Annotated in this window: 38 protein-coding genes and 2 tRNA genes (1 of these 40 running past the window's edge); 21 read left to right on the top strand and 19 right to left on the bottom strand. The window is 54.0% G+C overall.

The genetic code is table 11. The features are described 5' to 3' along the window. The first annotated feature begins 597 nt into the window (after window positions 1-597). The gene (locus JTA15_RS03535; RefSeq protein WP_370629316.1) at window positions 598-849 is read left to right on the top strand and encodes a DUF4942 domain-containing protein; all 252 of its coding nucleotides are present in this window, start codon (window positions 598-600) and stop codon (window positions 847-849) included. Between the two features lie 109 nt (window positions 850-958). Here JTA15_RS03535 and JTA15_RS03530 read toward each other — a convergent pair. The 3 genes from JTA15_RS03530 to JTA15_RS03520 form a co-directional block, all read right to left on the bottom strand. Next, window positions 959-1,046 (bottom strand) — tRNA-Ser (locus JTA15_RS03530). Between the two features lie 133 nt (window positions 1,047-1,179). Further along, window positions 1,180-1,267 (bottom strand) — tRNA-Ser (locus JTA15_RS03525). Between the two features lie 144 nt (window positions 1,268-1,411). Continuing rightward, a complete protein-coding gene (locus tag JTA15_RS03520) occupies window positions 1,412-3,040 on the bottom strand; it encodes an ABC transporter substrate-binding protein (protein ID WP_219372868.1) in 1,629 nt (542 codons plus the stop codon). Between the two features lie 269 nt (window positions 3,041-3,309). Between JTA15_RS03520 and yccA the strand changes: the two genes are divergently transcribed. Together yccA and tusE are read left to right on the top strand one after the other, a co-directional pair. Further along, window positions 3,310-3,969 carry an FtsH protease modulator YccA gene (gene yccA, locus JTA15_RS03515; protein ID WP_014169445.1) on the top strand — a complete coding sequence of 220 codons (660 nt, stop codon included), beginning with the start codon at window positions 3,310-3,312 and terminating at the stop codon, window positions 3,967-3,969. A gap of 88 nt (window positions 3,970-4,057) precedes the next feature. Beyond that, window positions 4,058-4,387, top strand: coding sequence for a sulfurtransferase TusE (tusE, locus tag JTA15_RS03510; protein WP_020884782.1), 330 nt, complete (start codon window positions 4,058-4,060; stop codon window positions 4,385-4,387). Here tusE and yccX read toward each other — a convergent pair. From yccX to JTA15_RS03495, 3 genes are read right to left on the bottom strand one after another with little or no spacing between them, the layout of a single operon-like run. Continuing rightward, window positions 4,384-4,665, bottom strand: a complete 282-nt coding sequence (yccX, locus tag JTA15_RS03505) for an acylphosphatase (RefSeq protein ID WP_020884783.1) — start codon at window positions 4,663-4,665, stop codon at window positions 4,384-4,386. The genes tusE and yccX overlap by 4 nt on opposite strands. Before the next feature lie 11 nt (window positions 4,666-4,676). Continuing rightward, a complete protein-coding gene (locus tag JTA15_RS03500; protein WP_063925133.1) occupies window positions 4,677-5,468 on the bottom strand; it encodes an AraC family transcriptional regulator in 792 nt (263 codons plus the stop codon). Between the two features lie 7 nt (window positions 5,469-5,475). Further along, entirely contained in the window at window positions 5,476-6,033 is a 558-nt protein-coding gene (locus tag JTA15_RS03495) for a kinase inhibitor (protein ID WP_059306083.1), read from the bottom strand. A 175-nt stretch (window positions 6,034-6,208) separates the two neighbouring features. Between JTA15_RS03495 and rlmI the strand changes: the two genes are divergently transcribed. Beyond that, window positions 6,209-7,399, top strand: a complete 1,191-nt coding sequence (rlmI, locus tag JTA15_RS03490; protein ID WP_219372867.1) for a 23S rRNA (cytosine(1962)-C(5))-methyltransferase RlmI — start codon at window positions 6,209-6,211, stop codon at window positions 7,397-7,399. A 60-nt stretch (window positions 7,400-7,459) separates the two neighbouring features. Further along, complete coding sequence (gene hspQ, locus JTA15_RS03485; protein WP_013097248.1) at window positions 7,460-7,777, top strand: heat shock protein HspQ; 318 nt, start codon at window positions 7,460-7,462, stop codon at window positions 7,775-7,777. A 34-nt stretch (window positions 7,778-7,811) separates the two neighbouring features. Here hspQ and JTA15_RS03480 read toward each other — a convergent pair whose 3' ends face one another. Then, entirely contained in the window at window positions 7,812-8,228 is a 417-nt protein-coding gene (locus tag JTA15_RS03480; RefSeq protein ID WP_025204532.1) for a CoA-binding protein, read from the bottom strand. 172 nt (window positions 8,229-8,400) lie between these two features. Here JTA15_RS03480 and JTA15_RS03475 point away from each other — a divergent pair, with 172 nt between their 5' ends. Both JTA15_RS03475 and mgsA read left to right on the top strand, forming a co-directional pair. Beyond that, window positions 8,401-9,063 (top strand): DUF2057 family protein, encoded by a 663-nt coding sequence (locus JTA15_RS03475; protein WP_041162938.1) that lies wholly within the window; start codon window positions 8,401-8,403, stop codon window positions 9,061-9,063. A gap of 80 nt (window positions 9,064-9,143) precedes the next feature. After that, on the top strand, window positions 9,144-9,602 hold the full coding sequence (mgsA, locus tag JTA15_RS03470; RefSeq protein ID WP_020884788.1) for a methylglyoxal synthase: 459 nt from the start codon (window positions 9,144-9,146) through the stop codon (window positions 9,600-9,602). 59 nt (window positions 9,603-9,661) lie between these two features. Here the strand turns inward: mgsA and helD are convergent, their stop codons facing one another. Next, window positions 9,662-11,716, bottom strand: coding sequence for a DNA helicase IV (gene helD / locus JTA15_RS03465; protein ID WP_219372866.1), 2,055 nt, complete (start codon window positions 11,714-11,716; stop codon window positions 9,662-9,664). Window positions 11,717-11,839: 123 nt separating this feature from the next. On the opposite strand from helD, the gene JTA15_RS03460 reads away from it, so the two are divergent. Next, window positions 11,840-12,286 carry a YccF domain-containing protein gene (locus JTA15_RS03460; protein ID WP_025204535.1) on the top strand — a complete coding sequence of 149 codons (447 nt, stop codon included), beginning with the start codon at window positions 11,840-11,842 and terminating at the stop codon, window positions 12,284-12,286. A gap of 19 nt (window positions 12,287-12,305) precedes the next feature. Next, window positions 12,306-14,468: a YccS family putative transporter gene (gene yccS / locus JTA15_RS03455; protein WP_219372865.1), complete on the top strand. Its 2,163-nt coding sequence runs from the start codon at window positions 12,306-12,308 to the stop codon at window positions 14,466-14,468. On the opposite strand, the gene JTA15_RS03450 is transcribed toward yccS, so the two are convergent. After that, complete coding sequence (locus tag JTA15_RS03450; RefSeq protein ID WP_020884792.1) at window positions 14,425-15,051, bottom strand: TfoX/Sxy family DNA transformation protein; 627 nt, start codon at window positions 15,049-15,051, stop codon at window positions 14,425-14,427. The genes yccS and JTA15_RS03450 overlap by 44 nt on opposite strands. 217 nt (window positions 15,052-15,268) lie before the next feature. Between JTA15_RS03450 and sulA the strand changes: the two genes are divergently transcribed. Next, window positions 15,269-15,778, top strand: coding sequence for an SOS-induced cell division inhibitor SulA (sulA, locus tag JTA15_RS03445; protein ID WP_032677816.1), 510 nt, complete (start codon window positions 15,269-15,271; stop codon window positions 15,776-15,778). Window positions 15,779-16,132: 354 nt separating this feature from the next. Further along, on the top strand, window positions 16,133-17,188 hold the full coding sequence (gene ompA, locus JTA15_RS03440; protein WP_020884794.1) for a porin OmpA: 1,056 nt from the start codon (window positions 16,133-16,135) through the stop codon (window positions 17,186-17,188). 69 nt (window positions 17,189-17,257) lie between these two features. On the opposite strand, the gene matP is transcribed toward ompA, so the two are convergent. Continuing rightward, on the bottom strand, window positions 17,258-17,710 hold the full coding sequence (matP, locus tag JTA15_RS03435; protein ID WP_014169429.1) for a macrodomain Ter protein MatP: 453 nt from the start codon (window positions 17,708-17,710) through the stop codon (window positions 17,258-17,260). 186 nt (window positions 17,711-17,896) lie between these two features. Here matP and JTA15_RS03430 point away from each other — a divergent pair, with 186 nt between their 5' ends. Then, the gene (locus JTA15_RS03430) at window positions 17,897-19,657 is read left to right on the top strand and encodes a Lon protease family protein (RefSeq protein ID WP_219372864.1); all 1,761 of its coding nucleotides are present in this window, start codon (window positions 17,897-17,899) and stop codon (window positions 19,655-19,657) included. Window positions 19,658-19,725: 68 nt separating this feature from the next. Further along, entirely contained in the window at window positions 19,726-20,244 is a 519-nt protein-coding gene (gene fabA, locus JTA15_RS03425; RefSeq protein WP_014169427.1) for a bifunctional 3-hydroxydecanoyl-ACP dehydratase/trans-2-decenoyl-ACP isomerase, read from the top strand. Between the two features lie 72 nt (window positions 20,245-20,316). Here fabA and rmf read toward each other — a convergent pair whose 3' ends face one another. The 6 genes from rmf to rlmKL form a co-directional block, all read right to left on the bottom strand. After that, entirely contained in the window at window positions 20,317-20,484 is a 168-nt protein-coding gene (rmf, locus tag JTA15_RS03420; protein WP_013097261.1) for a ribosome modulation factor, read from the bottom strand. Between the two features lie 257 nt (window positions 20,485-20,741). Further along, the gene (pqiC, locus tag JTA15_RS03415) at window positions 20,742-21,308 is read right to left on the bottom strand and encodes a membrane integrity-associated transporter subunit PqiC (RefSeq protein ID WP_219372863.1); all 567 of its coding nucleotides are present in this window, start codon (window positions 21,306-21,308) and stop codon (window positions 20,742-20,744) included. Then, a complete protein-coding gene (gene pqiB / locus JTA15_RS03410; protein ID WP_020884796.1) occupies window positions 21,305-22,945 on the bottom strand; it encodes an intermembrane transport protein PqiB in 1,641 nt (546 codons plus the stop codon). The genes pqiC and pqiB overlap by 4 nt, the downstream gene beginning before the upstream one ends. 4 nt (window positions 22,946-22,949) lie before the next feature. Continuing rightward, on the bottom strand, window positions 22,950-24,203 hold the full coding sequence (gene pqiA / locus JTA15_RS03405) for a membrane integrity-associated transporter subunit PqiA (protein ID WP_020884797.1): 1,254 nt from the start codon (window positions 24,201-24,203) through the stop codon (window positions 22,950-22,952). A 13-nt stretch (window positions 24,204-24,216) separates the two neighbouring features. Further along, window positions 24,217-26,124, bottom strand: coding sequence for an ABC transporter ATP-binding protein (locus JTA15_RS03400; protein ID WP_219372862.1), 1,908 nt, complete (start codon window positions 26,122-26,124; stop codon window positions 24,217-24,219). A gap of 12 nt (window positions 26,125-26,136) precedes the next feature. Then, on the bottom strand, window positions 26,137-28,245 hold the full coding sequence (rlmKL, locus tag JTA15_RS03395; RefSeq protein ID WP_014169422.1) for a bifunctional 23S rRNA (guanine(2069)-N(7))-methyltransferase RlmK/23S rRNA (guanine(2445)-N(2))-methyltransferase RlmL: 2,109 nt from the start codon (window positions 28,243-28,245) through the stop codon (window positions 26,137-26,139). 98 nt (window positions 28,246-28,343) lie between these two features. On the opposite strand from rlmKL, the gene JTA15_RS03390 reads away from it, so the two are divergent. Further along, window positions 28,344-29,453, top strand: coding sequence for a YcbX family protein (locus JTA15_RS03390; RefSeq protein ID WP_025204540.1), 1,110 nt, complete (start codon window positions 28,344-28,346; stop codon window positions 29,451-29,453). Here the strand turns inward: JTA15_RS03390 and zapC are convergent. Together zapC and pyrD are read right to left on the bottom strand one after the other, a co-directional pair. Next, the gene (zapC, locus tag JTA15_RS03385) at window positions 29,450-29,992 is read right to left on the bottom strand and encodes a cell division protein ZapC (protein WP_014169420.1); all 543 of its coding nucleotides are present in this window, start codon (window positions 29,990-29,992) and stop codon (window positions 29,450-29,452) included. The two genes, JTA15_RS03390 and zapC, sit on opposite strands and share 4 nt — an antisense overlap. A gap of 165 nt (window positions 29,993-30,157) precedes the next feature. Further along, a complete protein-coding gene (gene pyrD / locus JTA15_RS03380; RefSeq protein WP_210864210.1) occupies window positions 30,158-31,168 on the bottom strand; it encodes a quinone-dependent dihydroorotate dehydrogenase in 1,011 nt (336 codons plus the stop codon). 249 nt (window positions 31,169-31,417) lie between these two features. Between pyrD and ssuE the strand changes: the two genes are divergently transcribed. The 5 genes from ssuE to ssuB are packed head-to-tail and all read left to right on the top strand — an operon-like array spanning window position 31,418 to window position 35,658. After that, window positions 31,418-31,993, top strand: coding sequence for an NADPH-dependent FMN reductase (gene ssuE, locus JTA15_RS03375; RefSeq protein WP_014169418.1), 576 nt, complete (start codon window positions 31,418-31,420; stop codon window positions 31,991-31,993). Next, window positions 31,986-32,948: a sulfonate ABC transporter substrate-binding protein gene (locus JTA15_RS03370; RefSeq protein ID WP_020884802.1), complete on the top strand. Its 963-nt coding sequence runs from the start codon at window positions 31,986-31,988 to the stop codon at window positions 32,946-32,948. Before ssuE ends, JTA15_RS03370 begins: the two co-directional genes overlap by 8 nt. Continuing rightward, complete coding sequence (gene ssuD, locus JTA15_RS03365; protein WP_219372861.1) at window positions 32,945-34,090, top strand: FMNH2-dependent alkanesulfonate monooxygenase; 1,146 nt, start codon at window positions 32,945-32,947, stop codon at window positions 34,088-34,090. Before JTA15_RS03370 ends, ssuD begins: the two co-directional genes overlap by 4 nt. Window positions 34,091-34,099: 9 nt before the next feature. Beyond that, window positions 34,100-34,891: an aliphatic sulfonate ABC transporter permease SsuC gene (gene ssuC, locus JTA15_RS03360; protein WP_219372860.1), complete on the top strand. Its 792-nt coding sequence runs from the start codon at window positions 34,100-34,102 to the stop codon at window positions 34,889-34,891. Continuing rightward, the gene (gene ssuB / locus JTA15_RS03355) at window positions 34,888-35,658 is read left to right on the top strand and encodes an aliphatic sulfonates ABC transporter ATP-binding protein (RefSeq protein WP_040017069.1); all 771 of its coding nucleotides are present in this window, start codon (window positions 34,888-34,890) and stop codon (window positions 35,656-35,658) included. Before ssuC ends, ssuB begins: the two co-directional genes overlap by 4 nt. A 43-nt stretch (window positions 35,659-35,701) precedes the next feature. Here the strand turns inward: ssuB and pepN are convergent, their stop codons facing one another. After that, entirely contained in the window at window positions 35,702-38,314 is a 2,613-nt protein-coding gene (gene pepN / locus JTA15_RS03350; RefSeq protein ID WP_014169413.1) for an aminopeptidase N, read from the bottom strand. A 255-nt stretch (window positions 38,315-38,569) separates the two neighbouring features. On the opposite strand from pepN, the gene pncB reads away from it, so the two are divergent. Both pncB and asnS read left to right on the top strand, forming a co-directional pair. Then, window positions 38,570-39,772 carry a nicotinate phosphoribosyltransferase gene (gene pncB, locus JTA15_RS03345; RefSeq protein ID WP_025204545.1) on the top strand — a complete coding sequence of 401 codons (1,203 nt, stop codon included), beginning with the start codon at window positions 38,570-38,572 and terminating at the stop codon, window positions 39,770-39,772. A 170-nt stretch (window positions 39,773-39,942) separates the two neighbouring features. After that, window positions 39,943-40,813, top strand: the 5' portion of a protein-coding gene (asnS, locus tag JTA15_RS03340; protein WP_032677806.1) for an asparagine--tRNA ligase. It continues 530 nt past the right edge of the window; 871 of the gene's 1,401 nt are visible here — the first part of the coding sequence; it begins with the start codon at window positions 39,943-39,945; the stop codon falls past the right edge of the window.

The raw sequence follows: 40,813 nt of genomic DNA, 5'->3' as shown, positions 1-40,813 counted from the left end.
GCATTCCATTCACCAGCATATCGACACAATATTTGTTTTTGAGTATTTGTCTGAAATGAAAAAATTTCGGATAAGACCCAATGGCCGGAGTGTAGGAACGTTCCCCACCCGATCGGAAATCAAAAAATGTAACAAAATGTTTCCTATTAGAATCCTGACAGCCAAAGATCATCTTTCTGATTTATAAGAATTTTCTTGCATACCCCTTTAACCCTTATGAAATAAGGGTGTACAGTAAGTGATCAATTTAATTTAGGGACAACTTTGTATAAAATCTCATCAATCATATGAAATATCTGATTTTGTACTTTTATCAAAAAATGAAAGGCAGAACGTACCTGCCTGTGTGAAAAATTGGCGACATTTACTGGCCTTCACCATTTTTATTATTTATTTAAATGGGTCTTATTATTTTCATCAGAAAAACAAATATCGCAGGGGATTTTTGCATGCCTCGCCCCAGTACTCGTGATATGTACATCTCAGGTATCGTTCGAGGAGTGGGTACGACCTTGAACAACAACCTGTTCTGCGTAGTTTGAAAAAATTCGGAAGGGTGTCCATCGTTCCGTAAGTTATATGCATAAGGGCGTACCTGTGAGGCTGATTCCCTTAGAGCGTGTGGCTACATCCGATAACCATGAAAATGTAACCAGACGACTGAATGCTCTCATTGATGAAAACAGGCATTGCAATCGTGATGAAGATGAGATGTTTGCTATTAACTATTTTGAGAAGGGAACGACTCACGTCATAAAACGACCAGATCGGGTGGATAACCCCAATGACATCATCGCTGGCATTATCCTGGAACACCAGGAGCAAGATGTAACAGATGCCGGTTACTAATCCGTCCAATGGATTCTTAGCCCCACCGACGCAAGCCAGACGGCAATGGCATACTGAAAACCGACAAAAAGAAAAAACCCAGGTCGCATAACGACCTGGGTTTCAAATTTGGCGGAAGCGTAGAGATTCGAACTCTAGAACCCTTTCGGGTCGCCGGTTTTCAAGACCGGTGCCTTCAACCGCTCGGCCACGCTTCCAAAGTGAGGCGCACTATAAACATCTATTAGCGCCTTGTAAAGCAGGAATTTTTCTATTTTTTTCTGTGGGTGCTATCCATGCCCCTTAAAAGCAAAAAGCCCCGCGATATGCCTATCGCAGGGCTTTTATGTCTGGCGGAAGCGCAGAGATTCGAACTCTGGAACCCTTTCGGGTCGCCGGTTTTCAAGACCGGTGCCTTCAACCGCTCGGCCACACTTCCTAAGTGAGGCGAACTATAAACACCTCTCCGCATGCTGTAAAGAGTGACCGCATTCGTTCGCTTTAAAAATAGCCAAAACGCGTTTAATCGGTTGAATAGACAACGTATCGGCCATTTTATCAGCACAAAATTCAGCGTTCATGCTCAGTGTTTTTTGATATACATGTCCCTGGTGAAATAGTATCCCAGCTTGTCCGGCGTGAATCCTCCCACCCACGGTTTGACCAGGTGCGTGCGGACATAGTGATATACCGGGATGGCAGGCACATCGCGCGCCAGCAAATCTTCCGCCTGCTGATAGAACTTACCGCGCTCTGCCGGTGTTTTGGCTTTCGCGGCGTTCACCAGCGCCTGGTCATACTCCGGATTGCTGTACTGGCTGGTGTTTTCGCTGTCACCGGTACGGAAGTTGTTCAGGAAAGTGGCAGCATCGTCGTAATCGGCAATCCAGGCGTAGCGCACTGCGTCAAAGTCGTGGGTATGCATCGTATCGAGCATCGTTTTCCACTCCTGATTTTGCAGCTTCGCCTCCACCCCAAGGTTTTTCTTCCACATCGAGCTGGCGGCAATCGCGATGCGCTGGTGCGATTCAGAGGTGTTATAGAGCAGGTTAAAACGCAGCGGATGGCTGGCGTTAAAGCCGGCTTCGGCCAGCAGCTTTTTCGCTTCTTCGATTCGTTTATCCATCGGCCAGCTGGCATAGTCCGGGTTCTGGAGCGTCACACCGCCAATATCAGGCTGGCTGATAAGCCACGCCGGACGCTGCCCCTGCCCTAATACCTTCCCGGCAATGATCTCTTTATCCAGCGCCATGTTCAGCGCCTTACGTACACGCGCGTCGTTGAATGGCGGCCGGGTGGTGTTGAATTCATAGTAATAGGTGGCAAGCTGCGGGGAGACATCCAGCTGGCTACCCAGGGTTTTCTTGAGCTGGGCAAACTGGTTGATCGGCACCGTATAAACAATATCGATTTCACCTGCTTTAAAACGGTTTACTTCCGAGGCCTCGGAGGTGATCGGCAGATAGGTCACTTTATTGATAACGGTATGTGCGTTATCCCAGTAGCGCGGGTTACGCTCCGCCACGATGCGCTCGTTAACCACCCACTGCGACAGTTTATACGCTCCGCTGGTGACGATATGCTCGGGTTTGGTCCACTTATCACCAAACCGGCCAATCAGCACCTTATCCACCGGCACCAGCGACGGGTGGGCCAGCATGGCAAGGAATGCGGCATTAGGTTGAGTCAGCGTGACCTCAAGCGTGGTATCGTTAATGGCTTTTACACCCAGCATATCCGGTGCTTTTTTCCCCTGAGCGATATCAGCGGCGTTAACAATATGCATGTTGCCCGGATAGCTGGCATACGGCGAGGCGGTTTTGGGGTCTGTCAGACGCTGCCAGCTCCAGACCACATCCTGCGCGGTAATCGCGGTGCCGTCACTCCATGTGATGCCTGGACGCAGATGAAAAGTCCAGACGGTGTTGTCTTTGTTTTCCCATTTTTCTGCCAGCCGTGGCTGTATTTCACCAGTTGGAGAAACGCTAACCAGCCCTTCGAAGATATCGCTGATAATATTGAATTCGACATCGCTTTCGACTTTATGCGGGTCAAGTGAGGCCGGTTCATTACCGTTGTTTCTGACCAGTTCCTGTTTATCGGCCAGCTGTGTTCCTGCTGGCACGTTAGCCGCCCAGGTCGCCGTGCTGGCGCACAGGATCCCTGCCGTTAACAAAGAGAGTGTAAAGCGCGTGCGTGCTTGTGGTTTCATTTCCTTCGCCTTATTGTCTGTTTTTTGACGATCCGGAAATAACACTTAGCGCTCAAAGTGTAATAACGCAATATTTTTCAGTAACCTATAAGAGCTTGATCTGAATAAATGAAGCAAACCGTTGTTCATTCTGCTGAAAAGGTTTTCTGAAGAATAAACAACCAGCAGTAACGCTAACGTCCTGAGTAAAGATGGGTAAAACCACTTTGAGACTGGCGCGCCGTTTCCTATTCTTTCCGCTAATTACATCTGTCATAAGAGAGTGACTCATGGATCGTATAATTACTTCTTCACGCGACCGCACATCGCTACTCAGTACCCACAAGGTGCTGCGCAATACCTATTTCATGCTCAGCCTGACGCTGGCATTCTCGGCGATGACCGCAACGGCCAGCACCGTACTGATGCTACCGTCACCGGGTCTGATCCTGACGCTGGTGGGGATGTATGGTCTGATGTTCCTGACCTACAAAACTGCTGACAAACCGGTGGGTATTCTGTCCGCGTTCGCCTTTACGGGTTTCCTGGGCTATATCCTGGGGCCCATCCTTAACGCCTATCTGTCCGCCGGTATGGGCGACGTGATTGGCATGGCGCTGGGCGGTACCGCGCTGGTGTTCTTCTGCTGTTCGGCCTATGTGCTGACCACCCGTAAGGACATGTCCTTCCTCGGCGGTATGCTGATGGCAGGCATCGTGGTGGTGCTGGTAGGTATGGTGGCAAACATCTTCCTGCAGCTGCCTGCCCTGCACCTGGCGATCAGCGCCGTGTTTATTCTGATTTCTTCTGGCGCAATCCTGTATGAAACCAGCAATATCATTCACGGCGGTGAGACGAACTACATTCGCGCCACCGTGAGCCTGTATGTATCGTTGTACAACATCTTTGTCAGCCTGTTGAGCATCCTGGGCTTCGCCAGCCGCGATTAATCAACAATGCTGTGAACCAGAGCCCCGCTTATGCGGGGCTTTGTTTTTTGGTACACTGCTGCGGTTTTTGACTGACGCGTGAATGACTATGTTGAGTTTTGAAGGTAAAGAGATTGAAACTGATAACGACGGTTATCTGAAAGAGAGCAGCCAGTGGAGCGAGCCGCTGGCGGAAAAAATCGCCGAAAACGAAGGTATCGCCCTCTCCCCGGAACACTGGGAAGTGGTGCGTTTTGTGCGCGAATTCTATCTCGAATTCAACACCTCCCCGGCGATCCGCATGCTGGTCAAGGCAATGGCCAATAAATTCGGTGAAGAGAAAGGCAACAGCCGTTACCTGTATCGCCTGTTCCCGAAAGGCCCGGCAAAACAGGCCACCAAAATTGCCGGCCTGCCAAAACCGGTGAAATGCATTTAGTAGCGAATACCGAAGTTAACGTATTCCCGGCCGGGTTGATGGGGTTCGGTTAAAACCTTATCAACCCGCGCGCTGCGCGGCCCACCAGCTTTCAGCCATGCAACCAGCTTTTCAACCTGCTCCGCATCACCACAGGCAACGACCTCAACGCTGCCATCATCCCTGTTTCGCGCGTATCCCGTGAGCCCCAGCTGCATAGCTTCGCGCTGCGTGCTGTAACGGAATCCGACGCCCTGAACCATGCCGTGTACCCAGGCAATTGTGCAGATTTTTGACATTTTTCTACTCCTTAACGTAGCGTTTTCGGCAAACAGCCATAATGTTGCCGGAAACGGGCAGTAAAACGAGAGCTGGAAAGATAACCACATTGTAATGCGATTTCGCCAATAGGTAACCGGGTTGACTGTAAGTGTGACAGCGCAACGGCCATCCTCACCTCCTCAACAATCTGGCGAAAACTCTGCGACTCTTCGCGTAACCGTCTGCGTAGCGTCGGCACGCTCAATGCCAGGCGGCTGGCAACATCCTGTGCAGTCCAGGCCCTGGCAGGCGACAGCATGATGAACTGCCGCACCTGCTCGGACAGGTGGCTATTACGCTCTATAAGCAACGGCCCTGCGACGCCGTCATGTAGCAATGCCAGCAAAAGGCCGAAAGCCTGATGCTTTTGTAACGCCTCCGGTAAATCCTGACGCACGGCATGCAGCAGGTTACCCCACATAAATGCCAGCCCCTCACTCAGGGGAGCACAGAGGGAATGTAATTCTGTTCGCGGCCAGGATTTCAGGTAATGCGTTTTAAACTCCGCCAGAAGCTCCGGTGACAACATCAATAAGTCAGAACGAAAGAGACCATTCGCGGGTTGATTTATGATCTCCAGCGGCGTATTGGCGGGAATAATGATCAGCGACGCTTTCGTCGCCACTAGGCGGTTATCGTCCTGAACAATCACTTTACTGCCGTGAGTGATATGGCAAATGGCAGGAAGAAAGAGTTTAACCTGGTGCAGGTGATGCATTTTACTGGCGCTCACTTCACCAGCCGTCAAATGTTTATGTTGAAACTGGACTCCCTGCACCATGCCATCCTTATCTGCTGTAGGTAACGGTTAAGCTGGCCTTCGCCAGGACGTGACTGTTAAGCATAAAACCCACCAGCGCGCCGCTGGCATTCCTGTCGACAGGCAATTTATCCACATCCAGCGCCCAGACGGTAAACTGATAACGGTGCGGCTTATCCCCTTTGGGCGGACATGCGCCGCCGAAACCAGAATAACCGAAATCATTACGCCCCTGCACAACCCCGGCCGGTAATGTCTCACCCTTCGGGTTTCCGGCATCGGCGGGAAGCGCCAGCGTCTGGAGGGGAATATTGACCACCGTCCAGTGCCACCATCCACTTCCGGTAGGGGCATCAGGGTCAAATACCGTGACTGCAAAACTTTTCGTCCCGACAGGCGGATTTTTCCACGCCAGTTGTGGAGAGTGATTCCCACCGTGACACCCAAACCCGTCAAACACCTGCTGTTGCGACAACGGGCGTTCACTGGCCAGATCCTGACTGCTGATGGTGAAAGACGATGCCGCTAAAACATGAAAACTGACCACCGCCAGGGTGGTTACTGCTATCGCAAGGCGCTTTCTCATTTGTGTTTCCCTTTGCTGTACCGGAAACCCTACTGTAAAGCCCACTGCAGTGCAGCACTGTGCCTAAGCGATTTGATTTTGTGCCGAAACGCTCAAAGGCATCCGCAGATGATTGCGACTTGCTGAATGTGCTACTCTACGCGCCATTTCCCTGGAATCGACAGAATAGCAAATTATGAGTGTACGTTTAGTGTTAGCCAAAGGGCGCGAGAAGTCATTATTGCGCCGCCATCCCTGGGTCTTTTCCGGTGCAGTAGCCCGTATGGAAGGCAAAGCCAGCCTCGGAGAGACCATCGATATCGTTGACCATCAGGGGAAATGGTTAGCGCGAGGCGCATATTCGCCAGCGTCCCAAATCCGCGCTCGCGTCTGGACCTTTGATAAAGATGAAACGATCGATATTGATTTCTTCGTTCGTCGTTTACAGCAGGCGCAGCAGTGGCGTGAGTGGCTGGCACAGCGTGACGGTCTGGACAGCTACCGTGTGATTGCCGGTGAGTCTGACGGTCTGCCTGGCGTGACGATCGACCGCTTCGGTAACTTCCTGGTACTGCAACTGTTAAGCGCAGGGGCTGAATATCAACGTGCTGCGCTGATCAGCGCGTTGCAATCGGTTTTCCCGGAATGCGCCATTTATGACCGCAGCGATGTGGCAGTGCGCAAAAAAGAGGGCATGGAGCTGACGCAAGGTCCGGTCACTGGTGAACTGCCGCCTGCCCTGTTGCCAATCGAAGAGCACGGTATGAAGCTGCTGGTGGATATCCAGGGCGGCCATAAAACGGGTTACTACCTGGACCAGCGTGACAGCCGCCTGGCCACTCGCCAGTATGTTGCCGACAAACGCGTGCTGAACTGCTTCTCCTATACCGGCGGTTTCGCCGTCTCGGCGCTGATGGGCGGCTGTGCCCAGGTTGTCAGCGTTGATACCTCTCAGGAAGCGCTGGACGTGGCGAAACAAAACGTCGAGCTGAACAAGCTGGATCTGAGCAAAGCCGAGTTTGTTCGCGATGACGTCTTCAAGCTGCTGCGTAAGTATCGCGATCAGGGCGAGAAATTCGACGTCATCGTGATGGATCCACCGAAGTTTGTGGAGAACAAAAGTCAGCTGATGGGTGCCTGCCGCGGCTATAAGGATATCAACATGCTGGCCATCCAGCTGCTGAACCCGGGTGGAGTGCTTCTCACCTTCTCCTGCTCCGGCCTGATGACCACAGATTTATTTCAGAAAATCATCGCTGATGCCGCAATAGATGCTGGTCGTGATGTACAATTTATAGAACAGTTCCGTCAGGCAGCCGATCACCCGGTGATCGCTACCTACCCGGAAGGGCTGTATCTGAAAGGGTTTGCCTGTCGCGTCATGTAACTTGAAAAGAGAAATATTGCCCGCACATAACGTGTAAGTAGTGTTTCCCGGGAGGTGACTATGATTGCCAGCAAATTCGGTATCGGCCAGCAGGTCCGCCACACTTTGCTAGGGTATTTGGGTGTGGTCGTGGATATCGACCCGGAGTATTCCCTTGATGAACCGTCAGCGGATGAGCTGGCGGTTAACGCAGAGCTTCGCGCCGCGCCCTGGTATCATGTGGTGATGGAGGGGGATGATGGACAACCCGTTCACACCTACCTTGCTGAAGCGCAGCTGAGTAGCGAACTGCAGGATGAGCATCCAGAGCAACCCACGATGGATGAACTTGCTCAGACTATCCGCAAACAGTTACAGGCCCCGCGCCTGCGGAACTAAGCGTGTAAAAAAAGCCCGATAAACGGGCTTTTTTTTATGACTTCGCCAGCCCCAGACGGGGAATCTCAATCGCCGGACATCGGTCCATTACCACCGTCAGACCGGCTTCTCGCGCCAGCACCGCCGCCTGCTCGTTAATGACACCCAACTGCATCCACAGCGTTTTCGCGCCGATGGCGATGGCCTCTTGTGCCACTCCCCACGCTGCCTCGGAGTTGCGGAAAACATCCACCATGTCGACTTTTTCAGGTACCTCGTTCAGCGTGGCGTATCCCTGCTGACCGAGTAAGGTTTTACCGGCCACTTTCGGCGACACAGGGATGACGTGATAGCCCTGATCGAGAAGGTACTTCATCACCCGGTAGCTTGGGCGATCCGGTTTATCGCTTGCCCCTACCAGTGCAATCGTGCGCGTCGATGTCAGAATCTCGGCAATTTCGTTCTCTTTCATGGTTTTCCTCCAGGCTTTTTTATGAGTGTACGTCAAAGCGCACATCTCAACCATGCATCCCATGCAGATGCATGAGGGCAAAACGGCAGAATATGTCTATATGTTAGTAAACGTGATTATCGAAATATTTGGATACATTACCGCGGCCGAGTCATTTCAACAGGAGCCCTCTATGAAAACCGGCATTGCCACTGCTGTGATTGCGTTAGTGATGCCAGTTTGCGTCTTTGCGACCACGCTACGGCTTTCAACGGATATTGATCTGCTGGTGCTGGACGGAAAAAAAGTGTCCAGTTCCTTGTTGCGCGGTGCGGACAGCATCGAACTTGATAATGGGCCACACCAGCTGGTATTGCGGGTAGAAAAAACCATCGGCCTCGCTAATCATGAACAACGCATGTATATCTCTGCGCCGCTGATTGTCAGTTTTAATACCCAGCGGGTCAGTCAGGTGAACATTACCCTCCCGCGTCTTGAAACCGAAAAAGAGTCGGCGGCCTTTGACGCCTCTCCGCGCCTTGAACTGCTGGACGGGGATTCAATGCCGATTCCGGTAAAACTCGATATTCTGGCGTTAACCTCGTCCCCGAAAGGCACCGATTACGAGGCCGCGACCGAAATCTATAACAAGGCAGGCAAACGCGCTTCCCTTCCACAGTTTGCCACCAGGATGGCCGACGACAGTACGCTGCTGTCCGGTGTCTCAGAGCTGGATGTTATTCCGCCACAGTCCCAGACGCTGACGGAACAGCGTCTTAAATTCTGGTTCCAGCAGGCCGATCCTGAGACCCGGGCCCGTTTTTTACAGTGGGTAAAGCAACAACCTTCATCATAAGCCACATTTTTTTCGCCTTTCTCTTGCAGCGTCAGGCGGTTCCCGTCATCGTGTAGTCAGTTAACCTGATGGATAAGATTATGGAACTGACAACACGCACGCTACCGGAACGCAAACACATTGCTCTGGTTGCGCACGATCACTGTAAACAAATGCTGCTTAACTGGGTTCGCCGCCATCAGCCATTGCTGGAAAAGCATGCTCTCTCAGCGACCGGGACAACCGGTAACCTGATCCACCGCGAAACGGGTCTGGAGGTCAATGCCATGCTGAGCGGCCCGATGGGCGGCGACCAGCAGGTCGGCGCTCAGATTTCTGAAGGGAAAATTGATGTACTGATTTTCTTCTGGGATCCGCTGAATGCGGTTCCGCACGACCCGGATGTCAAAGCCCTGCTGCGTCTGGCAACGGTATGGAATATTCCGGTGGCGACGAACCTGTCGACGGCAGATTTCATCATTGAATCACCACACTTCAACTCACCGGTTGAGATCCTGATCCCAGATTATCAGCGCTATCTTTCCGAAAGACTGAAGTAGTTTTTTGCCCGGTGGCGACATGCTTACCGGGCCTGCAATATTACCGCTCCGCTATCCCGTTAAGGCTTCCTCACCACTGGCACATCAATACTCTTCAGAATATCGACAAACACCGACGGCTCCTCTTTGTTGAACAGCAGCCACACGCGATGACGCGCGCGGGTCATCGCCACGTACAGCAAACGCCGCTCTTCGGCGTCCGGAAAATCTTCCGGGACCGGCAGTAATGCCTGTTCCATTACCGACTCTCGTGCCGGAGCCGGGAAACCATCGCTCCCCTCTTTAAGCCCCATCACTATCACATAGTCGGCCTGCTGTCCTTTGCTGGCGTGGATGGTCATAAAATCGAGCTGCAGCTTCGGCCAGCGGGTCGCGGCTTTTTCCAGCGCCGCAGGCTTAAGATGGTGATAGCGTGCCAGCACCAGAATACGTTCATCCGGCTTCGCATAGCCGCTCAGTTTGTCCAGCAGCGGCTCCAGCTGATCGTCCGCCAGCAGGGTAACGGCTTTTTTGTCCCCGGCCCGGAGGCTATTTAGCGGTTTTGCCAGCTGATGTGGGTTCTGCTGGATAAAGCGGTTAGCAACTTCACCAATCCGGGAATTGAAGCGATAGGTGGTATCCAGATCGCTGCGATCGCCTTCGCCAAAATAGTGATGGAATGCAGTCGTCAGGGAGAGCTGTGCCCCGCTGAAGCGATAGATAGCCTGCCAGTCATCGCCCACCGCAAACAGCGAGGTATGTTTATTTTGCGCCCTTAACGCCGAGAGCAGCGCGGCACGTTGCGGCGAGATATCCTGGAATTCATCCACCAGGATATGCTTCCACGGGCTGACAAAACGGCCCTTCTCAAGAATGATAATGGCCTGATGGATCAAACCGGAGAAATCGACGGCATTTTCCTCTTTCAGCGCGGTTTTCCAGGCTTTCAGCATCGGGGCCATCAGCTTAACCCGCTTCGAAAACAGGGCGCGGATCGTCTCCGGCGCACTTTCAATCATCTCGGCCTGCGATCCGCCGTGCATCCGCATCAGGCTAACCCAGCGGTCGAGGCGAGAGCCCAGGCGACGAGCCAGTTTTTCATCCTGCCAGAAATTGCCTTCCGGTACGTCCCAGTTGAGTTCTTCTTCCAGCCACTGACGCCACCCTTTAGCCTGCGCCTTTTTCTCACTGCACTGCTGACGCCACGTCTTAATGAACAGCGCCTGACGCGCCTGCGTGTCGTTTTCCAGCTTGCTGATGGCAGGCACTTTTTTACTGCCCTGCTGAATGATATGCAGCGCCAGGGCATGGAAGGTTCTGGCGGTAATATCCCGGGTATGCAGGCGTTCCTGTATGCGTTCGTCCATCTCCTCGGCCGCCTTACGGCCAAACGCCAGCAACAGTATCTGGTCGGCAACAGCCTCACCCGTTGTCAGTAGCCAACCCGCACGGGCCACCAGCACCGACGTTTTGCCGCTTCCGGCACCCGCCAGCACCAGCAGGGAGTGCTCGCCGTTAACCACGGCGCGCGCCTGCGCCGGGTTAAGCGGTGAAGATTCAACCGTGCTGAAAAAGTCGGCATAACGGGTCAGCATGGCATCTGTCCACGCCTGGTTGTGCGCCAGCCGGCTCTTGTCTGTATCGCCAAGCCAGGCCTGACACTGACGCCAGGCGTCACGGCAATTGTCGAACTCGTCAAGACGCGTCACGGATAACGGCAGTGCCGCCAGCGCCTGCCTAATCTTTTGCTGCAACCCGGCCGTCTGCTGGCGGGTGAGCCACATTTGTTGCTCGTTACTTTGTGCAATATCATCCAGTACCTGCTGCAGTACCTGAGCGGCAATCACGCTCATATCCTGGCTCCACTGCTGCCAGAGCATATTCAGGTGATGATGGAAGCGCTGGGTCTCAGCCCACTCGGTGCCGTGAAGGCGCACGACTTTATCGTCAGGCAGGACAAACTCCAGTTCGCCCCAGACCAACCCGCGTTTACAGTGGATAGCCAGCAGTTGATTAAACGGAATGAGGTATTCGTGGCGTTCTCCGGAGACTTTCACTCCGGCATTAAGGAGGACAACCCTGTCGTAGGGGTGTTGCGCCAGGCGTTTGCCTAATGATGTTGCTTTCAGTTCCATGTCCAGCCGAATCCACGAAGAGATAATTTACCTGACAGTTTAACTGCCAGTTTTAAGGTGCTCCAGCCTAAAAAAACGTTACAATCACTGGGCGTTAATCATATCGAAAGGAACTGAGGGTTTATGCGTACTGTTCTGAATGTTTTGAATTTTGTGTTAGGCGGTTTTGCCACCACTCTTGCCTGGCTTTTTGCCACGCTGGTGAGCATCGTCCTTATTTTTACGCTCCCCCTGACCCGCTCCTGCTGGGAAATCACCAAACTCTCTTTCATCCCGTACGGGAATGAAGCCGTCCACGTTGACGAACTGAACCCGGAGAGCAAAAACGCACTGCTGAACACGGGAGGCACGGTCCTCAATATTCTGTGGCTGGTTTTCTTCGGCTGGTGGCTGTGTGTGATGCATATCTTTGCCGGTATTGCCCAGTGCATATCCATTATTGGTATTCCGGTGGGGATCGCGAACTTTAAGATTGCCGCCATCGCGCTTTGGCCAGTCGGGCGCAGGGTCGTTCCGGTAGAAGTGGCACAGGCGGCACGTGAAGCAAACGCGCGTCGTCGTTTTCAGTAAATAAGGACTGGCCGTGCTTATGCTAAGCCCACTGCTTCGCCGTTATACCTGGAACAGCATCTGGCTTTATAACGTCAGAATATTTATCGCACTTTGCGGCACGGTTGCCCTGCCGTGGTGGCTGAATGACGTAAAACTCACCATCCCGCTCACGCTGGGAGTGGTTGCGGGGGCGCTGGCGGATCTGGACGATCGCCTTGCCGGGCGCCTGCGTAATCTTGTGATTACGCTGGTCTGTTTTTTTATCGCGTCAGCCTCCGTGGAGCTGCTCTTCCCCTGGCCCTGGCTGTTTGCCATTGGCCTTACGCTCTCTACCAGCGGGTTTATTTTGCTTGGCGGCCTTGGGCAGCGCTATGCCACTATCGCCTTTGGTGCCCTGCTGATCGCCATTTACACCATGCTGGGTGTTTCCCTTTACGATCAATGGTACCAGCAGCCCATACTGCTGTTGCTGGGGGCCATCTGGTATAACCTGCTGACGTTAACCGGGCATCTTATTTTTCCGGTTCGCCCTCTTCAGGACAACCTTGCCCGCAGCTTTGAGCAACTGGCCCACTATCTTGAGCTAAAATCCCGGCTCTTCGATCCGGATATCGAGGAGGAGAGCCAGTCTCCGCTCTACGATTTGGCTCTGGCCAACGGTCAACTGGTCGCCACGCTTAACCAGACGAAAGCCTCACTGCTTACCCGTCTGCGGGGCGATCGCGGTCAGCGCGGAACGCGAAGAACCTTGCACTACTATTTCGCGGCGCAGGATATTCATGAGCGTGCCAGCTCCTCGCACGTTCAGTATGCTGCCCTGCGCGAGAAGTTCCGTTACAGCGACGTGATGTTCCGCTTCCAGCGCCTGCTGTCGATGCAGTCTCAGGCGTGCCAGCAGCTGGCACGCTCCATTTTGCTGCGTACGCCCTATCAACATGACCCGCGCTTCGAACGCGCATTTAGCCATCTTGATGCGGCGCTCGATCGCGTTCAGGCCAGTGGAACATCGCCGGAACATATTAAAGCACTGGGATTTTTGCTGAATAACCTGCGGGCGATAGATGCTCAACTGGCTACCATTGAATCCGAGCAGGCGATGGCGCTCCCCGATAAAGATGTGGAGAATCAGCTTGCTGATGACAGCGTGCATAGCTTCAGCGATATGTGGCTGCGACTGAGCCGCAACTTTACGCCGGAATCGGCACTGTTTCGCCATGCGGTGAGGATGTCACTGGTGCTGTGCGTGGGTTATGCCATCATTCAGATAACCGGGTTACATCACGGTTACTGGATCCTGCTGACCAGCCTGTTTGTTTGCCAGCCAAACTATAACGCCACCCGCCACCGGCTTGCGCTACGTATTATTGGTACGCTGGTGGGCGTCGCTATTGGGCTGCCGGTGCTCTATTTCGTGCCCTCTGTCGAAGGCCAGCTGATCCTGATCGTGATCACCGGTGTATTGTTCTTCGCCTTTCGTAATGTGCAGTATGCGCATGCCACAATGTTCATCACGCTGCTGGTGCTACTCTGCTTTAACCTGCTGGGTGAAGGATTTGAAGTGGCCCTGCCCCGCGTGATAGATACGCTGATTGGCTGCGCTATCGCCTGGGCGGCGGTCAGTTTTATCTGGCCGGACTGGCGGTTCCGTAATTTACCGCGTGTGGTAGACAGGGCGATGAACGCGAACTGTCGATACCTTGATGCCATCCTTGAGCAGTATCATCAGGGTCGCGATAACCGTCTGGCTTATCGTATCGCGCGTCGCGATGCGCATAACTGTGATGCTGAACTGGCTTCGGTGGTCTCTAACATGTCCACGGAGCCTCGCGCCACGGCAGAAATTCGGGAAACGGCTTTCCGCCTGCTCTGCCTGAACCATACCTTCACCAGCTATATTTCGACGCTGGGTGCCCACCGTGAGAAATTGACTCACCCGGCCATCCTCGCCCTGCTGGATGATGCCGTATGCTATGTCGATGACGCGCTTCATCACCGACCAGCCGATGAGCCTCGCGTTCAACACGCGCTGGATGAACTGGCTCAGCGTATAACGCATATTGACCCGGGAAGCGACAGCAAAGCACCGCTGGTTCTTCAGCAGATTGGCCTCCTTATCGCTCTGCTGCCAGAAATTTGCCGACTGCAATTGCAGATCGCTACCTGGAGGAGTGATTCTCCTGTGGCTCAGGCAGCGCATTAAACCACTCCGTTAACTCCCGGCGAATTCCCGCCGGGAGTGCCGCTTCATGAAGTCCGGCGATGGCCCCTTCCAGTGCGAAGAGCACTTTAATGCTGAGCGCTTTATTCTTCGCCCGCATCTTCAGCCAGCTCGCACGGGCCCCCAGCTCCCGCAGCGTCTCTTCATCAGTGATTCCGGCTTCAAAGAGCAGCACTTCAAGCTGAAAGGTGAGATTGGGCAAGTCCTTGAGGCGGTTTCGCCGATCACGCTGCGAACGCTCTTTTCGTGCCGCATTGAGCGCGAACGAGGAGAGCTGAAGCAGCCGTTCTCTGTCCTGCCACAGTCCGTCATCGACACGATAATAATTGAGCAGCACCGGGCGACCCCGTTTCATCAGGGTTAAGAATGATGAGGCATTTTTTACACAGTATTTTGCACTTTCCTCACAGGCCCGGAGATACAGCTCCCCGTCGGAGACCATAGCGAAGACGGCATCATCTACGGCCAGGGTATACCCCCCGAACAGCGCACGATGGTGGATTTCACCTAAGGGTGAAAGGTATTCCTGGGATTTATAAATCCGTTCATAAGATATCTTTTTCATGATATTTCCCTTCAAAATCATAAAGTAACAACGAAATTTCTTACTAGCGGATCCGTTAGCAGGAAAATAGGCAACTTATCGTCGTTGAGCAAGATGATTTTTCCAGGCGCATCAATAATGAATGAATTTTGCGAGTCGCTTTCCGAAAATGAGGTTGATCTTTATGCATACAGGGGTTACTGTATATCCATACAGTAACTACAGGGCTGGAATGAATATGTACACTTCAGGCTATGCAAATCGCTCAACCTCTCTCTCTTCTTCCGCTGGCAATGTCACGCAGAATTCCACCGGGCGTGTTTCGACAGGGCTTATCAGTGAAGTGGTTTATCGTGAAGACCAGCCCCTGCTCACTCAACTTCTGCTGTTGCCGTTATTACAACAGCTTGGTCAGCAGTCGCGCTGGCAGCTTTGGCTGACGCCTCAACAAAAACTGAGCCGTGAATGGGTGCAGTCCGCGGGCCTGCCGCTGACAAAGGTCATGCAAATTAACCAACTCTCTCCCTGCGATACCGTGGAATCGATGATCCGGGCGTTACGTACGGGGAATTACAGCGTGGTGATTGGATGGTTATCAGACGAATTGACCGATGAGGAACATTTTCGACTGACTGAAGCGGCTGAAGAAGGTAGTGCGATCGGGTTGATCATGCGTCCGGTTCGACCAGATTCTTATCGCAGAGGACAACTTTCTGGCCTAAAAATTCACTCAAATTTGTATCATTGAGGAAAATTAAGATTATTCCTGGAATTTTTTTTGACCACAAGATGCGATTTTAGTTCCAGGCGCCAAAACTGCGGCAAGGCTTGTCTGGTGCGGTTCTCCTTAATTTTATTGCACAAAACTCGTTCGAAAAATGTTAAATAATCGGTATACGGAACTTTTTTTTTCATATGCCTGACGGACTTCACACTTGTAAGTTTTCAGCTACGTTGTAGACTTTACATCGCCAGGGGTGCTCGGCCTAAGCCGAAGATATCGGTAGATTTATATTTGACCACGCCCCCCGGTGAAGGATTTAACCGTGAATCTCTATTGAGACCTTCATGGCGAATTTTGGATGATAACGAGGCGCAAAAAATGAAAAAGACAGCTATCGCGATTGCAGTGGCACTGGCTGGCTTCGCTACCGTAGCGCAGGCCGCTCCGAAAGATAATACCTGGTATGCAGGTGGTAAACTGGGCTGGTCTCAGTTCCATGACACCGGCTGGTACAACAGCAGCCTGAACAACGATGGCCCTACTCACGAGAGCCAGCTTGGTGCAGGTGCGTTCGGTGGCTATCAGGTTAACCCGTATGTTGGTTTTGAAATGGGTTACGACTGGTTAGGTCGTATGCCATACAAAGGCGACAACGTAAACGGCGCTTTTAAAGCTCAGGGCGTACAGCTGACCGCTAAACTGGGTTACCCAGTAACTGACGATCTGGACGTGTACACTCGTCTGGGCGGCATGGTATGGCGCGCTGACTCCAGCAACAGCATCGCTGGCGACGACCATGACACCGGTGTTTCCCCAGTATTCGCTGGTGGCGTTGAGTGGGCTATGACCCGTGATATCGCTACCCGTCTGGAATACCAGTGGGTTAACAACATCGGCGACGGCAACACCGTTGGTGTTCGTCCGGACAACGGCATGCTGAGCGTAGGTGTTTCCTACCGTTTCGGCCAGCAGGAAGATGCAGCGCCAATCGTTGCTCCAGCGCCGGCTCCAGCTCCAGAAGTACAGACCAAGCACTTCACTCTGAAGTCTGACGTTCTGTTCAACTTCAACAAAGCTACCCTGAAACCAGAAGGTCAGCAGGCACTGGATCAGCTGTACACCCAGCTGAGCAACCTGGATCCTAAAGACGGTTCTGTAGTGGTTCTGGGCTTCACCGACCGTATCGGTTCTGACGCTTACAACCAGAAACTGTCTGAGAAACGTGCTCAGTCTGTTGTTGATTACCTGATCTCTAAAGGTATCCCAGCTAACAAGATCTCCCCACGTGGTATGGGCGAAGCTAACCCAGTTACTGGCAACACCTGTGACAACGTTAAAGCTCGCGCTGCACTGATCGACTGCCTGGCTCCAGATCGTCGCGTAGAGATCGAAGTTAAAGGCATCAAAGACGTTGTAACTCAGCCAGCGGCATAAGTTATCGTCTTATAAAAAAACCCCGCATTGCGGGGTTTTTTATTATCTGAATCTGAAGAAAACAAAAATCTATTTCTTACCCAACAGAGCCTGAAGATCATTCTTCAGCGTCGACATCTGGTTGGCGTACTTCTCTTTATGCTCGGCATCTTCAATCAACTGCACTATCGTTTCTGACAGCGTTTTCCCACGCCGTTGCGCAAGCCCTGCCAGACGTTGCCAGACCATAAACTCCAGGTCGATGGATTTTTTGCGAGTGTGCTGATGCTCCGCATTAAAATGCCGCTTGCGACGCGCACGAATAGTTTGCTTCATCCGGTTTAACAACGCAGGATTAATGTGTTTCTCAATCCAGCCGTTAACCTGTACCGGTTCATTTTCGAGGGTCAGCAAAATATCCACGGCTTCTTGCGCTGCGCTGGCTTCGATGTAGCAGGTGATCAGCTCCCCTTCACGGTGCTTTTTGACCAGGTACTTCCATTTCCAGCCGCTTTCGAGATTTTCCAGTTGTTGATATTTCATTGCGATCTCAGTGTTACCACGTAACTCTGTTCAGAATATCAGTTTTTTGGCAATCTGCTGAAAAGAAATCATATCCTGTGAGTGAATGCAGCCAATCGCCCTGCCGAAATGCCCAATCCTGCTTGGGTAGAGCCCCCCGCTTACGGTATACTCCACGCTTTTACATCTAACTAAAAAACATCAACTTTGACCATTACGAAACTTGCATGGCGTGACCTCGTTCCGGATACCGAGAGCTATCAGGAACTGTTTGCACGACCCGATCTCGCAAAAGAACACGAATTCATCCTTAGCGATACGCAACCCCGTTTGCATTATGCGCTGGAGCAGGTGTTGAGCCCCTGGGCAACATCACCCTTCATGATGCTCAAGGCCCCGGAAGAAGCGGAATATCTGACGCTTCTGGGTGATGCCATGCGCCAGTTGCGACCGCAAGCGAACGCCGTCTTTGGCGGCCAATATCGTATCGCGGGACATGATGTCACATTCGAACCGGCAGAGCAGCCCGACGACCGCTTTGCTGCCAGGGGTGAAGTGATTACCGCTAACTGGGTCGAGGCTGAACAACTCTTTGGTTGTCTGCGCCAGTTTAACGGTGAGCTCTCGCTGCAACCAGGGCTGGTGCACCGCGCCAATGGCGGCGTACTGATCATCTCGTTGCGCACCCTCCTCTCACAACCTCTGCTGTGGATGCGCCTGAAAACGGTGGTTAGCCAGCAGCGTTTTGACTGGGTTGGCTACGACGAGTCTCGTCCCCTGCCTGTCTCAGTTCCTTCAATGCCGCTGTCGCTGACCGTGGTGCTGACGGGTGATCGTGAATCGCTGGCTGACTTCCAGGAGATGGAGCCCGAACTGGCTGAGCAGGCGGTCTACAGCGAATACGAAGATAACATCCAGATTACCGATGCCGATGATATGGCACAGTGGTGCCAGTGGGTGTTGAGTATTGCGGAACGTTTCGCACTGCCAACGCCGGCCGCCGACGCCTGGCCTGGTTTGATCCGCGAAGCGGTTCGCTATACCGGTGACCAGGAGACGCTGCCGCTCTGCCCGCTCTGGATAGGCAAGCAGTTACGTGAAGTGGGTGTCGTCAGCGGTAACGGCGTATTCACCGGTGAGCAGCTTACCCAGATGCTGGCGCAGCGTGAGTGGCGTGAAGGCTATCTTGCTGACCGTATGCAGGATGAAATTCTGCTGGAACAAATTCTGGTTGAGACCGAAGGCGAACGTATCGGGCAGATCAATGCCCTGTCGGTGATTGAATTCCCCGGCCACCCGCGCGCTTTCGGGGAGCCTTCCCGCATCAGCTGCGTTGTGCATGTCGGTGACGGTGAGTTCACTGATATCGAACGCAAAGCCGAGTTGGGCGGCAACATTCACGCTAAAGGCATGATGATCATGCAGGCGTTCCTGATGTCAGAGCTGCAGCTTGAGCAGCAAATCCCCTTCTCCGCCTCGCTGACGTTTGAGCAATCATACAGTGAAGTCGACGGTGATAGCGCCTCTATGGCTGAGCTGTGCGCCTTAATCAGCGCCCTGGCAGAAGTGCCAGTTAATCAGAACATCGCGATCACCGGCTCGGTCGATCAGTTTGGTCGTGCGCAGCCAGTGGGTGGTCTGAACGAAAAGATTGAAGGCTTCTTCTCGATTTGTCAGCAGCGTGGGTTAAACGGCAAACAGGGGGTGATTATTCCTGCCCCTAACGCGCGCCATTTGAGCCTCAGCCAGGACATTCTGGATGCCGTGGAACAGGAGCAATTCACCATCTGGGCCATCGAAGGCATTGATGATGCACTACCCTTACTGACAAACCTGGTATGGGACGGCGAAGGGCAAACAACCCTGATGCAGACTATCCAGGAGCGCATTGCTCAGGCGACGCAGCAGGATGCTCGTCATCGTTATCCCTGGCCGTTACGCTGGTTAGGCTGGTTTAGATCAAACTGATCGGACTTGTTCAGCGTACACGTGTTAGCTATCCTGCGTCCTTCACTAAAATAAGGCTTACTGAGAACATGGTAGATAAACGCGAATCCTATACAAAAGAAGACCTTCTTGCCTCTGGTCGCGGTGAACTGTTTGGCGCTAACGGCCCACAGTTACCGGCCCCGAACATGCTGATGATGGACCGTGTCGTGAAAATGACCGAAACCGGCGGCAACTTCGATAAGGGTTACGTAGAAGCAGAACTCGATATCAACCCGGACCTGTGGTTCTTCGGTTGCCACTTTATTGGCGATCCGGTAATGCCTGGGTGTCTGGGTCTGGATGCAATGTGGCAGCTGGTTGGCTTCTATCTGGGCTGGCTGGGTGGTGAAGGTAAAGGCCGTGCGCTGGGTGTGGGCGAAGTGAAATTCACCGGACAGGTTCTGCCTACTGCGAAGAAAGTGACCTATCGTATTCACTTCAAACGCATCGTTAACCGCCGCCTGATTATGGGCCTGGCAGATGGCGAAGTGCTGGTAGACGGTCGTCAGATTTATACCGCAAACGACCTGAAAGTGGGTCTGTTCCAGGACACTTCCGCGTTCTGATTTCGCGTTGAGCGACCCCATAAAGGCGAAACCTCCGCAGTGCGGAGGTTTCTTTTTTTGAAAGAGACGTTATCAGGCTATGAGTGCCCTGTCGCCGATGGCTTCTCGCCAGCCTCCAAGCCATTGTGACCTTTGATTTATCGTCTGATAAGGACACATTTCTTTAGATCGTCCAGCGATGCCGGCCTGATAACCACGTTGATGAGCCCGTTCCAGGCGATCTCGTTTCTGTCTCTTCATGCCTCGTTTCCCTCATTCTTTTGTCTGGTGGAAAGAAAACAGTGTCTGCACAAACTTGCGCAGGCACAGATAACGAATACCCCGAATTAGTCGCAGCGTCAATGTTCAAAATTCATACGGGTGTCATATTTGTGAGCTACCTGGAAGATCATTTGTACAAAAATTGTGACCCGGCACAAGTAACGGTCTGAAGTGAAACTGAAAAAAAAACCGCAATCAGCAACAGGCCGACTGCGGTTTTTACCGATGAATTTTACTTATGGCAGCCGGGAAATCTCCCTGGCGATGCTGGCCGACTCTTGCGCCCACCCCTGGGCCAGCACTTTCACCATTTCATCGTAGCCATCTTTCTGCTGCTTCAGCTTAAGATGGAAAGGACGCTTAATCATCTGGCCCTGATGGTTCAGCAACCACTCTCCGCTAATCACCACCGCACCGTCATAACGGCCATGGAAACCCGTAACCGTGACGTTCAGCGTATCCTGGTCGTTACCCAGCGGCTGCGACGCGACAACCCAACCCGGAAGCTGGCTGCCCAGATTGGCCACCAGCGTGTTGCGCAGCTGCTGATCCAGCGGGCTGGCCCACAGATTGTTTGTCGCAATCACGTATTTTACGTCGCTGGTCTGGTAGACCACGCCGTTGCCTGCCAGATAATCCGGCACGGCAACCTGTTCGACCCACAGCAGACGGTTTCCCTGACTGGCGGTACTTTGTACCCCGTTTTGCGCTGCAAGAGGCAACTGATAATAGCTCTTGTTCTCCACGCCTGAACTGCACGCCGTTAACAGCAGAGCGCCAACCATTAATAGCCATTTATTCATTCTTTTGCCCTCTTAGGCTCAGGATCCTTTTTATCTTTCGCTTCGAACACCAGCGCGTTGCTCTTCTCATTGAGCGTTTTCAGAACCGGCTGCAGTTCACGCAAGACCTGATCAAGACGTTGCATATCTGCCACCATCTTGTTGTACGCCGCCGAGCCAGGCTGGAAGCCCTGCATACTGCGGTTAAGCTCACGCAGCGTTTTCTGCATATCCTGTGGCAGCTGCTGCATGCTCTGGCTTGCGGTGATCTTGTTGATGTTATCCAGCGTGGTTTGCAGGCGACGCATCGTTGCCTGACTTTCGCTGAGCGAACTGGTCGCGGCTTCAATCATCGGATTCAGTGGCAGATTGTTAATCTTATCCAGTGTCTCCATCAGACGCTGCTGGATCTGTGCCAGGCCGCTGCTCACCGTCGGGATGATCTTATAACCACCGAACTCCCGGATACCGGTAATCGGCGGGGCTTTTGGATAGAAGTCCATATCCACATACAGCGCACCGGTCACCAGGTTGCCCGTCTTCAGCGACCCACGCAGACCCCGGTTCATCAGTTCGGTAATATGCGTACCAATATCCTGATTCTCGCCAATCTGATTGAGCAGACGTTCCGGCTCAATGCGAATCAGCACCGGAATGCGGTAATCGTCATCCAGTACCTGCTGCAGACCCGGTACAAAGAACGGAACTTGCCCCACCGTACCCAGGCGAATGCCGCGGAATTCAACAGGCGCGCCCGGCTGAAGGCCACGGACGGAATCTTTAAAGAACATCAGGAAGTCGATGTGATCGGTATAGAGTGCGTCCTGAATGCTGCGTTGATCGTCAAAGAGCCTGAACGCCGTTTTCTCTGCAACCGGCTGTCCCAAATCTTGCCCTTCCGGCACATCAAAGCTTACACCGCCACCAAACAGCGTGGTCAGGGAGCCCATCTCCACGCGCATTCCCGCTGACGTCAGATCAACCGCGATCCCGCTGTCCTTCCAGAAACGGACGTTGCTGGTGACCAGCCGATCGTTTGGCGCATTGATGAACAGCTGATAGCTGATGGTGCGCTTTTGCGGATCAAAGGTACTTGTTTCAACCGATCCCACGCGATAACCGCGGAACAGCACGGGATCGCCCGCCGTTAACTGGCCCGCTTTTTTACTGTCCAGGATCACGCGGATGCCTTTCGCATCTGGCGGCGCAAGCGGTGGCGAGTCAAGCAGCTGGTATTGCGCCGGCTGGCTTCCTTTTTTACCCGGCTGCAGTTCAATGTAGGCACCGGAGAGCAGCGTACCTAAGCCGCTGATCCCTTCACGTCCTACCTGCGGCTTGACCACCCAGAAAGCTGAATCACCGTGCAGCAGTTTTTCCATGCCCGCGTTCAGGCGTGCCTTGATTTCTACATGGGTTAAATCGTCGGTCAGGGTTGCGCTTTCAACCACGCCCACATCGACGCTGCGGCTTTTGATGGTCGTTTTACCGCCCTCAATCCCCTCGGCATTGGTGGTGATGAGCGTCACTTCCGGTCCCTGATGGCTGTAATGATAAAACAGGATCCATGCACCGATCAGCGCGGTCACGATGGGGAAAATCCACACCGGCGACCAGTTTTTGACCTTCTGCACTTTCGCCTCTCCACTCTTATTTTCCATGCTCTTACTGTTCCTCATGGCTTGATTCAGGCTCACGATCCCACGATAAACGAGGGTCGAAGGTCATGGCCGCGAACATGGTCATAATAACGACCAGCGCAAACATTAATGCCCCCATCGCGGGATAAATACTCATCAATCCGCCCATCCGCACCAGTGCAGAGAGAACGGCAATAACAAACACATCAATCATTGACCAGCGTCCAACAAACTCGACGACTTCATAAATCAGGTGCATGCGTTCGCTGTCGCGTTTGCCATGGCCTTTCGCATCCCAGCAGAGCCAGGCAATGGCGATCATTTTTAACGTGGGTACCATAATACTGGCAATAAAGATCACCCCCGCAACGGGATAGGAGCCTTCACCCCACAGCAGTATTACCCCTGCAAGGATTGTCGAGGGCATTTTGTCACCGAGCAAATCGGTGATCATAATCGGCAGGATATTGGCCGGCAGGTACAACATGATAGAAGTCACCAGCAGCGCCATTGTCCACTGCAGGCTATTTTTACGTCGCACGTATCCTTTTGTTTCGCAGCGCGGGCACACATCCAGATCGGCTGGCAGCACAGCGGTGCAGCATGGACAAGAACGAAGCCCCTGACGGATGCCTGGCACCCCCACCTTTACCGTCTGTACCAGCGTCGGTGCCGGCGCGATATCGTCCCACGCCCAACGTCTGTCCACACACTGGAAGGCGCGCAGTTGCAGCACGCAGTACAGACACCAGGGTACAAAGCTGCTGCCGATACCCACATCGCCATACGCCATCAGTTTGACGAAACTGACCAGGATACCTGCCAGAAAGATTTCGGCCATACCCCAGCTTTTTAACTGGAACAGGATACGCGCGAGCCAGATTTTAAGCGCGAGGGGCATCGCGACGCGGTTCACCAGCAACAGAATGACGACCAGACAAAAAGCCGGGACGATCTGTACGAACAGGAGGAAAAAGGTGCCGAGGCTGGCATAGTCTTCCGAGAACATAACCCCCGGAATTTCAAGCAAATCGACCTGGCTGGTCATCCCTCCCACCTTCATATAAATGAAGGGGAAGAGATTGGAAAGCAGCAGCATGAACAACGCCGCCAGCGCATAAGCAGTGGGACGCTGCCTTGGTGCGTCCCACTCGGTTGTCAACGTCGTACCGCAACGGGGACACAGGGCTTTATGTCCGTGACCAAGCTCTGGCAACGCCACGAGCATATCGCATTGAGAGCATAATATATGCCTGTCGGCATGGTGCTGGTCACACATATTGTATCCCTGTTTATGCGCCGTTCTTCAGAGACTCAAGGTACTCCCAGCGCTCAAATGCTTCTTCCAGGGCTTTTTCAGCCGCGGACAGTTCTGCCAGTACTTTTTGAGTATAGTCATGCGATTGGGTAAAGAATGACGCATCAGCGACCTGCGCCTGCAGATCTTCAAGTGCGGCTTCCAGCTCTTCAAGACGCTGAGGGAGTCCTTCCAGTTCGCGCTGCAGGTTATAGCTTAGTTTAACCGAGGTTTTCTTGACAGTTTCTGCTTTTGTTACAGCAGGTTCGGAACTGGTTCTGGATTTAGCCTGTTTTAGCGCCTGAGACTGCGACTGCTGTCCTTTTGCATCGTGATAGCCGCCCACATACTGACCGATTCGCCCTTCACCTTCGAAGATCCAGCACTCGGTCACGGTGTTATCGACGAACTGACGGTCGTGGCTTACCAGCATCACGGTTCCCTGATAGCCGTCGATCAGCTCTTCCAGCAGTTCGAGCGTTTCCACGTCCAGGTCGTTTGTTGGTTCATCGAGGATCAGCAGGTTACTTGGCTTCAGGAACAGACGTGCCAGCAGCAGACGATTTCGCTCACCGCCTGACAACGCGCGTACCGGCGTCAGCGCGCGTTTCGGATGGAACAGGAAGTCCTGCAGGTAGCCCAGCACATGGCGCGGCTTACCGTTAACCATCACCTCTTGTTTACCTTCCGCCAGGTTATCCATCACCGTTCTGTCCGGATCCAGCTCCGCACGGTGCTGGTCGAAGTAAGCCACTTCGAGCTTAGTACCGCAGTGAATGCGGCCGCTGTCAGGCTTCAGCTGATCCAGCATCAGCTTCAACAGCGTGGTTTTACCGCAGCCATTCGGCCCGATCAGCGCGATTTTATCCCCACGCTGAACCTGTGCGGAGAAGTCTTTCACCAGCACTTTGCCATCAACCCGATAGTTGACGTTTTCCATTTCGAAGACAATTTTGCCGGAACGGGAGGCCTCTTCAACCTGCATTCTGGCGCTGCCCATCACTTCGCGGCGCTCGCTGCGTTCACGACGCATCGCTTTCAGCGCGCGAACGCGGCCTTCATTACGGGTACGACGAGCTTTGATGCCCTGACGGATCCAGACCTCTTCCTGCGCCAGCTTGCGGTCGAATTCAGCGTTCTGCAACTCTTCCACACGCAGGTTTTCTTCTTTCTCCAGCAGATAGGTATCGTAATCGCCAGGGTAGGTCACCAGCTTGCCGCGATCGAGATCGACAATACGCGTGGCCATATTGCGGATAAACGAACGGTCGTGGGAGATGAAGATAATGGTCCCGTTGAAGGTTTTGAGGAACCCTTCCAGCCAGTCTATCGCTTCGATATCCAGGTGGTTCGTCGGTTCATCCAGCAGCAGTACTTTCGGCCCGCTGACCAGCGCGCGGCCAAGCGCAGCCTTACGCAGCCAGCCGCCAGAAAGCGCCGACAGCTCCATGTCCGGTTCCAGTCCGAGCTGCGCCAGCACTTCATTGATGCGGTTTTCGAGCTGCCACAGGCCGTGGTGATCGAGCATCTCCTGCACTTTCGCCAGTTCGTTAAGATTCTTGTCGCTCGGGTCGGTCATCACCAGGTGTGAAATCTCGTGATAACGCTTCAGGTATTCAGCCTGCTCAGAGATACCTTCGGCAACAAAATCGTAAACGCTGCCGGTCACGTGACGCGGCGGATCCTGCTGCAGGCGAGAGACGATAAGATCCTGCTCGTAAACAATACGCCCGTCGTCCAGGCCCTGTTCGCGGTTGAGGATTTTCATCAGCGTGGATTTACCCGCGCCGTTACGGCCGACCAGACAGACGCGCTCGTTGTCCTCGATGTGCAGTTCTGCATTGTCGAGAAGCGGCGAGTCGCTGAAAGAGAGCCACGCACCGTGCATACTAATTAAAGACATGTATTATTCCTTTCAGACCGCGGAGATCAACCAGCAGTTATGGATCTGACGATTACGGGCAAAGTCCTGGGACAGCGTTTTTTGGCTAATTTCTTGTGCTTTCAGTCCCAGAGCAGCCAGCCCCTCATGATCCATGCGGAAGCCGCGTTTGTTATTCGAGAACATAATGGTACCGCCCTTACGCAGCAGGCGTTTCAGGTCGGTCATCAGGCGCAGGTGATCGCGTTGAACGTCAAAGCTATCTTCCATACGCTTGGAGTTAGAGAACGTTGGGGGATCGATGAAGATCAGATCAAATTGTTCGTCCGTTTCGCGTAGCCAGCCCAGCACGTCAGCCTGCATCAGACGATGCTGACGCCCGGTGAGACCGTTCAGGCGCAGGTTACGTTCTGCCCATTCCAGGTAAGTACGGGACATATCCACCGTGGTGGTACTGCGCGCGCCGCCAAGGCCTGCATGCACGCTGGCGCTGCCGGTATAGGAGAACAGGTTCAGGAAGTCTTTACCCTTGCTCATCTGGCCCAGCATGCGGCGGGCGATACGGTGGTCAAGGAACAGACCGGTATCCAGATAATCGGTCAGGTTAACCCACAGGCGCGCGTTGTATTCGCCCACCTCGATAAAGTCACCCTTCTCACCCATTTTCTGATACTGATTTTTCCCTTTCTGACGCTCACGGGTTTTCAGCACCAGTTTGTTAGGCGCAATGCCCAGCACCGAAATCGTTGCCGCAATCACGTCCAGCATACGCTGACGCGCTTTTTGTGCATCAATCGTTTTTGGCGGCGCATATTCCTGCACCACAACCCAGTCAGCGTAACGGTCAACCGCCACGTTATACTCCGGCAGATCGGCATCATACAGGCGATAACATTCGATACCTTCCTGTTTCGCCCATTTTTCGAATTTCTTCAGATTCTTACGCAGGCGGTTAGCGTAATCTTCCGCCACACCCGATGGTTTACTGTCCGCCGCTTTCTCGGCCAGATGGTAGTTTTTCTGCACGCAGTCCAGCGGGCCGTTTTTCGCCTTAAACTGGCGTTCGGCACGCAGTTGCAGACAGCTCAGCAGTTCTGGGGAGGCGCTAAACAGCGACAGGTTCCAGCCGCCAAAGTCATTTTTCATATTACGGCCCAGCAGGCTGTGCAGGGCAATTAGCGCCGGTTCGCTATCAAGACGCTCGCCGTAAGGCGGGTTGCTGATAACGGTACCGTATGGGCCTTTTGGCAGCGGATTGGTCAGGTTCGCGACGTCTTTCACCTCGAAGGTGACCAGCTCGCCGATACCGGCACGGCGGGCGTTGCTGCGCGCACGCTCAATGACGCGTGAGTCGCTGTCAGAGCCGTAGAAATGGGAGGTGTACTCCGCCAGACCTTTACGTGCACGGGTCTGCGCTTCGTCTTTGACCTCTTTCCACAGCGCCTCATCGTGCTGCGCCCAGCCGCTGAAGCCCCAATGGCCGCGGTGCAGGCCCGGTGCGCGGTCGGTGGCCAGCATAGCGGCCTCAATCAGCAGCGTACCGGAGCCACACATCGGGTCGAGCAGCGGTGTGCCTGGCTGCCAGCCAGAACGCATCACGATGGCGGCGGCGAGAGTCTCTTTGATGGGCGCCATACCGGTACGATCGCGATAACCACGCAGGTGCAGACCCGCGCCGCTCAGATCCAGAGAGATACTGGCGGTGTCGCCGTTGAGCCAGACGTTGATCCGCAGATCGGGATTTTCACGATCGACGTTTGGGCGTTCCTTATTTTTACGCGTGAAGCAGTCCACAATGGCGTCTTTGACGCGCAGGGCACCGTACTGGCTGTTGCGGATCTCATCGTTCACGCCATTAAAGTGCACGGCAAAGGTGGCATTTGGGGAGAAGATCTCTGTCCAGTCGATCATCTGTACGCCGGTATAGAGGTCAAGGTCGCTGTAAACCTTGCACTCTTTCATCGGCAGCATGATGCGTGATGCCAGACGGCTCCACATCAGGCTCTGGTAAATAAGCCGTGTGTCGCCCTCAAAATGGACACCACCCTGAACCACCTGGCACTCTTGCGCGCCCAGGGTTTCCAGTTCAGTTTTTAACAGCTCTTCCAGCCCACGGGCCGTACTGGCAAACAGAGAATTCATATCGTCACTTTTACTCTTAGAAAATTGTCGCGCATTATAGCTAATATGGCGTGTATGTCATAAAGTTGAAGGCTTATTTTCATTCGAGGGGCTGTGCAGTGGCGACGTTATCCAGGCTTTTTATTCATCCGGTGAAATCCATGCGCGGGATCGGCGTTTCACACGCGCTGGCCGACATGAGCGGATTTGCCTTCGATCGTATCTTTATGGTCACCGAACCTGACGGTACGTTCATTACCGCACGCCAGTTCCCACAAATGGTTCGCTTTACCCCTTCCCCGCTTTATGACGGTTTGCATCTCACCGCGCCGGATGGCTCCAGCGTGGTGATCCGCTTTGCTGATTTTGCGCCTGTCGAAGCGCCAACGGAAGTGTGGGGCAATCATTTTACCGCGCGCATCGCCCCGGATGACATTAACCGCTGGCTGAGTGGCTTCTTCTCCCGGGATGTGCAGCTGCGCTGGGTCGGCCCGGCGCTGACGCGGCGCGTTAAGCGCCACGAGGCGGTCCCGCTCTCTTTCGCGGACGGCTTCCCCTTCCTGTTGACTAACGACGCCTCCCTGCGCGACCTGCAGCGTCGCTGTAAAGCTAGCGTCCAGATGGAGCAGTTTCGTCCCAACCTGGTTGTTACAGGCGCTGACGCCTGGGAAGAGGATACCTGGAAGGTGATCCGTATCGGCAGCGTGGTATTTGATGTCGTGAAGCCCTGCAGCCGCTGTATCTTTACCACCGTCAGTCCCGAAAAAGGCCAGAAACACCCTTCCGGCGAACCGTTAAAAACCCTGCAGTCATTCCGCACAGCGCAGGACAATGGCGATGTGGATTTCGGCCAGAACCTCATTCCGCGCTCAAGCGGCGTCATCCGCGTGGGTGACGAAGTCGAAATTCTCGCCCGTGGGCCCGCAAGAGTGTATGGCGCAGGTCAGGAAGAAGAGTTCGTCGACGTTGAGACGCCGGCCAGCTCGCCCGTAGACATTCACTGGCAGGGCACCGTTATCCGCGGCAACAATCAGCAGGTTTTACTTGAACAGCTGGAACAAGCGGGGATCCGCGTACCTTACTCCTGCCGGGCAGGCATCTGTGGGTGCTGTCGAATCAAGCTGGTCGAAGGGGAAGTCAGCGCGCTGAAAAAATCCGCGATTGGTGATGATGGTACAATTCTGTGCTGCAGCTGTATTCCGAAAACGTCGGTACAGCTGGAAGCTTAAACGGCCTGCTCGAGGCTGAAAGCGTCTACGCGTTGCTGCGGTTTCAGCCTGTCATTCATTACCTTAATGGCATCCCCCAGTTGCATCGTCCGCCCGGCAATGGTCACACCGGGCTGGGCCAGCAGACAGAGCGCGGCATTTTCGCCAGGCTCAACCACCAGCAGGCTCACCTCTTCAGCGGTATCGCTCAGGTTTACGCTCGCCGCATCGCCGGTGGCGGGGGACCAGTTCATGCTGTGCGGTAAAAAATGCCAGCTTTTCGGCATTTGCGGTTTCAGGAATCGAATTGCCACTAACGCGTTTAATACCAGTTCGGCACGCTGCTCTTTAGAAAGCACCAGGTCGCGGCATTTTTCTTCAAAGGAGAAATAAAGCGCAGCGTCGTCAACACAAAAGCCTGACGGGGAGAAGGCGTCCGGGGTTAACATTCGGCGAGCAAAACGGGAACGAAACAACATACCATTGGCTAAATCGAGCATCATGCGGTCATGCTCGTCACAAAAATACCAGCGCCAGTTATCGTCAGGTTTAATTCGCATGTTTCTCTCCCGTCCCCAAACTTCCTGTACTAAAAATGTCCTGTTCGCCGCTTCGTTTATAACACCATTAATAAAAGACTATAATGACTAAATAAGCAACAATGACGGAATATAAAACAACCAGGGCTGGAAATAAAGCCCTGGTTGTCTGATAAAGAGAAAAGATTAGATATGAGTAACGATTTCTTTAATCAGCTGCGGTCCTTTAAAAATAAAACCGGAATAGATTTGCACCAGTGAGGCACCCGCCGCCATCTTCTCGCGAGCCGCAATCACGGAGTCGATACCACCGACGCCAATAATCGGCAGTCGTCCTTTTAATTCTGCTGACAGGGCACGAATAATTTCTGTGCTTTTTAATTGTACCGGACGTCCACTTAACCCACCCGCTTCGTCACAGTTTTTCATTCCCTGAACGAGCGAGCGATCGAGTGTGGTATTGGTCGCAATCACCCCGTCAATATTATGGCGAACTAAACTGTCGGCAACCTGGATCAATTCTTCAGCAGAAAGATCCGGTGCGATCTTAACCGCAACCGGAACATATTTATGGTGGATCGCCTGAAGCTCATTTTGTTTATTTTTAATGGCACCCAGAAGATCGTCCAGTGCTTCGCCATATTGTAAAGAGCGCAGACCTGGGGTATTTGGTGAGGAAATATTCACCGCAATATACCCCGCGTAGGCATAGACTTTTTCCATACAAATCAGATAGTCATCTTTACCCTGCTCTACCGGCGTGTCTTTATTTTTGCCAATATTGATGCCTAATACACCATCAAAATGGGCTTTTTTTACGTTCTCAACAAGGTGATCAACGCCGAGGTTATTAAAGCCCATGCGGTTGATCAGCCCTTCGGCTTCGACCAGGCGGAACAGACGCGGCTTATCATTACCTGGCTGCGGACGCGGCGTGACGGTACCGATTTCGATGGAGCCAAAGCCCATCGCGCCCAGGGCATCAATGCACTCACCATTTTTATCCAGACCCGCCGCGAGACCCAGCGGATTTTTAAAGGTCAGGCCCATGCATTGCACAGGTTTTTCCGGCACGTTTTGACGCACCAGTGCGGCCAGCGGCGTTCCGGTAATACGACGTAACTGCTGGAATGTAAATTCATGAGCGCGCTCAGGATCGAGCTGGAAAAGGGCTTTACGAACGAAGGGGTAGTACATGAACTCTCCTGGATTCCCGGTGTGCAAACCGGGAGGGGATTATGTGCGATCCGGCCCGGAAAGGGAATTGACCTGTGGCAAAAAAAACACCGTTAGACGCAATCGTTTACCTCGCAGCCCCGTTCTTATGCGCTTTTTCGCATTTTAATTGCAGATAAATCATTTAGTGGAATAACCGGGCAGTGTCACACTCCTGAAAATTGTTATGAATGTTAGATAAAAGCAAACAATTAGTTATAAGGAGCATGCATGCGCGTCATAACCCTGGCCGGAAGTCCACGATTCCCCTCTCGCTCCAGCGCACTGCTGGAATATGCCCGTGAAAAGCTCAATGCTCTGGATGTGGAAGTATGCCACTGGAATCTGCATAACTTCGACCCCGAGGATCTGCTCTACGCCCGTTTTGACAGTCCGGCGCTGCAAACGCTGACTGAACAGCTTAAAGGGGCTGATGGCTTAATCGTGGCGACGCCTATCTATAAAGCTTCGTTTTCCGGGGCCCTGAAAACCCTGCTCGATCTGCTGCCTGAACGTGCGCTGGACGGCAAAGTAGTCCTGCCACTGGCAACGGGCGGCACGGTGGCCCATTTACTGGCGGTGGATTATGCCCTCAAGCCGGTACTCAATGCGCTAAAAGCGCAGGAGATCCTCCACGGCGTCTTTGCCGACGACTCGCAGGTTATCGATTATCAACACAAACCTCACTTCACGCCGAATCTGCAAACCCGTCTCGACAGCGCCCTTGAAACCTTCTGGCATGCCCTGCACCGCAGAGATATCCACGCCCCGGCGTTTAACCATTCACAGGGAGTCGCCCATGTTTAAAAGATTAACCCGTCTCGGACTGGCCGGGCTGTTAGCGCTCACCTCGCTGGCCCACGCGGCAGAGACGGCGCCTGAACATTTACGCATCGGCTATCAGAAAGGCAGCGTCAGTATGGTGCTGGCTAAAAGCCATCAGCTTCTGGAAAAACGCTTCCCGAAGACCACATTCTCCTGGATTGAGTTCCCTGCTGGCCCGCAAATGCTGGAAGCCCTGAATGTCGGAAGCATCGACCTCGGCAGCACCGGGGATATTCCGCCAATATTCGCGCAGGCGGCGGGGGCCGACCTGGTTTATGTCGGCGTTGAGCCGGCCAAGCCGAAGGCTGAGGTCATTCTGGTCCCTGAAAATAGCACCATTAAGACGGTCGCCGATCTCAAAGGCCACAAGGTTGCATTCCAGAAAGGCTCAAGCTCGCATAACCTGCTGCTGCGGGCCCTGCAGGAGGCCGGGCTTAAATTCACCGACATTCAACCCGTTTATTTGACGCCGGCTGATGCTCGCGCCGCTTTCCAGCAGGGCAATGTCGACGCGTGGGCTATCTGGGATCCCTACTACTCCGCAGCTTTACTGCAGGGTGGCGTGCGGGTATTAAAAGATGGCACCACGCTGAAACAAACCGGCTCGTTCTATCTTGCCGCGCGCCCGTATGCGGAAAAGAATGGCGCTTTTATTCAGGATGTTCTCAACACCTTTACTCAGGCGGATGCGCTAACGCAAAGCCAACGTCAGGAAAGCATTACCCTGCTGGCGAAAACCATGGGCTTACCTGAGCCGGTGATCGCGAGCTATCTCGATCACCGTCCACAGACCACCATTACCCCGGTGGACGCACACGTCGCTGCGCTGCAGCAGCAAACCGCAGATCTCTTCTATCAAAATCGCCTTGTTCCAAAACAGGTGAATATTCGCGAACGCATCTGGCAACCCGCAGGCAAAGAAGGAACCAAATCATGAGTCTGAATCTTTTCTGGTTTTTACCCACCCACGGTGATGGACACTATCTTGGCACAGAAGAGGGTTCACGCCCGGTTGACCACGGCTATCTGCAGCAGATTGCGCAGGCAGTTGACCGAATCGGTTTTACCGGCGTACTGATCCCCACCGGACGCTCGTGCGAGGATGCGTGGCTGGTAGCCGCATCGATGATCCCCGTGACCCAACGCCTGAAGTTCCTCGTGGCACTGCGTCCGAGCGTGGTCTCCCCGACCGTCGCGGCGCGCCAGGCGGCAACGCTCGACAGGCTCTCTAACGGCCGGGCCCTGTTTAACCTGGTCACCGGAAGCGATCCGCAGGAGCTGGCGGGTGACGGCGTGTTCCTCGATCACACCGAACGCTATGAAGCGTCCGCCGAGTTCACCCGCGTCTGGCGACGTCTGCTGGAGGGGGAAACCGTCACCTTCGAAGGTAAACATATTCACGTTCGCGACGCCAGGCTCTACTTCCCGCCGGTGCAGCAGCCGCGCCCTCCTCTTTACTTCGGCGGCTCATCAGATGTGGCGCAGGATCTGGCGGCTGAACAGGTTGATCTCTACCTCACCTGGGGTGAGCCGCCCGAGCTGGTCAAAGAGAAAATTGCCCAGGTACGCGCCAAAGCGGCAGCGCATGGTCGCAAGGTGCGCTTTGGTATTCGCCTGCATGTGATTGTGCGTGAAACCAATGAAGAAGCCTGGCAGGCGGCCGACCGGCTGATCGCGCATCTGGATGATGAGACTATCGCTAAAGCTCAGGCGGCGTTTGCGAAAACCGACTCCGTCGGCCAGCACAGAATGGCGTCATTGCACAACGGTAAGCGCGAGAATCTGGAGATCAGCCCGAACCTGTGGGCGGGCGTCGGCCTGGTGCGCGGCGGTGCGGGTACCGCGCTGGTCGGCGACGGTCCAACGGTGGCTGCACGGATCAATGAATACGCGGACCTGGGTATCGACAGTTTTATCCTCTCCGGTTATCCGCACCTGGAAGAGGCCTACAAAGTGGGCGAGCTGTTATTCCCGCATCTTGATGTCACCATCCCGGACGTACCGCAGCCCCGCCAGCTCCAGCTTCAGGGCGAAGCCGTGGCTAACGAGTTTATCCCGCGAAGAGCCGCACAAAGTTAAGGAGTTGCCATGACTGCCCCCTTACAAAAATGGTTGCTACGTGCCGCCCCATGGTTTTTACCCGTTGGCATTGTGCTTGTCTGGCAACTCGCGTCCTCTGCCGGCTGGCTGTCGAGCCGTATCCTGCCCTCTCCGGAGGGCGTAATAGAGGCATTCTGGTCGCTGAGCGTCAGCGGCGAACTCTGGCAGCATTTGGCCATCAGCTCATGGCGTGCGGTAATTGGTTTTTCGATTGGCGGAAGCATCGGCCTGGTACTGGGTCTGATCAGCGGGCTTTCTCGCTGGGGCGAGCGGCTGCTCGATACCTCCATTCAGATGCTGCGTAACGTGCCGCATCTGGCGCTGATTCCGCTGGTCATTTTATGGTTTGGTATTGATGAGAGCGCCAAAATTTTTCTCGTCGCGCTGGGTACGCTGTTCCCGATTTACATTAATACCTGGCATGGGATCCGCAACATCGATCGCGGACTGGTCGAAATGGCACGCAGTTACGGCCTGACCGGTTTTGCCCTCTTTATGCATGTGATCCTGCCGGGCGCCCTGCCCTCCATAATGGTCGGCGTGCGCTTTGCGCTCGGCCTGATGTGGCTGACGCTGATTGTGGCAGAGACCATCTCTGCAAACTCAGGGATTGGCTATCTGGCGATGAACGCCCGCGAATTCCTGCAAACGGACGTGGTGGTGGTGGCCATTATCCTCTATGCCCTGCTCGGCAAACTTGCCGACGTCAGCGCCCAGTGGCTGGAACGCAGCTGGCTGCGCTGGAATCCAGCCTATATTTCACAGGAGGCTAAAGCATGAATACTGCCCGACTGACTCAGGGTACACCGCTGCTCCTTAACGGTGTCACGAAGCGCTATGGCGAAAACACGATTCTCAACGCGCTGGACCTGCATATTCCTGCCGGACAATTTGTCGCCATTGTGGGCCGCAGCGGCGGCGGCAAGAGTACGTTGTTACGCCTTTTAGCCGGGCTGGAATCCCCCAACGGCGGCGAAATTCTGGCAGGCGCGACACCGCTGGCCACTATTCAGGACGATACCCGCATGATGTTTCAGGACGCGCGCCTGCTGCCCTGGAAAACGGTGATTGATAATGTCGGACTGGGCCTCAACGGCAACTGGCGGGATGAAGCCCGCCAGGCGCTGGCCGCCGTAGGGCTGGAAAACCGTGCGGGTGAATGGCCTGCGGCGCTCTCCGGCGGGCAAAAGCAGCGCGTGGCGCTGGCGCGGGCGCTGATACATCGTCCGGGCTTGCTGCTGCTGGATGAGCCACTCGGCGCGCTCGACGCCCTGACGCGAATCGAAATGCAGGACCTGATTGCCGCACTCTGGCAAAAGCATGGCTTTACGGTACTTCTGGTGACGCATGACGTGAGCGAAGCCGTCGCGATGGCAGACCGCGTGCTGCTAATAGAAGAAGGGAAAATCGGTCTTGATGTCACGGTCGATATTGCGCGTCCGCGCCGCGTAGGGTCGGTAAGACTGGCAGAGCTGGAGGCGGAAGTGCTGAATCGGGTGATGAAGCGCGGGGTCAGCGAGCGAGCGTTAATGACGGCTCACGGGTGACATCCTCCCTCTCCCACGGGGAGAGGGAGGATGGGTCTTTCGATCAGGCCAGTGCCTTAGCGATCTTCTCGTACAGATCGCCAGACAGGTTTTCCAGCCCTTTCAGTTGCTCAAGCGCAGCACGCATTTTCGCCTGGCGCTGTGCATCATAGCGTTTCAGACGGATCAGCGGCTCAATCAGGCGTGACGCCACCTGTGGGTTACGGCTGTTCAGCTCGGTCAACATTTCCACCATAAACTGATAACCGCTGCCATCTTCCGCATGGAACGCCGCCGGGTTGCTGCTGGCAAACGCACCAATCAGGGAACGTACGCGGTTTGGGTTGCTCATGGTGAAGGAGCGATGCTTCAGCAGACTGCGTACATTGCTGAGGGCATCGGCCGCCGGGCTGGTGGCCTGCAGGATGAACCACTTGTCCATCACCAGACCATCCTGATGCCACTTGTCATCGTACTCCTGCATCAGCGCATCACGGCACGGCAGTTCGGCGGCAACACTTGCAGCCAGGGCGGCCAGCGCGTCGGTCATGTTGTCTGCTTCGTGATACTGCTTGCTCACCAGCGTGTTTGCCAGCTCGCGCTCACCAAAGGCCAGATAACGCAGGCAGGTGTTACGCAGGGAACGTTTACCGATGTCAGCATGTTCCACACGATAAGCGTCAAGCTTATTGGCGTTGTAGATTGCGAGGAATTCGTCCGCAAGCTCGTTCGCCAGCGTACGGGTTAGCGCTTCACGCACCGCCACAATGGCAATCGGATCGATGATGTCGAACAGTTCGGCGATTTCGCCTGCGGATGGCAACGTCAGAATTTCAGCCGCCAGCGCCGGGTCAATCTTCTCATCCAGCAGGACTGCGCGGAATGCATCCGCAACGTGAACCGGCAGCGACAGCGGCTGGCCCTGCTGATGACGATTAACGTTCAGCTTGATGTAGGTCGCCAGCAGGCTTTGCGCCGCATCCCAGCGTGAGAAGTCATTGCGCGCATGGCGCATCAGGAACGTCAGTTGCTGGTCGCTCCACTTATATTCCAGTTTCACGGGCGCAGAGAATTCGCACAGCAGCGCGGGAACCGGCTGGAAATAGACGTTATCAAAGATAAAGGTCTGTTCCGCCTGGGTCACGTTCAGGACGTGGTGGACCGGATGACCGCCCTTCTGCAGCGGGATCACGTTACCCTCGTTGTCATACAGTTCAATACTGAACGGAATGTGCAGCGGGTGTTTTTCTTCCTGCTCTGCCGTTGGCGGCGTGCGCTGGCTGATGGTCAGGGTGTACTGCTCGGTTTCCGGATTGTAGTCGTCTTTGACGGTAACAATCGGCGTGCCGGCCTGGCTGTACCAGCGGCGGAAATGGGAAAGATCGACATTAGACGCATCCTCCATCGCCTGCACAAAATCGTCGCAGGTGGCTGCGCTGCCGTCATGACGCTCGAAGTAGAGCTGCATCCCTTTCTGGAAGTTCTCTTCACCCAGCAGGGTATGGATCATGCGGATAATTTCCGCCCCTTTTTCGTACACCGTCAGGGTGTAGAAGTTATTCATCTCGATGACTTTATCGGGACGGATAGGGTGTGCCATTGGGCTGGCATCTTCCGCAAACTGCAGGCCACGCATGGTGCGCACGTTGTTAATGCGGTTCACCGCACGGGAACCCAGATCCGAACTGAACTCCTGGTCACGGAAGACGGTCAGGCCCTCTTTCAGGCTCAGCTGGAACCAGTCACGGCAGGTGACGCGGTTTCCGGTCCAGTTATGGAAATACTCGTGTCCGATGACGCGTTCAATATCCAGGTAATCTTTATCGGTCGCGGTATCGGTACGTGCCAGGACGTATTTGGAGTTAAAGACGTTAAGACCTTTATTCTCCATCGCGCCCATGTTGAAGAAGTCGACAGCAACGATCATATAGATGTCGAGGTCATACTCGAGGCCAAAGCGCTCTTCATCCCACTTCATGGAGTTGATAAGCGAGGTCATCGCCCATGGCGCGCGGTCCAGGTTGCCGCGGTCGACGAACAACTCCAGCGCGACGTCGCGGCCTGAACGGGTTTTGAACGTATCACGCAGCACGTCGAAATCACCCGCCACCAGCGCAAACAGGTAACACGGTTTCGGGAACGGATCCTGCCACTGTACCCAGTGGCGACCGTTTTCCAGCTCGCCTTCACCTACGCGGTTGCCGTTGGAAAGCAGGAACGGATAGAGGGTTTTATCGGCGATGATTTTCGTTGTAAAGCGTGCCAGCACGTCCGGGCGGTCAAGATACCAGGTAATGTGGCGGAAACCTTCGGCCTCACACTGGGTGCACAGGGCCACGCCAGACTGGTAAAGCCCTTCCAGCGCCGTGTTGGCAGCCGGGCTGATTTCATTCACGATGCGCAGCGTAAAGCGTTCCGGCAGGTTGTCGATAACCAGCTGGTTGCCTTCTATTTTATAGTCAGACCATGCTTGATCATTGATCTGCACGGAGACCAGCGTCAGGTCTTCACCATCCAGACGCAGCGGCACAGCCGTCGCGCTCTGGCGCGTGAGCTGGCTTACCGCCGTGACAACGGTTTTAGTGGCATCCAGGTCAAAAGTCAGATCGATATCGCTAATCAGGTAATCCGGCGCACGGTAGTCGTGGCGGTATTTGGCTTGTGGCTGTTGTGTCATAGAAAACCTTATGCATCGTTTGTCGAATAACGAATCCAGTCTATTCCTGTTGTGTAAAACGCGCTATGCAGAATGTTCATCTTTTCAGGTACAAACACCTTTTTCGCTACATTTGTATAACACGGGGCACAAAATGCCCTCGACCATAAAGAGCGCTTATGTTGTGATCGGGGTTCAATAAATCACTAAACAAGGTATACTCCGGAGTTGTTTATTGTACTAAACGCTCCTGTGAGAGGATGCTACTGCGCACCTATGACTCAATTCGCTTCTCCTGTTCTGCATACATTGCTGGATACCGACGCGTATAAACTGCATATGCAGCAAGCCGTTTTCCACCATTACTATGACGTCCATGTCGCGGCGGAATTCCGCTGCCGTGGTGACGACTTGCTCGGTATCTACGCAGACTCCATTCGTGAACAGGTCGATGCTATGCAGCATCTGACGCTGCAGGACGACGAATATCAGTGGCTCTCTGGCCTGCCCTTCTTTAAAGCTGACTACCTGAACTGGCTGCGCGACTTCCGCTATAAGCCGGAGCAGGTGACCGTGGTCAATGATAACGGCAAGCTGGATATTCGTCTTGAAGGCCCGTGGCGTGAAGTGATCATGTGGGAAGTTCCGCTTCTCGCGGTGATCAGTGAACTGGCCCACCGCTACCGTTCGCCGGAAACCGGCGTTGAGCAGGCGGTCGCGTCGCTGGAAAATAAACTGGCCGCATTCTCAACGCTGACCGAAGGGCTGGATATGTCCCGCTTCCGCCTGATGGATTTTGGCACGCGTCGCCGTTTCTCTCGCGAAGTGCAGCAGGCTATTGTGAAGCGTCTGCAGCAGGAGCCGTGGTTCGTGGGCACCAGCAACTACGATCTGGCACGTCGTCTGGATCTGACCCCAATGGGTACCCAGGCGCATGAGTGGTTCCAGGCGCATCAGCAGATAAGCCCGGACCTGGCAAACAGCCAGCGCGCCGCACTGGCCGCGTGGCTGGAAGAATATCCCAATCAACTGGGCATCGCGCTTACCGACTGTATTACGATGGACGCGTTCCTGCGTGATTTTGGCCCTGAATTTGCCGAACGTTATCAGGGATTACGCCATGATTCCGGGGATCCGGTTGAATGGGGTGAAAAGGCCATTGCCCATTACGAAAAACTGGGCATTGACCCGATGAGCAAGGTGCTGGTCTTCTCCGATAACCTCGATCTGGCGAAAGCGGTCGATCTCTATCGTCATTTCACCTCCAGAATTAACCTGAGCTTTGGGATTGGCACCCGTCTGACCTGCGACATCCCTCAGGTAAAACCTCTGAACATCGTGATAAAACTGGTGGAATGTAACGGTAAGCCGGTAGCGAAGCTCTCCGATAGCCCCGGTAAAACCATCTGCCATGACAAAGCCTTTGTGCGCGCATTACGCAAAGCATTCGATCTGCCGCAGATCAAAAAAGCCAGTTAACTGCTTTCGGGAGCCTTTCAGGCTCCCCTCTCCTCAATTTATTTCTTAATTCTTCTCTTTTGACTGCGAAATCTGCTTGTCTGATGGCGGATGCCAGGTAACATAGATATCCCCCCCCAGTAAGGGTGGACAAGTGTTTATTTTTTCCGACTATTAACAGAGAGAATATTATGAGCGTTGTGCCTGTAGCCGACGTACTCCAGGGCCGTGTCGCCGTTGACCAAGAAGTCACCGTGCGCGGATGGGTGCGTACTCGCCGAGATTCTAAAGCTGGCATCTCCTTCCTTGCCGTCTATGACGGTTCCTGCTTTGATCCTGTACAGGCCGTCATTAATAATTCTCTGCCCAATTACAATGATGACGTTCTGCGCCTGACAACGGGTTGTTCCGTTATCGTAACCGGTGTTGTTGTGGCATCACCTGGTCAGGGTCAGAGTTTCGAAATTCAGGCCTCAGCCATTGAAGTCACTGGCTGGGTTGAAGATCCAGACACCTACCCAATGGCGGCAAAACGTCACAGCATCGAATACCTGCGTGAAGTGGCGCACCTGCGTCCACGCACCAACCTGATTGGTGCGGTTGCCCGTGTGCGTCATACGCTGGCGCAGGCGCTACATCGTTTCTTCGACGAGCAGGGTTATTTCTGGGTGTCTACCCCACTGATCACCGCGTCCGATACGGAAGGCGCGGGTGAAATGTTCCGCGTCTCTACGCTGGACATGGAAAACCTGCCGCGTACACCAGAAGGTAAAGTGGACTATGACAAAGACTTCTTCGGTAAAGAGGCCTTCCTGACGGTTTCTGGCCAGCTCAACGGGGAAACTTACGCCTGCGCGCTGTCCAAAATCTACACCTTTGGTCCAACCTTCCGTGCAGAAAACTCCAACACCAGCCGTCACCTGGCGGAATTCTGGATGCTGGAGCCTGAAGTGGCGTTCGCAGATCTGGATGATGTCGCGGGTCTGGCAGAAGCGATGCTGAAATATGTCTTCAAAGCGGTGCTGGAAGAGCGTCCTGACGACATGAAATTCTTCGCAGAGC

Origin of the sequence: Enterobacter sp. BIDMC 29, from assembly GCF_019378755.1 — a bacterium.
GTDB classification, from domain to species: domain Bacteria; phylum Pseudomonadota; class Gammaproteobacteria; order Enterobacterales; family Enterobacteriaceae; genus Enterobacter; species Enterobacter ludwigii.
This window is presented reverse-complemented; position numbering and strand designations above follow the sequence as displayed.

What these genes read in the sequence shown, in the direction of transcription:
- JTA15_RS03520 (WP_219372868.1), bottom strand. Translation starts at nt 3,040, where the DNA reads ATGAAACCACAAGCACGCACGCGCTTTACACTCTCTTTGTTAACGGCA.
- yccA (WP_014169445.1), top strand. Translation starts at nt 3,310, where the DNA reads ATGGATCGTATAATTACTTCTTCACGCGACCGCACATCGCTACTCAGT.
- tusE (WP_020884782.1), top strand. Translation starts at nt 4,058, where the DNA reads ATGTTGAGTTTTGAAGGTAAAGAGATTGAAACTGATAACGACGGTTAT.
- yccX (WP_020884783.1), bottom strand. Translation starts at nt 4,665, where the DNA reads ATGTCAAAAATCTGCACAATTGCCTGGGTACACGGCATGGTTCAGGGC.
- JTA15_RS03500 (WP_063925133.1), bottom strand. Translation starts at nt 5,468, where the DNA reads ATGGTGCAGGGAGTCCAGTTTCAACATAAACATTTGACGGCTGGTGAA.
- JTA15_RS03495 (WP_059306083.1), bottom strand. Translation starts at nt 6,033, where the DNA reads ATGAGAAAGCGCCTTGCGATAGCAGTAACCACCCTGGCGGTGGTCAGT.
- rlmI (WP_219372867.1), top strand. Translation starts at nt 6,209, where the DNA reads ATGAGTGTACGTTTAGTGTTAGCCAAAGGGCGCGAGAAGTCATTATTG.
- hspQ (WP_013097248.1), top strand. Translation starts at nt 7,460, where the DNA reads ATGATTGCCAGCAAATTCGGTATCGGCCAGCAGGTCCGCCACACTTTG.
- JTA15_RS03480 (WP_025204532.1), bottom strand. Translation starts at nt 8,228, where the DNA reads ATGAAAGAGAACGAAATTGCCGAGATTCTGACATCGACGCGCACGATT.
- JTA15_RS03475 (WP_041162938.1), top strand. Translation starts at nt 8,401, where the DNA reads ATGAAAACCGGCATTGCCACTGCTGTGATTGCGTTAGTGATGCCAGTT.
- mgsA (WP_020884788.1), top strand. Translation starts at nt 9,144, where the DNA reads ATGGAACTGACAACACGCACGCTACCGGAACGCAAACACATTGCTCTG.
- helD (WP_219372866.1), bottom strand. Translation starts at nt 11,716, where the DNA reads ATGGAACTGAAAGCAACATCATTAGGCAAACGCCTGGCGCAACACCCC.
- JTA15_RS03460 (WP_025204535.1), top strand. Translation starts at nt 11,840, where the DNA reads ATGCGTACTGTTCTGAATGTTTTGAATTTTGTGTTAGGCGGTTTTGCC.
- yccS (WP_219372865.1), top strand. Translation starts at nt 12,306, where the DNA reads ATGCTAAGCCCACTGCTTCGCCGTTATACCTGGAACAGCATCTGGCTT.
- JTA15_RS03450 (WP_020884792.1), bottom strand. Translation starts at nt 15,051, where the DNA reads ATGAAAAAGATATCTTATGAACGGATTTATAAATCCCAGGAATACCTT.
- sulA (WP_032677816.1), top strand. Translation starts at nt 15,269, where the DNA reads ATGTACACTTCAGGCTATGCAAATCGCTCAACCTCTCTCTCTTCTTCC.
- ompA (WP_020884794.1), top strand. Translation starts at nt 16,133, where the DNA reads ATGAAAAAGACAGCTATCGCGATTGCAGTGGCACTGGCTGGCTTCGCT.
- matP (WP_014169429.1), bottom strand. Translation starts at nt 17,710, where the DNA reads ATGAAATATCAACAACTGGAAAATCTCGAAAGCGGCTGGAAATGGAAG.
- fabA (WP_014169427.1), top strand. Translation starts at nt 19,726, where the DNA reads ATGGTAGATAAACGCGAATCCTATACAAAAGAAGACCTTCTTGCCTCT.
- rmf (WP_013097261.1), bottom strand. Translation starts at nt 20,484, where the DNA reads ATGAAGAGACAGAAACGAGATCGCCTGGAACGGGCTCATCAACGTGGT.
- pqiC (WP_219372863.1), bottom strand. Translation starts at nt 21,308, where the DNA reads ATGAATAAATGGCTATTAATGGTTGGCGCTCTGCTGTTAACGGCGTGC.
- pqiB (WP_020884796.1), bottom strand. Translation starts at nt 22,945, where the DNA reads ATGGAAAATAAGAGTGGAGAGGCGAAAGTGCAGAAGGTCAAAAACTGG.
- pqiA (WP_020884797.1), bottom strand. Translation starts at nt 24,203, where the DNA reads ATGTGTGACCAGCACCATGCCGACAGGCATATATTATGCTCTCAATGC.
- JTA15_RS03400 (WP_219372862.1), bottom strand. Translation starts at nt 26,124, where the DNA reads ATGTCTTTAATTAGTATGCACGGTGCGTGGCTCTCTTTCAGCGACTCG.
- rlmKL (WP_014169422.1), bottom strand. Translation starts at nt 28,245, where the DNA reads ATGAATTCTCTGTTTGCCAGTACGGCCCGTGGGCTGGAAGAGCTGTTA.
- zapC (WP_014169420.1), bottom strand. Translation starts at nt 29,992, where the DNA reads ATGCGAATTAAACCTGACGATAACTGGCGCTGGTATTTTTGTGACGAG.
- pyrD (WP_210864210.1), bottom strand. Translation starts at nt 31,168, where the DNA reads ATGTACTACCCCTTCGTTCGTAAAGCCCTTTTCCAGCTCGATCCTGAG.
- ssuE (WP_014169418.1), top strand. Translation starts at nt 31,418, where the DNA reads ATGCGCGTCATAACCCTGGCCGGAAGTCCACGATTCCCCTCTCGCTCC.
- JTA15_RS03370 (WP_020884802.1), top strand. Translation starts at nt 31,986, where the DNA reads ATGTTTAAAAGATTAACCCGTCTCGGACTGGCCGGGCTGTTAGCGCTC.
- ssuD (WP_219372861.1), top strand. Translation starts at nt 32,945, where the DNA reads ATGAGTCTGAATCTTTTCTGGTTTTTACCCACCCACGGTGATGGACAC.
- ssuC (WP_219372860.1), top strand. Translation starts at nt 34,100, where the DNA reads ATGACTGCCCCCTTACAAAAATGGTTGCTACGTGCCGCCCCATGGTTT.
- ssuB (WP_040017069.1), top strand. Translation starts at nt 34,888, where the DNA reads ATGAATACTGCCCGACTGACTCAGGGTACACCGCTGCTCCTTAACGGT.
- pepN (WP_014169413.1), bottom strand. Translation starts at nt 38,314, where the DNA reads ATGACACAACAGCCACAAGCCAAATACCGCCACGACTACCGTGCGCCG.
- pncB (WP_025204545.1), top strand. Translation starts at nt 38,570, where the DNA reads ATGACTCAATTCGCTTCTCCTGTTCTGCATACATTGCTGGATACCGAC.